This is a genomic window from Streptosporangium subroseum (assembly GCF_900188345.1).
Taxonomy (GTDB): domain Bacteria; phylum Actinomycetota; class Actinomycetes; order Streptosporangiales; family Streptosporangiaceae; genus Streptosporangium; species Streptosporangium subroseum.
Genome location: NZ_FZOD01000021.1, coordinates 56548 through 113163, shown reverse-complemented (window position 1 = coordinate 113163; position 56616 = coordinate 56548). Strand labels below are relative to the sequence as shown.

The window sequence follows — 56616 nt, the reverse complement described above, 5'->3', positions numbered from 1 at the left end:
CGTGCCGCCCTTCAGCACGGCGCCCAGCGACTTCTCCCAGATGGTCGTGATGCCGCCGTCGCGGTTGCCCTTGGATGGGTTGTTGTCCAGTTCCGCGTTGTTGCTCGCCGTGTAGGCCTGCCACCAGGCGATGAGGTCGTCGATCTGCCGGCCCACCGCCGGTGTTGCGGCCCGCGCGCGCAGCATGTGCTCGGCACCGTAGATCTCGGGGGTCTCGCCGAGGATGACCTTGCCGCCCGCGGCCACCAGCAGGTCGGCCGCGACGCCCAGGGTCGGGTTGGCGGTCAGGCCGGAGTAGGCGTCGCTGCCGCCGCACTGCAGCCCCAGGATCAGTTCACCGACCGGGATGGGTTCGCGCCGCAGACCGGCCAGGCGCGACGCCATCGCCTGGAGGGCGTTCAGTGCGGCGTTGACGGTGGCGGCGGTCCCGCCGAGGTCCTGGATGGAGAGCGTCTCGACGGCCGGGCCGTCGCCCAGGATGTGCTCCGGTTGGTTGATCTCGCAGCCCAGGCTGATCATCACTGCGCCGGCGAGGTTCGCGTGCCCGGCGTAGCCGCGCAAGGTGCGGCGTAGGATGTCGTCTCCCGCGGTGCCTTCGGCCATGCCGCAGCCCAGGTCGTGAGTGAGGGCGATGACGCCGTCCAGGCCCTCCGCCTTGATCTGGGCGTTGGCGGCCTGCGCGATCATCCGGGCGACCGTCGAGGAGCAGTTCACCGTCGGGAGGACCGCGAGGTAGTTGCGGGTCGCGGCCCGGCCATCGGGTCTGCGGTAGCCGAGGAAGTGGTCGCGGGTCGGTGCTGCCGGAGGAGTCCAGACGGGCGGCTCGGCGAGTACTGTGGCCAGACCGAGGCTCTGCGGCCCGACCCCGAGGTTGTGCGAGTGTACGTGGGAGCCGGGCGCGATGTCGCGCAGCGCGATGCCGATGGCCTCGCCGTACTTGCGCACGGGCGTGCCTTCGGCGATGGCGCGCACCGCGACCTTGTGGCCCGCCGGGATGTCGTCGATCGCGGCGACGACGCCCCCGTCGACCCGGACGGGCGTCCCGACACCGAGGTGCTCGCGGACGAGCCCCACGTCATCCACGCCCTCCAGCGGAACCAAGGGGACGGCGATTTCGGGGGGCGGTTGTGCGGTCATCCACGGTCCAGCGCACTGAGCACGTCAACCTTGAATAGGCTCAATAAGAATTCAGAGATGGTCACGCACCCCACCCTAAGTCGGACAGTAGTTCCGGATGAAGCGCGAGTAACGAAACGGCGCCATCCGTCCTGCGAATAGTCACCGGCCAGAGGCGCAATCCGAATGATGGCCGCCGAATGAAAGGCGCCGGGGAACGAATTTCCGCGGCTGGTGTGGCGAAACCATCCTGGCCCGAGAAAACGGCGACGTCGTTGAACTGGAGCTCGACGGTCTGGGACGCCGGCGTTGGAATTTCAGGGCCGCACCCTGAACGCGAAGGGCCGGCCGCGCGGTACGCGGCCGGCCCCGGGGCGTCACCTCTGGTCAGATGAGCTGCTGCCACTTCTGGTTGGTCCCGTTGCCGCACGACCACAGCTGGACGTTCGTGGTGCTGTACAGGTCGGCGTCCAGGCAGAGCCTGGAGTCGACACCGCGGATCGTCTCGTCGGAGAAGAACAGCCACTTTTGGTTGATCATGCCGTGGCAGTCATGGATGACCACCCTCGTGCCGTTGGTTTTGCCGAAGCCGTAGGCGTCCAGGCATTTTGTTCCGTTGTACACGGTGAGTGTGTTGGCGGCGCTCCTGGTCCACCGCTGGTTGCCGCCGTTCCCGCAGTCCCACACCTGGAGTTGGACATCGTTGTTCTGCGAGCTGCCGGGGACATCAAGGCACTTGGTGTATCCGGGGGTGCGCAGCCGGCTCGTGGCGGAGCCGGATTCGCCCCAGGCGTACTTCAGCCGGTCGACGGCCGTGGGGTTGGGGATCCACAGCGGCAGGTTCTGGGTGCCGCCGGCGTAGGCGCTGTAGAGACGCAGGATGTTCAGCGAGTCGTGGTCGGGGCTGGTGGTGCGGCCGCCGATGCCGTGGCACCAGATCGCGCCCAGGCGGTACTCGCGGATGACGTCGGTGATGGCGCGCAGGTAGGCGACCTCCTTGGGGGTCGTCGCGCTGGGGGTGGCGTTGTAGTCGATGCCGTTGTCGGCGTCGGCGCCGAACTCCTCGATGAGGGTGCGGGACGCGCAGTTGCCCATGTACATCTTGATGTCGTTGACCCACTCGGTGTAGGTCCGCGCCGGGTAGGGGAAGGCGTAGCGGTGCATCGCCAGGTAGACGCCCTCGAAGCGGGAATCGTTGCACAGCGGCCGCAGGTCGGTTCCCCAGCCGCCGCCGTCGGCCTGGGCGCCCTCGATGAGCATGCGCTCTCTGGGGAAGCCGTTGGCGGTCTGGCGGCTGATCCAGTTGGCCGCGAAGTCCAGCCACTGGGGAGTGCTGAAGCCGATGGGCTCGTTGATCGGGTCGAAGAAGATCTGGGGGTTGCCCCGGTACCTGGTGGTGAGGGTGTCCCACATCTGGTTCCAGGTGTTCAGGTAGCCGTCGACGACCTTGTTGCTGCCGTCCTCCACCCAGTAGCTGAGGACGACCTTGAAGCCCCTGGCCGTCGCGGCGTCGATGACACCGTTGTAGCTGTTCCAGGCGACGGTGGCGGGGTTGATGGGCAACCGGACGGTGTTGGCGCCCAAAGCGCTTTGGAAGGCGCCGAACATGGCGTCGGCCTTGCTCCGGGTGGCGTTGTAGTCGTCGCCGGCCGACAGGCCCTGCAAGACGAGCCGGTCGAAGGTGAAGTTGTCACCCAGGCGTGACCAGTGCACGCCTTTGAACTGGCTGGGGTCCAGGACCGCTGCGGCGGCCGGCGACGCGCCGGACACCGCTATGAGCGGCGCCAGCAGCAGGGAGACCAGTGCGGCCGTCAGCCAGACCGGCACGCGGCGGAAGAGGTTGGGTGGGGTGGCGTGGGGGCGCGGCATGGATTTCCTTTCCGCTCTGGCGCGCAAATTGAGGACACTGTTGTACATATGTCCGTAGCTCGCCATTAATCGGTTGGAAATGAACGTATCGGCGCTTCCTGGACGCGTCGATTGCGAATTCCAAGACTCGCCGATCCGCTGAACGAATGGCCGTTGACGTTTCAGGCTCCACGTCTCAGCCGCCGGCCGATTCCATCGGCGGACGCGGCGATGAAAATGACGGCTCCGGTGACGATCTGCTGATCGAAAGAGGCCAGCCCGAGCAGACTCATTCCATTGGAGAGAAATCCGAGAAAGAGCACTCCGACAGCTGTGCGCAGCAGGCTGCCGCGCCCGCCGAACAGGCTGGTGCCACCAAGGACGACGGCGCCCACGATGTTCAACAGCAGCGGGCCGCCCATGCCGGCGCCCGCCCCCGCGAGCCCGGACGTCAAGACGATTCCGGCGATCGCCGAGAACAGCCCCGCCACCGCGTAGACGCTCGCCTTGGTCCGGGCGACGTGGACGCCGCTGATCCGCGCGACCTCCGCGTTGGCTCCGACGTGCAGGACGCGCCGTCCCCACGCGGTGCGTGTCAGGAAGGTCTGGGCGACGGCGTACAGCACGACGGCCAGCCACACCGAGTACGGGACGCCGCCGGGGCCGTCGATGCTGAACTCGATGAATCCGGCGGGGACCGGAGCGATCGTCTTGCCGTGGCTGAGGAGCGTGGTGGCTCCGCTCACGACGTAGAGCGCGGCGAGGGTCACGGCGAACGGGACGACGGGCATCTTGGCCACGACGGTCCCGACGACCAGGCCGATCACGGTTCCGGTGAGCAGGCCCGCCGCGACGCCCGCCGCGACGCTGCCGGTGCTGGTGATCATCCAGGCCGCGGAGACCCCGCTGGCACCGATCACGCTGCCGGTGGACAGGTCGATGCCGCCTGTCAGGATGACAAACGTCGCGCCGATCGCCGCGATCGCGACGACCGCGGACTGGCTGCCCACATTGACGATGTTGGAGGGGGTCAGCATCCCGTCGGTCAGGACGCTCAAGACCCCGACGACGACGACCAGCGCGGGCAGCATCGACAGGTCGGTGAGCCAGCCCGGACGACGATCCGGATCGCCCAGCCACGACACGGGCTTGGCGGACCGGGCGGGGGACGCCTTGGCGGCGTCCTCCCGGCGAACGGATTCAGGCGACGACACAGCCCCACACCTGCGCGCTGGTCGTGGCGAAGTTGGCCTGGTCGAGGCTGAGGCCTTCCGTCCGGACCGATTGGGGGCTGACGCCCTGGCCTCCCAGCGCGGTGGTGATCGCCGAGATGGCCTGTTTGCCGAAGTCGTCGACCGGGGTGGCGATATCGGCGTCGAGGGTCTTGTCCTTCATGGCCTTGCAGCCGTTCTGATCGCCGTCGATGGTCACCAGGAACACGTGCTCGGGATCCCCGATCGGGGCCAGGCGCCCGGCCGCCTTCAGCGCGGACTGAACGGACGGCAGCAGAAAGTCCGACGGAACGAAGATCGCATTGATGTCGGGGTTCTTCTGGAGCGCGTTGGAGGTGCCGTCGAGGGCTTGGGCCGGATCCCAGTTGGTGGGGACCTGGCTGACGACGGTGATGTTGGGGTCGCCCTTCACCGCTTCGTTGAACCCGTCCCTGCGGCCGATCGCGTTCTGGTCGGTGAGGGCGCCCACCAGCTCCAGTACCTTCAGCGGCTTGGTCTTGCCCGCGTCGATGAATTCGGAGGCAGCCAGCTTGCCGTCGGCGACCGGGTCGCCGGTGATCTGGAACGTGATGTTCTGCTGGTCGGCGACGGCCCGGTCGATGGCGATGAACGGGACTTTGCGGGCCTTGGCCAGGCTGACGGAGGAGGCGATCTGCTGGCCATCTTGGGCGATCACGATCAGCGCGTCGACCTTGCGTGTCTGGACCAGGTCCTGGATCTGGGAGGACTGCTTCTGCGGGTCCTTGTCGGCGACGTTGAAGACGACCTCGTATCCGGCCTCGGTGGCCGCCTTCTCGATCGCCGACTTCTCGGCCTGGCGGATGCCGTTGAGCAGATCGAAGTTCACCCCGATCGTGACCTTCTTGCCGGAGCCGTCCGAACCGGACTCCTGCTGGGAGGAACCGCAACCGGCGAGTACCAGAGCCGACGCCGCGAGGGCGGCCGTGTATCGGACGAGGGTGGGGACTTGCATTGGGGGGTGGTCCTTTCCTTATGACGCAGCGGCCGGCCGCAAGGCCTGAGCCAGAGTCCGCCACCGGATTCCGGCGGCGATGACCGCGACGAGCAGAACGCCGCCGCGGACGATGTCGAAGACGTAGGGCGAGGCCCCGGAGAACACCAGCCCGGTCTGGGCGGTGGTGAGAACGAGGGCGCCCAGGACGGTGCCGGTGATGCTGCCCCGGCCGCCGAACAGGCTGGTTCCGCCGAGCACCACCGCTGTGATCACGGTGAGCTCGTAGCCGTCACCGATGGACGGCTGGACGGCTCCCAGCCGCGCGGTCTGGGTGAGCGAGGCGAGCGCCGCCAGCACGCCGGCCAGCGCGTATGCGCCGATCGTCACCGCCCGGACGGGCAGCCCGGCGTTGAGGGCCGCAGCCCGGTTGGAGCCGATCGCCTGGAGGTACCGGCCGAACACGGTCCGGCCGAACACCAGCACTCCGCCCAATGTCGTCACGGCGGCGAGCAGGACCGGAGCGGGAACGCCGAGGAGGCTGCCGGTGCCGATGCCCCGCAGATGCGCGGGGAGATCGATGTTCTGCTGACCGGTGATGTGGCCGCCGGCTCCCCGGAAGACCTGCATCGAGGCGAGGGTGACGATGAGGGCGGGAACCCTGGTCAGCGCGATCGCCACCCCGTTGACCAGGCCCATCAGCAGTCCGGTCACGGCGATGGCGGCGAACACCACGCCGGCGGGCGCCGAGACGAACGCCCGGCTGGACTCGATCGCGGCCGCCAGGAACAGCATCGCCCCGACGGACAGGTCGATCCCCCCGGTCATGATCACGAAGGTCGCTCCGACGGCGGCGATGATCAACGGGCTCGCCTGGATGGCGATGTTGCGGAAGTTCGCCCCCGTGCCGAACTCGTCGTAGAGGCCGGACAGGGCGAGCACCAGGACCAGCCATACGGGGAAAAGCGGCTGCCGGCGCAGAGCACGTGCGCACCATTGGTAGGTGGAACTCACCGGGTGCCTCCCGTCGCCAGGCGGATGACGGCCTCCTGGGTCGCGCTCCGCCGGTCGAGGATTCCGGCCAACCGGCTGTCGTGCATGACGCCGACGCGATGAGCCAGGCCGAGCACTTCCTCCATCTCGGAACTGATCAGCAGGACAGCCGTTCCGGCGCGCGCGAGATCGGCCAGGAGCCGGTAGATCTCGGCCTTGGCGCCGACGTCGATGCCGCGAGTGGGCTCGTCCAGGATGATCAGCCGGGGTTGTCCGCTGAGCCATTTGGCCAGTACGATCTTCTGCTGGTTGCCGCCGCTCAGTGATCCGCCGTCCGCCTCCAGCCCGCTGCGGGCCGTCAGGGCCACCGCGGTCGCAAGATCCTTGGTGAGACGGCGTTCGGCCGCATGGTCGACCCGTCCGAACAGCCGGCATACCGAGCCGAGGCCGACGATCGAGAGGCTCTCGCGGATCGGCCGTTCCAGGAACAGGCCCTCGTTCCGCCGGTCCTCGGTGACGAAGGCGATTCCCGCGGCGATCGAAGCGCGGACGTCGCCGCGCCGCAGCGGCCGTCCGGCCACCTCGATCCGCCCGATCCTGCCCGCCAGTCCGAAGATCGCCCGGGCCACCTCGGTACGGCCCGACCCCATCAGCCCGGCCAGACCGAAGATCTCGCCCTCGGCGACGTCGAAAGAGACCCCCTCGACCCGAGCACCGTCACCCAGGTCACGAACCGACAGCGCGATCTTTTGCCGAGGCGTCGCGGTCTCGGGATATCCCTGGGCGAGCTCGCGCCCCACCATGAGCGCCTCGAGCGTGAAGCGGTCGAGCTCGCCGGCCGGCCGGTCGGCCATCAGCCGCCCGTCCCGCATGACCACGATCCGCTGGCTGAGCCTGAAGATCTCCTCGAGATAGTGGGTGATGTAGAGGACGGCCACCCCGTCGTCACGCAACTGCTCGACAATTCGCATGATCATCTCGCGTTCGCCGAGATTGAGCGAGGCGGTCGGTTCGTCGAACACGATGGCCCGGGGCTCGGTGGCCAGAGCCTTGGCGATCTCCACCAGCTGACGCTGCCCAGCGGAGAGTTCGCGCACGAGGGCATCGGGCCCGAAGCCGGCGCCGACCCGCCGCAGCAGGAGGGAAGCGGTACGCCGCAAGGCCGCGGGCCGGACCGTGCCCACACGGGACGACCTGAGATGGCCGATGAGAATGTTCTCGGCGACCGTCAAGTCCGGAAAAAGACTGGTCTCCTGATGCACCGTGGCCACGTTTGCCGCGTCACCGAAATCGACGTGACCAGAATCAGGCCGCAGAATTCCGCCGATGATATTCTTGATTGTGGATTTTCCGGCGCCGTTCTCCCCGGCCAGAGCAACGACCTCGCCGCTCGAGACCGTGAACGAGACGCCATCTATCGCTACGACACCGCCGAACGATTTCGACAGCCCGCTCACCGTGATCGCGGTCACCCGGCATGCCACCTTTGGCACACGGCGATAGGCATGAGGCCTCCTCAAATGTTTTTGACGCCATTCATGCGGCAGTCCTGCGCAGTTCCCGAACGATCTTCCGCCAGCGGGAATATTGCGAACCTATGGCCCGAGGTCGACAGTGTGAAGCGCATGTTTCGGCAGGCACCGATCCGTTAATCGAATCAGCGTGTTACGGGCGAATCCGGTCGGCCTTGGAAACGGGAACACATCTGCGATCCGCGGCGGGCGGCGGAGTGTGAGCGGCGCAGGCAGGATCGAGCCCTGCGGGCCGCGACTCACCCGCAGCGGTGGCGATGGGGTGATCCCTGGTGGGCCGCGGTGAGAGGATCGAGGTCGGGCTCAGTCCCGCGCGGCGGCCGACCGGTCCCGGGAGGCGTCCGCGCCCCAGCTCGCCAGCAGGCGCAGCGCCTCCTCCGACGCCGAACCGGGCTCGGCGTGGTAGGTCGCCAGCGACTGCTCCTGATCGCCGGGGAGCGTGAAGGTCTCGTAGCGGAGCGTCAGCTCACCCGCCAGCGGGTGCGCCATCCGCATGCTGCCGTGCGACTTCCTCTTGACGTCGTGGGCCGCCCACAGCGTCCGGAAGTCCTCGCTCTTCATGGAGAGCTCCCCGACCAGCGCCGCGAGCAGCGGATCGTCCGCGTGCAGGCCGGCGTCCAGTCTCAGGTTCCCCACCACGTCGAAGGCCTTGGACTCCCAGTCGACGAAGAGCCGCCGGGCCGCCGGATCGAGGAAGGTGATCCTGGCCCAGTTCCGTTCCCGCGGGGCACGCGCCGCCCAGTCACCGAAGAGTGCGCAGGCCGTGCCGTTCCACGCCAGCACATCGGTGCGGCGGCCCCACACGTACGCGGGTACGCCCTCCATCGCCGTCAGCAGCTCCAGTAGCGCGGGCCGCACCTGCTGGAGCTGCGGCGCGGGCCGCCGCCTCTGCCGCTTGGGCTTGGCGAGGTCCATCAGGTGAACGTGCTCCGCGTCGGAGAGCTTGAGCGCACCGGAGATCGCGTCCAGCACCTCGACCGAGACGTTGCGGCCGTTGCCCTGCTCCAGGCGCGTGTAGTACGCCGCGGAGACCCCGGCGAGCTGTGCCAGCTCCTCCCGCCTCAGGCCCGGCACCCGGCGCCGCCGGCCGTACTCGGCGAGTCCCACGTCGGCCGGCTTCAGCCGGGCCCGGCGGGTGCGCAGGAACTCGCTCAGCTCCGTGCGCGGGTCGAGGCGCCGCTCATGGCCGGGTCCCGGCACGGATGCCGGGTCGGGGTGGATAGCCATATCCCCAGTATGCGCCGGGTAGTCCCGGTCGGGGCCCGCCAGCCTGTCCCTGCCGGTGGTAGTCACACGGGACGCAGGCAGAAGGGGCCTCTGGGTAACGCCGCACGACCGGAGCAACCCGAATGCCGCCCCGGAGAAACCGCCTGGGGCCACCCGACCGAGAAGCGACAGCCCATGACGATCGTTGCCGCTTGGCGTGGAACCGCACGGCCTGCGGTTCGGTCTTACCGCGCCGGCAACGGGGGCCGCGCCTGCTTGGCGGATTCGAGCAGCAGGCCCGCGGCCGCCCTGGCCTGCGCGGCCGTACCGGGGGTGCCGAAAATGCCGGCCGTGACCATGGCGCCCTCGGCCAGCAGGAGCAGATGCTCGGCCAGATCGTGAGGGAGGTGCGCGTCGGTCGTCAGCTTCTCCAGGTATCGCCTGAACGCCTGCTTGTGCCGGCGGGCCTGGGTGGCGATGGTCGTCGACGTGGTTCCCAGCTCGCCGTAGGAGTTGATCCACGCACAACCTCGGAAACCGGGCTCGTTGAACCACTGTCCAAGCCAGTCGAACACCGCGATGATCCGGCCCTCCGGGTCCCCGCAGGCCTCGACGTGGTCGGCGAGACGTTGCCGCCAGCGGAGGTCACGGCGCTCAAGGTAGGCGTCGACGAGCTGGTCCTTCGTGCCGAAGAGCTGGTAGAGGCGCTTGAGGGACACACCGGAGAGGCCGCGGATGTCGTCCATGCCGACGGTCTGGATACCCCGGCTGTAGAACAGCTCCTCTGCCGCGTCGAGCACGCGGCCCTGCGCCACCTCCCGATCCACCTCATCACCCTCGTTCGCGTCTTGACGGAGAGAACCAGCGTTCCCTAGGGTAGACCATTGGAGGAGAACGATGGTTCTCTCGAAGGCGTCTCGCTCTTCACGAGCGCGCCACAGAAGGAGAAGGCATGAGCGAACGTCCCCCACTGCCGCCTTTCGACCACGAAGGCGCGCTACGGAAGGTCCAGGCCGCAGAGGACGCGTGGAACACCCGCGACCCGCAGAAGGTCTCGCTCGCCTACACTCCGGACTCCGTCTGGCGTAACCGCGACTCCTTCGTCACCGGACGCGAGGCCATCGTCGAGTTCCTCACCCGCAAGTGGGAGCGCGAGCTCGACTACGCGCTGCGCAAGGAACTGTGGGCCTTCGACGGCAACCGCATCGCCGTGCGTTTTCAGTACGAGTGCCGCACCGCCGACGGCCAGTACTGGCGGAGCTACGGAAACGAGCTGTGGGAGTTCGACGACGACGGGCTCATGGCCCGCCGGGAGGCCAGCATCAACGACGTCCGCATTCTCGAACAGGACAGGCGCATCTTCGGACCGCGCCCGGACGACGAGCGCGGACTCCCGTTCCCGATCCGGTGAAAGGTTCGCTCGATGTGACCGGCGGCTCGACCGCGGGCACGACAGCCCGACCCGGAACCGCCGTCAGCGAGAAGTGCCCGGGGATGCGACACTGACCGGATGCGGCGCTGTCGAGCCGGCAGCCCGACGGCCCCGGCGCACGAGAGGACCAGAACATGACCACCGAGATCACGGTGCGGGAGAACACCGAGGCGCGCACCTATGACGCGCTGATCGCGGGCAAGGTGGTCGGCACGATCGTCTACGAGCACGCGGGCCCGAGGATCGTGTTCACCCACACGATCGTCGAGCCGGAGTTCCGTGAGCGGGGCGTCGGCTCCACGCTCGCCCGGGGCGCTCTCGACGACCTCCGGGCGAAGGGTGTGACCCTGACGAACTACTGCGGCTTCGTGGCCGACTTCATCACCGCCCGTCCCGAGTACGCGGATCTCATCGACCCCGCTCATCCAGGCCACCCGCGCCGCCGCTGAGAACTCTCGCGCGCCCTCCGGGTGAGGGTGGCAACGACGGTCCCGTTGGCGGTGAGAAGCTGCACGCCGATGCCCGATACCTCCCCAAACCCGGCCGGTGCGCTCTCACACACGGTGGCCACCAGTCGCTCTAGGCGATCTTGGGGGCGGCGCGCATGGCGGCGTAGCAGCACTGGGTGCCGTCGGCGAGCGTTGCGAACACCACGGGCAGGGCGTCCACGCCGAAAGCCGAACCGGTTGCGGCGAAGACCGTGTCGGTGACCGGGACCATGACGGCCTCCAGCGGTGGGGACAGGTCCTTCATCCCGTCGACGAACTCGTACCGCAGATGCGCGGTGCCCTCCTCGTCCCGGGTGATGGTGATCTCGACTCCTTCGCGCCGGTAGGTGCCCAGGTAGGGGGTGACGTCCACGGTAGGCGGCTCGGCGGGCGGACCGAAGGCCTCGGGCATGGTCACGCCGGCCAGCTCGGCGAGCAGTTCCCGGAACAGCGCGTCGTACAGGCCGCGGGTCCCACCGCCGTTGGCGAGCAACACGAGGGCCACATCCGCGTGCGGCACGACACGCAGGTAGCCGTGCTGGCTCACCGACGACCCGTCGTGGCCGTAGCCGGCGACGCCGTCCCAGTCGTAGAGGCTCCAGCCCAGCCCCCAGCCGTCGGCGCTGACGGTCCACTTGTCGGGGCTGTCGACCTCGCGCCGCTGCATCGCCGCGACCGAATCGGCCGACAGCACGCGGGTGCCATCCGGGGCGAGTCCGCCGGCCAGGTGCATCCGGGCCAGCCGGACGACGTCGGCGGCGGTGGTCAGGACCCGGCCGTAGGGACCGGCCGAGCGCGGCATCATGTCCCACGCCGGGGCCGGGGCCGGGTCGGCTCCGGGCTCGCCCAGGTGCCCCATCGCCACCCGGAACCGCAGCGCCTCCTCGGGCAGCGTCATCGAGTGCTCCAGCCCCAGCGGGGCCAGCAGCCGGTCCTTCAGCGCCTGGTCCCAGACCTGGCCGGTGACCACCTCGACGATGCGGCCCAGCACGTTGTACCCGACGCTGGAGTAGGAGGTGCCCGTACCGGGCCGGCAGTCCAGCGCGACGCCCTTGGCGGCCTCGACGTACCTGGCCAGGCAGTCGTCGCCGCGCCCGGTGTCGTGGTTGAAGTCGCAGGTCAGCCCGCTGGTGTGGGAGAGCAGGCGGCGGATGGTGATCTGCTTGGTCGCCGCCGGGTCGGCGGTGTCGAACTCCGGCAGCACCTCGGTCACCGGCGCGTCGAGGTCCAGTTCGCCGGAGTCGACCAGCTGCATGATCAGCGTGGCGGTGTAGACCTTGGCGATCGACCCGGACTGGAAGATCGAGTCGGTCGTCACCGCCACCCCGGTCCCCCGGTGCAGCACCCCGCTGGCCAGCTCGTGGATCTGGCCGTCCACCAGGACGGCCAGGGACGCGCCCGGGACGTGGTGGGTGGCGCGCAACTGGTCCAGCCGCGCCTGCCAGCGGTCCATGTCGATCCGGTTCTCGTTCTTCAGCATGTCGTGTCCTCTTAAGTGTTGATCGGGTTGATGGTGGGGATCAGGGAACGGCGAGCGACGCGACGGCAGGCTCTGTGCGCTGCACGCTTCCATCGGTTCCCCCTTCCGGGTGCTCACGGCGTCCTCAATGGGCGAACGCCGTACACGTGAACGCGCACATGGTGTGGTGCGTGATAAGCCGCCCGCGGGAGGCAGCGCTGGACGACGTCGTTGGGGTCGGTGAGCCGCGTCAGCCGCTCGCCCAGGACTCGTGCCGGACGCCGGCGACGTGATCAATCATTCGCCCTGGCCAGTCCGGGAACAACGGCGGATCTCGCAACGGTCCGCTAACACAGGGGTTCACGGATCGGCGGGCGAAGGCGACGGCGAGCCGCGCGCGACCCCGGTCAGCGGAGAACGTACTACTCCCGGGGTGGTGGTGGGCGCGCCGGGCCTGCGCCCTGCGGTGTAGCGAAGGAGTCTCCTCCCGTACGACGACCGTGGGCGGCCCAACCGGCGACGATCTCAGCCTGAGCCCGTTCACGAGAGGACAACCGAGATGACGACTCCGCGTTTCTTCCCGGCGTTACGCGTCACGATCGCCCTGCAGACGGCGGCGCTTCTCATCCAGGCGATCACCGCCGGCCTGCTGCTGTCCACGCCTGACGGCCGGATGCTGCACGGCGCCTCGGCACTCGCCGTGGCCGTCACGAGCCTGCTGCACCTCGGTGCCGCGATCCTGGTGTGGCGCCCCGGCGGCGGTTCGGCGCGCGCCATCCTTCCCGCGGCGATGCTGCTGGTCTTCACGCTGGTGCAGATGGTGCTCGGCATGGCCCACATGAAGGCGCTCCACGTGCCGATCGGCGTGCTGATGTTCGGCGCGAGCGTCATGCAACTCGTCCAGATCTGGTCGAGCCCTCGCCCCGTAGCGGCTGTCGCGGCATGACGCTGACCCGGCGGCGGGCGCTGCGTCTGCTCGGGCTGGGGGCCGCGGCGGTCGCTGCGTCCGGCGCCTCCGGTTGCTCGCTGCTCGGCGGGACCCCGCAGGCTCGGCTGCTGGCCGGCACCGCGCCGCTGCCCACGCCGTTCACCGCGTCACTGCCGATGCCGGTGGTGGCTCGGCCGTCACGGACCGACGGCCACACCGACTACTACGACCTGGCCCAGCGCGCCGCCGACCTGGAGATCCTGCCGGGCTTGCGCACCCGGATCTGGGGGTACGACGGACGGTTTCCCGGTCCGACGATCGAGGCGCGCAGCGGCCGCCGGACCGTCGTGCGCGTCTCCAACGGCCTCGACGTGCCGACGGTGACGCATCTGCACGGCGGCCGTACTCCGCCGGAGTCCGACGGCTATCCCACCGACCTGGTACGGCCGGACACCCAGCGCGACTACGCGTTCCCGCTCGACCAGCGGGCGGCCACGCTCTGGTATCATGACCACCGCATGGACTACACCGGGCCGCAGGTCTGGCGCGGCCTGGCCGGTTTCTTTCTGGTACGGGACGCCGAAGAGGAGGCGCTCCCGCTGCCCTCGGGCGAGCGGGACATCCCGCTGATGATCTGCGACCGGTCGTTCGCCGAGGACGGCTCCATGCCCTACCCCGGACACCTCGACCGGCCCGGCGCCCGTGAGGCTTTCATGGGCGGGGTCCTGGGTGATGTCATCCTGGTCAACGGCGCGCCCTGGCCACAGCTGCGCGTCGAACGGGCACGCTACCGCTTTCGGCTGCTCAACGGCTCCAACGCCCGGCCGTACGAGCTCTCGCTCTCCCCTGACGGGGTGCTCGTGCAGATCGGCGCCGACGGCGGCCTGCTCGCCGCGCCGCGCGGGCTGCGGCAGGTACGGCTCGCGCCGGGCGAACGAGCGGACGTGGTCGTCGACTTCTCGGCCTACCGGATCGGCGACCACGTCGAGCTGCGCAATCTCGCCGGGGACGGGCCGCAGGGCAGGGTGATGCGATTCGCCGTCGACCGCGACGCGCGCGACGACTCGATGATCCCGAAGGTGCTGTCGCGGGTCGAGCGGCTGGACCCGGCGAGGGCGAAGACGACGCGGGACTTCGAGTTCACCAGTGGGAGCATGCACGGCGGCACGAGATGGCTGATCAACGGCAGGCCGTTCGACCCGAAACGGATGGATGCCAGGCCGCGGCTGGGCGACACCGAGATCTGGCGCCTCACCAGCGACGTCGCCCATCCCGTTCACCTGCACCTGGCCCACTTCCAGGTGCTGTCGGTCAACGGCGAACGCCCGGCCGGGCAGCCGGAGTGGAAGGACACGGTCGAGTTGCGGGACGCGCAGACCGTCGAGATCATCACGCGGTTCACCGGTTATCGCGGCCGTTACGTCATGCACTGCCACAACCTCGAACACGAGGACATGGCCATGATGGCCACCTTCGAAGTCGTGTGACCCCTGCGCCGCCGCGAACGTGGGACACCCCCGGCCAGCGGGACCTCGGTGAGCTCTCACCGCTATGTCAAGATGCTTGGCATGTCTGGTCGCGCATTGAGCTTCGGAGTGATGGCGGAAGCGTACGAACGGTTTCGGCCGGGGTATCCCGTGAAGCTTTTCGACATGGTGATGGCGTACGCGGCACAGCCGGTTCGGACTGCCCTCGAAATTGGCGCTGGGACAGGCAAAGCAACCCGCCTGTTCGCTCAAAGAGGGGTCACGGTCACCGCGACCGAGCCCGATGGGGCCATGCTCGCCGAGCTGCGCAAGCACGTGCCGGCAAACGTCAGGACCGTGCAAGCCGCGTTCGAGGACTTGCGACCGGGCCAGAGGTACGGGCTGGTTTATGCGGCAGCAGCTTTGCATTGGACCAACCCGCAGGATCGGTGGTCACGCATGGCCGCGCTACTGGAGCCGGGTGGTGTGTTCGCCTCGTTCGGCGGCCCTGTCCAGCTGGCCGACCCGGCTGTAAAGGAAGCCGTTCGTGTGGCACGGTCGCCGTTCTTGGCGAGCGACGAGGTTCCGTCTCCCGATGGGACGCCTCTGGATAACGACATGCAGTGGCCGGGTACGGAACTCCGGCGGTCGCAGTGGTTCGCCGATGTCCAGCAGTCCGTGATCGAGCGGCGCTTGACCCTGAGTGCCCGCGACTACATTGGCCATCTCTCGACCATCTCGGCCTATCTCGTACTGCCGACCTTGGAGCAAGAGCAGGTGTTCAGCCGGATCATGCAGGTTCTACCTGAGACGGTCGAGCTTGCCGCCGACATCACCGTCCATATCGCACGTCGGCGCTACAAGCGTTAACCGCTCGATCGTTCGTCGGAACGGGCGACGAACTCGCTCTCATGAAGGAGTTCGGGGTTGAGGAACAGCGGGACAGCCATGATGACGTGCGGAAAACGGCGCTAGACCACGTCGAACTCGTTCCCCTCGGGATCCACCATCGCCACCGCATAGTGATCAACCCCGGGCTGCGACAGCACCCGCACAATGGACGCCCCCACCTGGACAAGTCGCTCCGCCTCGGCATCCACCCGCGCTTTCCGGGTCTCCAACGGTACGTCCTCCCGCTTGCCGCCCACCTTCACATCCAGGTGGAACCGGTTCTTGACCACCTTGCCCTCAGGCACCTGCTGAAACCAGATCCTCGGCCCGTACCCCTCGGGATCGACGATGCTGTCACTGCCGTCCCCCTTGCCCAGCTCCTCCTCCGGCACTCCGAGACTGCGCCAGTAATCCCACCACGTGTCGAATCCATCCGGCGGCGGCTCCACCGTGTATCGCAGCGCGCCCGCCCAGAACCGGGCCATCCGCTCGGGTGCCGCACAGTCAATGACCAGCTGATAAGAAACCATGGCAGCCATCCTGCCGGACCCATCCGACAATTGTTGGCTCACGGTCGGATGGGTCACGGCCCGGACGGCTCCTGGGTCACCGGCGCTTCGGTCCAATCGAGGGGCGGCGCTCCATCGGAGTTCGATGGAGCCTGGCTGAGTCCTGGGGTACCGGGTGACGGATCCGGCAGCTGATCGACCGTGTGCGGAATTCCGGTGGGATACCGGCATTCAGCAGGGCGTTTCTCAGATGGCGCCGGTGAGGCTTCGCACGGTGAGGCCCAGACCGAGCAGGACGACGACGGCGGCGGTGCCGATCGGGGTGAGGGCCGAGAGGCGGGCCACCACGCCGCCTCCCGCGGTCGCCAGACGGTCGAGCCGGCCGGTGAGTTTGACCAGGAGCAGGCCGGTGGCGGTGAGCGTGCCCGCCATCCCGATGCCGTAGGCCAGGACCAGCGCGATCCCGAACCACGTGCGGCCGAGCGCGATCGCCCCGAGCAGGACGATGAGCGCGGAGGGACTGGGAACCAGCCCTCCGGCCACCCCCAGCCCCACCAGCCCGCGCCGCGAGCGCGCACCGCCCTCACGGAGTTCGGGGTGCTTCCGTTCCATCAGCGCTACCTGGTGGCTCTCCCCCGCGAGATGTGCGTGGCCGACGTGCCCGCCACCGTCCCCACGCTCGTACTCGTGTCCATGTCCGTGTCCGTCCCCACGCTCGTGCCCGTGTGCGTGCTCGTGCCCGTGTGCGTGTGCGTGCCCGTGTGCGTGTGCGTTGCCGTCGTCATTCCCGTCCTCGTGGGCATTCCCGTTCTCGTGTCCGTGGCCGTGGCCGTGGCCGAAGTGGCCGTGACCGTGACCGGGCGATTCGCCGGTGCGATAGGTGTGCCAGGCGGATCCCAGGAGGCGGGTGCCGACGACAACGATCAGGAGGCCGCTGGCCAGGCCGAGCCAGGCGAGCACCCCCTCCCCGGTGAGCACCGAGAACACGCTCAGCAGGAGACCGACCATGAGAACGCCCAGCGTGTGGGTGACGGTCACCGTGGCGCCGACGATCAGCGCGTCACGGGGGCGGCCTCTCCTGCCGGCCAGATAGGCGGCCATGACGGTCTTTCCGTGGCCGGGGATGAGGGCGTGACCCGCACCGAGAACGGTGGCCAGCAGTACGGCGAGCAGGCCCAGCGGCACGGTCAGGGACTCCATGCCGACCAGCCCGGTGAACACGCGGTCCAGTGCGGCCAGCGCCTCTCCGATGGGCCCGTCTCCCACCAGCGGCAGGGCGGCGATCGCCACCGAGGCGGCTCCCGGGACCACGCTCAACTCCGCCGCGCGCTGGTCGAGCGGGCCGGCCGGCAGATCGATCGGGTAGCTCCGCAGCTCCCGGCTCACACTCGTGCCGGGCACGGACGACCGCGCCAGCCGTACGCCGCCGGAGGACACCGCGGTGATCTCCCGCCAGCCCAGCCGGTCGGCGAGGAAGCCGTCACTGAACTCGACCGTTCCGTCTCCGGACGTTCCGGACGTCGCCGAGGCACTCACCGTGGAGGTTCCGAAACCGAAGGTTCCGAAACCGGAGGCTGTGGAACCGGAGGCTGTGGAACCGGAGGCTGTGGAACCGGAGGTGCTTGAGCCGGAAGTCCCAGGACTGGAGGCGCTCGAGGTTGACATCCCTGAACCGGAGGCGCCCGAAGCGGTGGGTGCTTCCAGGGGTTTCGCGGCGGCGGACAGGTGGCAGGTCAGACGGCTGGTCTCCAGTCCTCCCTGGCCGCCTTCGTAGACGAACCCGGTCTCGGTGACGCGCCACGCCACCGCGGCCCCGTTCACCGTCAACCGCTGCGCGGCGGCGAGGGCGGAGCAGCGGGCGGTGCCGTACGACGACCGTTCGGCGGCCGAGACCGTGCCCGAGCGGTCGGTGTCCACCGCGGACCGGGCCTGGAGGGTGGGCAGCTCGGCGCTGTCCACGATCGCCAGGTTCTCCACCCGCTCCGGAGTGATCCGCAGACCGTTGTAGTGGTTGACGGTGAAGTTTCCCAGCGGATGCATGACCTGGGCGACGGCGGCGGCGGCCGGTTGGGGGCCGGCCGCGCACAGCGTGACCATCAGGCCGCCGAGGGCCGAGACGACCACCGTCCGGAGGGCGCTTCTGAGCGTCATGAGAACCTCGCGAGAGCGGGGAGGGCTGCGGAGAAGGCGGGATTGGCGGCGCGGGCGCGGGCCAGGGAACGTCTGGCGTCCGCGGCCAGGCCCAGGGAGCGTTCTATCTCCGCGCGATGACGGTGAAGGAGGGCGTTGTGCCAGCCGGTGGCGGTGGCCTTCTTCGCGTACGGCAGGGCCTCGCGGTCCCGGCCGTCGCGGTGCAGGGCCCAGGCCAGGACGTCGGCGGCGACCACGTTGGGGTTGCGCGCGTACTCGGCCCTGGCGTGGGTGACGGCTCGCGACGGCGAGCCGTGGTCGGCTTCGAACTCGGCCCAGGTCAGGTCGTCCCTGACCCCGGCCTCCGTCATCAGGTCCCGCTGCGCGCGCAGCAACGTCCACTGCTCGGAGGGATCCTTGCCCGCCTTCGACAGCACCTCGGCGTACTCGACCACGTACTGGGCCAGGGGCAGCCGCCCGACCACGGTGGCGTAGAGCTCGATCGCCTCGGCCGTCCGGCCGTCGAGCGCGGCGGCCCTGGCGACCCCGGCGAGGGCCGGAGTGAAGTCGGGGGCCGCCTTCAGCGCGAGGCGATACTGCTCGCCGGCCTCGCGCAGGTCACCGGAGTGCAGGGCGAGCTCGCCGAGATAGTGACGGCAGTAGGCGACGTCGGCGGGAGAGAAGGCGTCGGCGAGGGCGTGCTCCAGCATGCGGCGGGCCGTGGTGCGGTCGCCCCGCAGCTCGGCGTCGTAGGAGGCCCTGGTAAAGGCCGCGACCCCGGGGCGCAGCTCCATCATCCTGTCGATCGCCCGCGTGGCCTCGCCGTACCGGCCGAGCTGGGTGTAGGCGTCGGCCAGCACCGCCTGGGCGCCCTGGCCGTAGGGGTTCGCGGCCACCGACAGCCCGGCCAGCCGTACGGCCTCGGCGAAGTCGTGACGGCCGGCGGCGAGTGCGGCCTGGCCGGTCAGCGCGGCGAAGTCACCGGGGCTCAGTGCGATGGCCCTGGCCAGCGCCCGCTCGGCACGGGGGTAGAAGGACGGGTCGGCGGTGAGGCGGGCCTGCTGGACGTACGCCGAGCCGAGCTGGGACCAGGCCTGGTGGTCCTTGGGCAGCCGCCGGAGCCGGTTGGTCAGCGCCTCGATCGCGGTGGTGAGCGAGGCGGCCGAGACCGGCGTCTCGGCGAGCCGGCCGGAGGCGGCCGCGATCGCCTCCGGCGGCTGCCGCTCGCCGGGGATCAGAGCGGCTCCCAGCGTCAGCGCCACGGCCAGACCCAGCACGCCCGCCGCGATCCGGGCTCTTGCAGAAATCTTCACGATGATCCCCTCAGGACCGGGTGCGGGGCCCGGACGAGCCGTGCCCCGCGACTGTCGGATCAGCTCGCGTTGACCGACGTGTTGCCGGGAAGCGGGATGTAGGGGAACGTCGTGCCGAACGGCCTGTCGTTGCCGTCCACCTTGTCCCCGCTTGCCAGTGCGTCGACGAGCTTGCCGGTCTGGGCGGCGCCGGCCATCGCCTGGAGGGCGATGTCGATCACGTCGTCGCCGAGGCGGCGGCCGTTCGGGAAGCCCTGAAGGTCACCGGCGAGCACGCCGAGGCGGTTCGGGGTCGCGGCGGGGGCGATGGCCATGTTGAGCCGCAGCATCTCCGACGGGCGCAGCTTTCCCGCGTCCTTGTTGAGGCTCTGGGAGTTGAGGTCGGCCTTGATCGGGCCGTTGGCCTTGGCGATTCCGGTCAGGAAGATCTCGACCAGGTCCGTACGGGGGGTCTTCGGCGCCTTGAGGCCGTAGATGGCCGCGAGGAGCTTGGGCACCTCCGGGTTGGTGACGCGCTTGACGACGGCCGGGACGCCGGCGTCCTGGTGCGGGCTCAGCGCGTTGAACGCGTCCTTCAGCCCGGCCGGAACCACGACCTCGTTGACCAGCGGCTGTCCCAGGCGGGAAACCTGGACGTAGCCCTTCGGGCTCCACTTGTCCACGGTGGACCAGACGCCGACGACGGGGTTGCGCTTGGCGTCACCCTTGAGCGCGATCTCGTCCTTGGGGACCTGAAGGGCCAGGCTGTGGACGTTGTATCCCTTGAGCGTGTCCTGGCCGACCTCCGACAGGTTGCCGCCGTACAGCAGGTCGAAGACCCGCAGGTCGGCGAAGAACGCCTCGTCCGACTGGCCGGCGAAGACCTTTCCGCCACCGGGCAGGGTCTTGATCGACTGGGCGCGCAGCGCGCCGTAGTCGGGCATCGAGGCCGGGCCGGTGTTGCTTGGGGCCACCACGCCGTTCGCGACCAGGGTCCGCGTCCCGTGAGCGGTGCTCCTCGTGAGCTTGTAGCGCTGCCGAAGCAGCAGGTTCTTGTCGTTCAGCGAGGTGATCGGGCCGTTGTTGTAGAGGAAGGTGCCGTTGCCGCGCCTGTCCTCGTTGCGGAACGTCCACTGGTAGACGACGTCGGGCACGGCGTCGCCATTGCTGTCGATCTTGATGTTGTAGCGGGAGTTGACGTCGAACTGGTAGAAGTTCGGCCCGCCGTTCGGCTCCTCGAACGGGATGAAGTTGGCCATCAGGGTTACGGTGCCGGTCTTGTCGGGACTGACGAACGCGTACACGTCGGTGTTGTCGTTGCGCGGGTCACCCGCGATCATGGGTGCTTCGCGGTGCGAGGACGCGGTGCCGGTCTCCGCTCTGAGCAGGACGAACGAGGAGGCGGTCAACGCCCCTGCGATGCCCAAGCCGATCAGGGCGCGCCGATTTATCCGGAGCTCCATGGCAGTGGTCCTTTCGGCTACCGGTCTACAGGTGTGACCGGCCTGTGGTTGTCGGGGGGTCAGAAGGATCCGGCCGGGTTCCTCGGCCCTCTATTCGCGGCGGAGCCGCTTTCGGATTGCCTCGGGATCGTCTGGTTTTTTGGAGCCCCGGATCGCCACCGCGGCGGGTGTCCTTCTCCACCTGCTCTCCACCTGCCCGCCTCGGGCCCACGCCGCCTCGGATCACGATGCGCGACAAACATTCGATTCCGGGCAATCCGTGGAAGGCTCTGCTCCGAAGCAGATGCGTACGCGTCGGGGTTCGATGGCGGAGGAAGGTTCATGAGACCGGAACGCGAGTCGCGCCCGGATGGTGACCACCATGGCGGTCACCGCTCACCGGAGCTGGAGGAGCTGCTGAGCTCGGTCGCCCGTGGTGATCGGACGGCTTTCGAGCGGGTGTACGCGCTGGTGGCGGCGCGGGTGTACGGCCTGGTGCTGCGGGTGGTACGCGATCGGGCCCACAGCGAGGAGGTCACGCAGGAGGTGCTGGTGGAGGTGTGGCGCAGCGCCGCCCGCTATGACCCGGAGCGGGGATCGGCGCTGGCCTGGGTGATGACGATCGCGCACCGCCGGGCGATCGATCGGGTGCGATCGGCGCAGGCCTCCACCGATCGGGAGAACCGCGCGGCCCGGCTGGACGTCCGTCGCCCGTTCGACGAGGTGGCCGAGTCGGTGCAGGGCCGGCTGGAGAGTGAGCGGCTGCGCCGGTGCCTGGAGGGGTTGACATCACTGCAGCGCGAATCGGTGACTTTCGCGTATTACGGCGGATACTCCTATCGTGAGGTCGCCGAGTTGCTGACGGTGCCGTTGCCGACGGTGAAGACCCGGATGCGTGACGGGCTGATCCGCCTTCGCGACTGCCTGGGGGTAGAACGATGAACGCCACGACCGGCGGGCACGACCCGCACACGCTGGCGGGCGCCTACGCGCTGGACGCCATCGACGACGAGTTGGAGCGGCGCCGTTTCGAAGAGCACCTTGACCGGTGCGCCGAGTGCGCGCAGGAGATCCGCGGGCTCACCGAGACGGCCGCCCGGATGGGGCAGGCCGCCGCCGTGGAGCCTCCGGCGTGGCTGAAGGACCGGGTCATGGCCGAGATCGGCCAGGTCCGCCAGCTGCCCCCGGCCCTCACCCGGACCTCCGCTTCCCGGCGCGGCCGGACGGGGAGATCCAGGTGGTGGCCCCGGGTGACCGCGGTGGTCGCGGCCGTCGCCACGGCGGCCGCGGTGACGGTCGGCGTCCTCGCGATCCAGGCCCGGGACCAGCTGGAGCAGGTGCGACAGGTTAACCGCGACCTCACCGCGGTGATCGCGGCGCCGGACGCACGGACCATCACCGCTCCCGCCGCACAGGGCGGCGCCGGAACCGGCACCGTGATCGTTTCGCGGTCGCAGGACAGGCTGGTGTTCCTGGCCGCGGGGCTGGCCCCTCTGCCGCAGAACCAGACCTACCAGCTCTGGCAGATCGCGCCCGGGCAGATCCGCTCGGCGGGACTGCTGCGCCCCGACACCGGCGGCCACACGGCGCCGGTGGTGACCGCACCGGACCCCGGCGCCACGCAGATGGGACTGACCGTCGAACCCGCCGGCGGCTCGACCCGGCCCAGCACCCAACCCCTGCTTCTTTTGAACATGCCGGCCACCTGACCCACGCCTTTCACGCGACGCCGGGGCGGAGCGGCGTGGTCAGTGCGCCGGCAGGTCGTCCAGTTCGGCGGCGAAGAGCAGGGCGGGGTCGAATCCCATCCCGGTGAAGTGGCCGGCGAGCTCCAGGGACAGGACGCCGTGCATCCGGGTCCAGAAGGTCAGGGCCCGGCGGAGGGCCGCGGGCGGCGCGGGGTGGCCGTCCGCCCACTGCCGGTGGCCTTCGAGATGCGTTTCGAACGGCGTGGCAGGGCTGCCGGAGGCCAGCGCGGTGCAGGCGTCGAGCAGGGTCGTCATGATCTCGGACGCGATCGCGGTGATGTCGTCGGGCGCGTGGTAGCCGGGGACGGGTGTGCCATAGATGAGGAAGTACCGGTGAGGGTCGTCAAGCGCCCATCCGCGTAGCGCGTGGGCCAGTGCGACGTGGTCCGGGCCGGACTCGGAGGCCGCGCGGAAGGTGTCGGCCAGACTTCGGTACGCGTCCCTGATGAGCTCGGTGATCAACTCGTCGCGGGCGGCGAAGTACCGGTAGAGCGCCGGGCCGCTCATACCCATCTGCTTGGCGATCGCGTTGAGGGAGAGCGCGGACGCCCCGGCCGTGGCGATCTGCTCCCACGCGCGTTCCTTGATCTCCGCGCGTACCTGAGTGCGATAGCGCTCGCGTGGGCTCTTCGTGCCCGTTTCCACCATGGCCTGCCACCTCTCCGCACTGCGCGGCTACATCTTCACAATTTAGTTAGAGGCTATCACGATTGCTATTGACACTTCCTCCTCCATTGCGTTACAACTTATAACGAAAGAAAAAGTCAGTAACGCGATGTACGACACAGCGGAGGACGCCATGAACACCGAAGGACTCGTCGAGGTCTTCCTGCCGGGCAAGGTGGAGCCGGAAGGGCTGGAGATCCGGCACGGAGCGGTCCCCGCCGCCGGCCCGGGCCAGGTCGTGATCCGGATGGAGGCGACCGGAGTCTCCTTCGCCGAGCAGCAGATGCGCCGCGGCCGGTACTACGACCAGCCGGCGTTCCCGTTCGTGCCCGGCTACGACCTGGTCGGCACGGTGCTGGCGACCGGTGAGGGTGTCGAGCCCGGCCTGGTCGGCACCCGGGTGGCCGCGCTGATCAAGGTCGGCGGCTGGGCCAGCCATGTGATCGTCGACGCGGCGGACGTGGTGGAGGTTCCCCAGGGGGTCGGCGCGGCGGAGGCGGAGACCGTGGTGGTCAACGGCATCACCGCCTGGCAGATGCTGCACCGCAAGGCACGGATCCGCCCAGGGCAGATCGTTCTGGTACACGGCGCCAACGGCGGCGTGGGCTCGGTCCTGGTCCAGCTGGCGCAGGCTGCGGGCGTGAAGGTGATCGGCACCGCCTCAGTGCGCCACCACGACACCCTGCGCGAGCGCGGCGTCGTCCCGATCGACTACCGCACCGAGAACGTCGCCGCACGCGTCCGCGAGCTCGCCCCCGCCGGGGTGGACGCCGTCTTCGACCACGTCGGTGGCCGCGGCGTCGTCGACTCCTGGCGCCTGCTCGCACCCGGCGGCACGCTCGTCTCCTACGGCAGCGCCTCCACCCGGGACGACGAGGGGTCCAAGCAGGGCCCCGTGCTCAAGCTGCTCGGCCGGGTGTGGCTGTGGAACGCGCTGCCCAACCGCCGCCGCGCCTACTTCTTCAACGTCTGGTCCGGACGGGCCCTGAGCAAGGACCGGTTCCGCGCCCGGTTGCGCACCGACCTCACCCAGGTCTTCGCGGCCCTCCAGCGCGGTGACATCACCGCCCAGATCGCCGCCCAGCTGCCGCTCACCCGCATCGCCGAGGCCGTACGGCTGGCCGAATCCGGCACCGTCGCCGGAAAAGTCGTACTCACCCCGTAGCGCATCTCTTCCGCCGTGCGACGAGGCCCGGCCTCACCTCTCCCGGCTCCTGTAGGTGGCCCGCAGGTCGATCAGCTTCTCCCTGGCCACCTCGTCCAAAGCCCGGCGCCGATCCTGGTCCTCCTCCCAGGTGGCCTCCGCGCACAGGACCCTGGCCGCCTCGTGCGGCTCGGCGTCGCGCACCACATACCAGACGGTGTCGTCACAGCCGCGCCTGTCGTGATCGCGGCGCAGGACCGTCACGATGCCGGAGACGAGGATCTGCCTGGTCCACGGGTTTCTGGCCAGAACCTGCCGATCCACTGTCAGCCCGTCGTCCATGAGCTCACCGCCGAGCATGTCGTCCTCCCACCGCCACACGCGGCGGCTGACACCCGCCGGTACATACAGGGCGCCACGACCTTCGACGGGCACCGAGAACGTCCGCGTGCCGTCGCGGCACAACTCCTTGGCGATGCGCTCGCCGTCGGCGTACTCGCGCAGCCGATCCTCGCTCAGGCCTTGCCCGGACGACGAGCCCCACCGCGACTGCTCGGCGCAGTAGCGGTCGATCAGCGGATCCTTGAACCGCCGCCCCGCACGCGCCCGCGTCGGGGTGCAGGAGGCCGGGGTGAGGTCCACGCCGTCCTCGATGTCGACCCCGGCCGCGCGCAGCAACTCGTGAACGGTGACGCCCCTGCCCTCGGCCTTGCGGCGCAACCTGCGCAGCCAGCCGTCGAAGGTGTCCAGGTCCGGGTCCGCGCGCAGCGACGCCCAGTCCGCCGCCGCCGAGACCGGCACCGGCGCCTCCCGCCGCGCCGGAGGTTGCACGAGCCGCTCGGGCTCGAGGTCGATCGAGTAATACATCACCCCGCGCGCGATATAGGAGAACGGCGCCGCGTGCGTGATCGGGTCGAAGACATCCCGGATCGGCCAGAACCTCAGCAGCCACGTCTCCTCGCACTCACCCGTGGCATGCCCGTCGCCCGGCGCGGGCTCACGCAGGTACATGTGCACGCCGTACTCGAAACGCGGCGGCCCGATCAGGAAGTCATGCCCCCTGTTTTCCATCATCGCGACGATCGCGACCACACCGCTCTCCGCGACGAACGTCGCCGAACTGACCGGCGTCCACGAGGCGTCCGCGGGCTCCGACTCGGCGTCCCAGGACTCCAGCCGCACGGCCGCGACGAAGTGGTAGATCTCGTCGGTGGGGGAGCTCAACTCCGGCAGGTCGGTGCCGTCCAGCCCGAACGTGTTGTACTCGACGTAGACCTCGTCGTCGAGCCTCCGCAGCAACTGTGCCATGTCAACCCCTTCGCCTTGTTGGTGATCATCCTGGCTTGGCGGACATTGCCCTTTACAAAGTAGATTAAATAAAAAAGCCGGAGAGCAAAGCCGGTCGTGAGCGCCGCGATCTTCCCGCGATCGGTCACTCCTGGCGTGTGCCGTACAGCTCGGAGAGCCTGGCGACGGCGGCGATCATATGCTCGCGCAGCTCGGGCGGCCCGAGGACCTCGACGTCGCCGCCCAGGCGCAGCAACTGCCAGCAGGCGTGCTTGACGGACTCGGTCGGCAGGCGCAGGACGACCCAGCCGCGCTCGTCCGGAGGTCCGGCCGCGGCCAGCGCGGTGTCGACGGTCTCCGCCCCGAGAGTGTGGCGCAGCATCCCCTCGGCGTCGGGCGCCATCCGCACCAGGGCCTCGCCGGTGTGCAGCCGCAGCCGGAAGTCCGCCGCGTAACGCTGCCAGTATGCCGCCAGGTCGAAGTCGCCGGGGCGCTCGAAGCGCCCGTCCTGAAGCTCGGCGGTGATGATCCGCGCCACCTTGTAGGTGCGCGGCGCTCCCCCGTCCGCGGCGGCCACCATGTACCACGACCCGCCCTTGAGAACCAGGCCGTAGGGGTGAGCCAGGCGCTCGACGTCGCGCGGGCCCCAGCGGCGGTAGGTCATGCGCAGCGGCCGCTGGTCCCACACCGCCTCGGAGACCTCACCGAGGAAGGGCACCGCGTCGGCGTCGCGATACCAGCCGGGAACATCCAGATGGAAGCGCTCACGCATCCGGGCGGCGTGGAAGCGCGGCTCGGGCGGCAGCGCGGCGAGCATTTTCAGCTCGGCGTTGGCGGCCACCTCCCCCAGCCCGAGCTCGGCGGCGGGGCCGGGCAGCCCGGCGAGGAACAGCGAGGAGGCCTCCTCGGTGGTCAGGCCGTTGAGGCGGGTGCGGTAACCGTCCAGCAGCTGGTATCCGCCGGCGGGTCCGCGATCGGCGTATACCGGGACCCCGGACGACGACAGCGCCTCCACATCCCGGTAGATCGTCCGGATCGAGACCTCCAGCTCCCCCGCCAGCTCGGCGGCCGTCATCCGCCCCCGGGTCTGGAGAAGCAGCAGGAGGGACAACAGACGACTGGCGCGCATGACCGCCATTGTCCCGCACATTTGCCAACCTCACACGAGACATGTTCAAATGAACACATGGAAAGTTCAGATCGGATTCGGGCGATCATGTCCGCGCTACGCGTCAGCGACGCCGTCTCGGTGGCGGAGCTGGCGGTCGAGCATGCGGTGTCGGAGATGACCATCCGCCGTGACCTGGACGAGCTCGCCCAGCAGGGCGTGGTCAGGCGGGTCCGCGGCGGTGCGGTGAGCCTGCTGCTGCGCGGGGAGGAGCCGCCCTTCGGGGTGCGCGAGCGCGAGGCGGTGGAGGTCAAACGGCGGATCGCCGTCGAGGTCGCGGCGCTGCTCGCCGACGGTGAGGCCGTGCTCCTGGACGGCGGCACCACCTCCCTGGAGATCGCCCGCGCGATCCGCGACCGCCGCCTGACGGTCCTGCCGCTCTCCCTGCAGTCGGCCGGCGAGCTCAGCACGGCTCCGCGGATCCGCCTGGTGATCCCCGGGGGCGAGGTGCGCCCCGGTGAGCTGAACTTCACCGGGCCCCTGACCGAGAACTCCATCCGCTCCCTGCGTTTCGACACCGCGATCATCGGCTGCTGCGGCCTGTCCGCCGAGCACGGCCTCACCGCCCACGACCTGTCCGACGTCGCCGTCAAACAGGCCGCGATCGCCTCGGCCAGACGTGTCATCGTCGCGACCGACTCCGGCAAGTTCACCCGCACCGCCTTCGGATCCGTCTGCCCCCTGACCCATCTCGACATGGTCGTCACCGACACCGCGCTCCCCCACTCCGAGCGCGAGGCCCTCACCGCCGCGGGCGTCACCGTCCGTGCCGTCTGACCGGATCTCCTCCCCCTTGATGCCGCCTGATCATCACCGTTCGACTGGAGCCCTCCCCTGATGCACGTCATCCCTCTCGACCGGACCGCGCTCGTGCGTGGCCGGGTCGCGCTCCTCCTGCTCTTCCTGCTCTCCGGTATGGCCATCGGCACCTGGACGGCACGGATCCCGGCGATCAAGCAGGGGCTGGGGCTGAGCGACGGCCAGCTCAGCATCGGACTGCTCGGCATCGCCGCCGGGGCCATCGCCGGCATGCAGGTGGTCGGCCGCCTGGTCGACCGCTACGGCAGCGTCAGGGTGATGCTGCCGATGGCGTTCGCGCAGAGCGTCGTCCTGATCCTTCCCGCCTACATGCCGAACCTGGTCGGCCTGGCCCTCGCGCTGTTCGCCTTCGGCGCCGTGCACGGCACCCTGGACGTGTCGATGAACGCCAACGCCGTCGAGGTCGAGCAAGCCATGGGCCGGCCGATCATGTCGTCGTTCCACGCGGTGTTCAGCATCGGCGGGTTCCTCGGCGCGGCCTCCGGCGGGCTGATGGCCCACGCCGCGTTCAGTCCTGGGGTCACCTTTGTCGCGGTCGCCGTCGTGATCACCGTGCTCGCGTTCTGGGCGGCCCGCTGGGCGCTTCCCCTGACCGCCGAGCCCGCCCCGGCCGGCAGCGGTCCGGCGGGCGGGAGCAACGGCATGCTCCTGCTGCTGGGCGTCCTCGCGTTCTGCTGCATGATCGGTGAGGGCGCGGCGGCCGACTGGAGCTCGGTCTACCTGCTCGAGGACCTCGGCAGTTCCGCCGGATTCGCCGCGGCCGCCTACGCCGCCTTCTCCATCATGATGACCGCGGGCCGGCTCGCGGGAGATCGGCTGGCCGCCTGGCTGGGCCCGGTGACGCTGGTGCGCGGCTGCGGAGTGCTGGCCGCCTCGGGTCTCGGCCTGGCCCTGCTGATCGGTCATCCGATCGCCGGGGTGATCGGCTTCGGCTGCTTCGGCGCGGGGCTGTCATGCATCGTCCCGCAGGTCTTCTCCGCGGCCGGACGCCGCAATCCGGCCCGCGCGGGACAGGCGCTGGCCAGAGTGGCGAGCCTGGGATACATAGGTTTTCTCACCGGTCCCGTGCTGATCGGCGGCGCCGCCGAGCTCTTCGGCCTCCCCCGCGCGCTGGCCATCCCCGCCCTGCTGGCTCTGCTCGTGGCACTGGCCGCGTTCGCGCTCAGGACCAAGCCCCTTACAAAGTAAGCAGACGGCGGGTCGCTCGGTCGACATCCGCGTCGTGCTCACCCATTAGGACAGAGGATCGGGGCGGGTTCAGGCTGATGTGGGGTTTCCGGTGTTGGCGGGTGGGATGTTGTGATTGAGCCGGAAAGTGTTGTCCGGATCGTAGACGGCCTTGATTTCGGTGAGGCGCTGGTAGTCCTTGGGGTCGTACGCTGAGCGCACCTCCTTGGCGGCGTCCTCGCCATTCATGAAGTTCAGGAGACGACCGCCGGTGCTCCACGGGACGAGCGCTTCGAGCATGCGTTTGTGTGCCGGCCGAATTTCGGTGATGTCGGCACGTTCCAGCCGGGAGACCACGTTGAACAGGTATCGCGCGTCCCGGTTGCCCACGGCGTTGGCGACGGCCGGCGGGAGGGCAAGTCGGCCGCCGAGGTGACGTAGTTCGAAAATGTGCGGCAACGACGCGTGGGGTGGGGCCAGGTCGAGGATGGCACGTACTGCCGCGGTGTCGAGCTCACCGAGCAGGGTGGTACTGGCCTCGATGAATCCGGGAAAGGGCGGATCGGCGTAGATGGACCCGGCTTCCGTGTAGGGCAGTTCGCCGAGGGTGTCGCTCATCGGGCCGAGCGCCCGCAACGGCTCGACCAGGTTCTCAGCGGCATCGAGCACGTCCGCGGCGTAGGCGATGCGGACATGGACGGCCTGTCGGCCTCGCAAGGCCTCCGGGAACGCAGGGATGTCCGGGTAGGACATCTGCATGATCGACGAGCTCATCTCATCGGGCACGGTGGCCGTCCAGCGCAGGTAGGTGTCGAACACCTCGGCGGCCAATTCACCGGGGAACTGCAGTGATCCGCCATAGAGGGTGGTGATCGGCACGAGGTCGATCTCGATGCCGGTCACCACACCGAAGTTGTCCCGGCCGCCACGTAGTCCCCAGAACAGGTCCGGATAGGACTCCTCGGTGACATGCCGCAGCTGGCCGTCCGCTGTGACGACGTCGATGCTGCGCACGTGATCGGCGGCGTAGCCGTAGCGTCGGGAGAGCAGACTGAGCCCTCCGGCCAGGGTGTAGGACACCACGGCGAGGCCCGGATAGGAGCCTGACAACGGCGCCAATCCGGCGGGCGCGGCCTCGTGGATCACTTCGTCCCATCGGGTTCCGGCCGCCACCCAGGCCGTGTTCGCCTCGAGGTTCACCCGAACACCCGTCATCCGAGTGGTGTTGATCAGCACTCCGCCCTCACCGGCGACGCCCGCTGACGCATGTCCGGTGCCCTGCACGGCCACCGGGAGCGCGTGGCTCCTCGCAAATTCCACCGCAGCCCGCACGTCCGCGGTTCCGGTCGCGCCCACCACGAGGTCGGGTCGATGCTGACGAGCGAGCTGGTACCCGGCCCGTTCGGTGTCGTAGCCCTCGTCTTCGGGTGTGAGTACCGGGCCTCTCACCCGCTCAATCAGGGCCTTGACCTCGGCTGGGTCGATGTCGGCTGGCCGGAAGCGTTGTGGGTCCGAACTGTTCATGATCATTTCCTGGGGGTGTCGGCATTGGGTATTCGACCGGCCGGAGCGGCCGCAGGTAGTAAGGGAACCGTACTATCTATCGGCACGGTATTGTCAAGTCGCCTGACGAATCACGGCGGAAGAAGGGGCACCCAGGATGGCGACGCGCGCCGGAAGGCCGGCCGACGAAGGTGTGAGCGAGATCCCGCTTCCCGCTCTGTTCACGCAGGCCAAGGACGTCACACTCGCGGAGCTGCACCGACGGCTCGATGAGGAGGGATTCGAGGGGATCCGTTACAGCCACGGCGCCGTTTTCCGGTTCATCGACGCCGAGGGCTCACGGCTGACCGCGCTCGCCGCACGCTCAGGGCTCTCCAAGCAGGCGCTCGGTGAGGTGGTTACCGAGCTTGAGCGGCACGGCTACGTCGAGCGGACGACCGATCCAGACGACCACCGTGCGAAGACCATCCGACTGACCGAACGGGGAATGCAGGCCCAGGTTGCCGCCGCTCGAATCCTCGGGGATATCGAGCGGCGGTGGGCACAGCACCTCGGCCCGGATCGGATCGCCGACATGCGCATGGTGCTGGAAGAGGTCGTCCGCTCTGAAAAAAGCTAGGCAGCGGGCCTCTCGTTGTCGATCTACGACCCACCCGGCACGACGGCATGTACCAGAGTGTCGATCTTCGAACTGTTCCGGTGAAGGCCCCCCTATCCGGAACACTTGGAGCCGTGAACGGAACCGGTGTCGGCTACGCCCGCTGCTCGACCGACGAGCAAGACGTGATCATCAGCGGTCACCCGTCGAAATTGGACGTCACCCTTCGAAAGATCATTCTCAGCGCCAATGGCTGTTCCCGGGTTCCCCGACCCCGAGGACCGGCCGTCATGCGCGGATCTTCGCGCGGACGTGCATGCGGCTCCCCCGCCTTCCGAAGTGGCTGAGGATCTCAACGGGCTGCCCGTCCGCGCTGCTGAGCCGGTCGGGCATTCCATCCCGCTTTCCCGGAACCGGCAACAGAAGTTGCCGTCCCAGCTCCGGCGGGTGCACGCTCCCGGGCATGAGCCGACACAACGATTCCGGACCCGGAAACGACCACACCGACGTCGGCTGGGCGGCCATGGCCGCCCAGCCGGAGAACAGCGGCGAACCACGGCCACCGCTCCTCCCCCGGACGGCGACCCCCCTGGGAGAGCCGCTCGACCCGGAGAAAGAGGTCCGGCGCATCCTCGGCCTCGGCGGCATCACCGTACGGAGTTCACGGTGAAGCCGATCGGTGCGGGACAGGTCGGCACCGCTCTCGGCCCGTCGCTGGGCGGCGTCCTGATCGCCGGGCTCGGCTGGCGGGCGATCTTCCTTGTCAACGCACCGCTGGGCATTCTGACTTTTCTTCTCGCGCACCACCACCTGCCCGTTGATCAGCGGAAGCCCAAGACCGATCGGGCCGGCTTCGACACTGTGGGCACGCTGCTGCTCGCCCTGACACTCGCGGCCTATGCGCTCGCCATGACAACCGGGCACGGCGGTCTCGGTCCGCTCAGCCTGGCTCTGCTGGTGGCTGCCGCCTTCGGAGTGGGCCTCTTCGTGCGCGCCGAGGCGAGAGCGGCGTCACCCCTGATCCGATTGGGGATGTTCCGCGATCCAGCGCTGAGTGCGAGCCTCGCCATGAGCATGCTCGTCTCGACGGTGATGATGGCGACGCTGGTGGTCGGGCCGTTCTATCTCTCTCGTACGCTCGGACTCGATGAGGCTCTTATCGGACTCGTCCTGTCGGTCGGTCCGCTTGTCGCCGCGCTGACCGGTGTGCCGGCCGGTCGCATCGCGGACCGTTTCGGCGCACAACGCATGACCGTCGTTGGACTCATCGGAATAGCGGCCGGTTCCCTCATTCTCTCCATGCGGTCGAGGAAGATATCCGGCTCATCGAATCTGCCCCGAGGCAGTAACGGGAGAATCCCGCTCACTGCCTCGGAGCAGATATCACCTCCGGCGACGGACGGGGCCACCGCCGAGGCGATGAGGCTTCATCCGGGTCCTGCCGTCGCCCAGGTGCACGCGTGCGTCCACGTCCGCCCGTGCAGGAACGTGCGGACGTGGATCTTTCCCAAGTCTCGGCGCGGTACCGGATCGCCGTGCTGGGCAGCCAAGATCAAATGCTCGCACCGGCGACCGTACCGATGTTCCCTAAAGCCCGTATCCCTCCGGGTCAGCCGGCGGGGACCGGGGCCTGCTCGGCGGCGAACAGGGCGGCCCGCTCGTTGTCGGGCAGGAGGAAGCCCTGCGCGGCGAGCTTTCTGGTCGCCGCGGTGAAGGCCCGCACGTAGGCGTTGTGGGTCGGGTAGAGCTTGGCCAGCGTCGCCGCGTCGAACGGGACGGTCGTCCCGAAGAGACGGCAGAACGCCGAGGTCGGGTTGGCGTCGGCGGCCGTGTTGCCCACTCCGGTCAGCGTCGCCGTCGGCACCTCCAGCTGCGGCAGCCGGATCCCGCCCAGACCGTTTCCGAAGGAGTCCCTGGCCACGTCGGTGCCCGCGGCGTTGATCTGCATGCGCGGAGCCGTCGGCGGCAGTTTGCCCGAGACCACCCAGGACCGCAGGGCGGCGTAGGCGGTGTCGAACAGATAGCTCTGAGGGGCGGTGTTGCGCTGTGAGGTGCACACCGGGTCGATCGACTGCGGGGTCTGGCGATGGCTCTGGTACCCCATGAAGACCAGGATGTCGTTGTCCACGTGGGCCGTGCCGGCCGCCTCCCACAGACGGTGGAACCTGTCGTCGGGCTGCCTCGCCGGGAGGTGGCCCAGCACGTCGGTCTCGGTCTCGAAGTTGAGCACCGGCCGGGAGAGGTCGGTACGGAGGAACGTCGGCGTGGGCGGCCGCAGCGTGCCCGACAGGATGGCTCCGGTGGCGCCGTTGCTGTGGATGAGGTAGCCGTCGTAGACCTTCGCGGAGGGTGCGACGGCGTTGACGTAGGTGGTCATCCGCCCCGCGGACTGCGACTCGCCGTCGGCGATGAGATGCCTGGCGCGCAGGCCGCGCAGGGGGCCGCGCGGGTCGGTCGAGCGGAGCGCCTGACCCGCCTGGCTGAAGATGTCGTAGGAGTAGTCGTCGGACGGGCTGCTCAGGGAGCCGTACCTCTCGGGGTCCCACGCGGTGAGGGCGTTGAAGCCGACGGTCTGGGCGGTGACGCCGACGTAGGCGAAGCCGTCGCGAAGGAGCTGGTTGTATCCGTAGTCCCAGTCGACGTCGATGTCACGCCCCGCGGTGACGTTGAGCCACTCGACGACGACCGTGCCGTTGAACCTCTTCGGATCGATGGGCGCCCGCACCACCATCCGGGATTGGTAGGGCGCCGGGGAACCCTGCTGCACCTTCCACCTGCCGTCGCTGGTCAGCGGCTGCTCCGAGGTGAAGGTGTGGGCGGTGCCGGAGAAGAAGTACTCCTGCTCGGCGTACCCGTGCGAGCGCAGGTCGACCGCCGAGGAGGTGAACGGAAAACCGTGCGTGCCCCCGGTCACCGGGCCGCTGACGACGGGTGAGTCCACCGCCCCGGGCGTCCCCGCTTTCACGGAGGCGGCCGATGCGCCGAACCCCGCCTCGTTCGAGGAGGCCGCCGGTGCGCCAAGCGGCAGGGCCGTCGGCGTGCCGGGCACCGCGGCCTTCGAGGAGGCCGCCGATGCGCCGGCCGCGGACGCCGAGCCGGCGCCGGCGGCCACGAGCGCCACCACTGCGACGACCACCCCGGCGGTCCGCCACGAGGGTCGCCGGGGATGCCGTCGACGGCCACCGGTCACGGGGGAAGGTTCGATCAAACCGGTCACAGGAAGTACCTCCGAAGAACTTCGACGAGGCCCGCATGCAAGTGGGGGAAATGTCCCAGACGTCACCATGACGCGCAGACGTTACAGAGCTTTCCTCTAGTAGATCCTTCTGTCAATGGACCGGTGAGCGCGATCTCCGCCCGCCCTCATGGGCTCACCCCGCCGATCGAAACCGGTCGGAGTCCGCCGGATCCTCAGGCGGGCGTCATTCCGCGCGGCACGACCACCTGGACCGCGCTCCGCCCCGCGATCGGCTACGCGGTAACCCACCCGGAGCCGCGCACGCGGCAGACGGGAATCTCCGTCCTTCAGGACGGGGCGGATGTCAAGAGCCGAAGAACTGTCCGTAACCGAGCTTGACCACCATCGCGGTCACCACGCAGAGCAGGATGATCCGCACGAACTTGGCGCCCCGGCGCAGGGCCATCCGGGCGCCGAGCTGAGCTCCGGCGATGTTGCACACGGCCATGGTCAGGCCGAGCAGCCACAGCACGTGCCCCTGGTAGGCGAAGACCAGCAGGGCGCCCAGGTTCGTGCACGAGTTGACGATCTTGGAGTGGGCCGAGCCGCCCACGAAGTCCATGCCGAGGATCGTCGTGAAGGCGATGATCAGGAAGGTGCCCGTGCCGGGGCCCAGGATGCCGTCGTAGAAGGCGATCCCCACGCCGGTGACCGCGATCGCGGACAGGGTGCGGGCAGGGGTGCGCAGGTGGAGACGGAGGTGGGTGCCGAATGCCGGACGCAGGGTGACGAACAGCGCCACGCCGATCAGAACGACCATGACCAGCGGGGCCAGCGCGTCCTGGGAGATGGCCGACGCCGATGCCGCGCCGACGCCGGCGAACGCCACCGCGCCCAGCCCCGCGGGCACCGCGACCCGCCTGTCGATCTTCGTGGTCCTGGCATAGGTGACGGCGGCCGACGCCGTGCCGAAGATGGCGGCGAACTTGTTGGTGGCCAGCGCATTGACCGGCGGAACCCCGGCCACCAGGAGCGCGGGAAGCTGCAGCAGCCCTCCCCCGCCGACCACCGCGTCGACCCACCCCGCGCCGGTCGCGGCAACAAGCAGCAGGACAATATCCGCTATACCCACCAAAAGCCCCCGAGTCATAAATCGCCCGGCAGAGCGTAGCGGAGAAACGAAAACCGGCCGCTCCCGGCCTGTGCCGGGGGGCACACAGGCCGGGAGCGGCCGCCGAAGTGGGGCAACCGTGACGGGCCCCCTCCTACGGGAGGGCGACCCGTCTTCTGCGAGGTGGCGAGGTGATCAGGTCGTACGCAGCCACACGGCGGTGTCGGAGGGAAGCTCGTCGCCCTCGATGGAGCCGCTGGCCAGCAGGACGGACTCGTGGGGCGGCAGCCTCACGGGATCGGCGGCCAGGTTGACGACGCAGGTCAGGCCCGACTCGCGGGTGAAGGCGAGCACCTCGGGACCGAGGTCCAGCCAGGTGATGCCTCCGCCCACAAGCCACTCGCGGCGCAGGTGCAGGGCGGTGCGGTAGAGGTTGAGCATCGAACCCAGATCCGCCTGCTGGGCCTCGACCGTGACCTTCTTCCACGCCTCCGGCTGCGGCAGCCACGGATTTCCCGTCCCGAACCCGAACGGCGTCTCATCCCCCGACCAGGGCAGCGGCACGCGGCAGCCGTCCCGGCCGACGACGGCGTGACCCGAACGGTGCCACATCGGGTCCTCGCGGAGCTCGTCGGGGATGTCCTCGACCTCGGGCAGGCCGAGCTCCTCCCCCTGGTAGACGTAGACGCTTCCGGGCAGCGCCATGGCGAGCAGCGCCGCCGCCCTGGCGCGGCGGTAGCCGAGTTCGAGGTCGGACGGCACGCCGTCCCTGCGGTTGCCGTTGTCCCAGGAGGTGTTGGCCCTGCCGTACCGGGTGACCGGACGGACGACGTCGTGGTTGGACAGCACCCAGGTCGCCGGAGCGCCGAGTGGCACGTGCGTGGCGATGGTCTGCTCGATCGACGCGCGCAGCGCCGCCGGGTCCCACGGGCTGCCCAGGAAGTCGAAGTTGAACGCGGTGTGCAGCTCGTCGGGACGCAGGTAGCGGGCGAAACGCTCCTGGTCGGGGAACCAGACCTCGCCGATCAGGAGCCGCTCGTCGTACTCGTCGGACAGGCGGCGCCAGCTCCGGTAGACGTCGTGCACCTCGGCCAGGTCGGTGTAGCCCTCGGGGTCGCCACCGTCGAAGTCCTTGACCAGCACGGCGGCCGAGTCGATGCGGATGCCGTCGACACCGCGGTCGAACCAGAACCGCAGCACGTCGTGGAACTCCTGGTGCACCTCCGGGTTGGTCCAGTTGAAGTCGGGCTGCTCGGGAGCGAACAGGTGCAGGTACCACTGCCCGTCGGGGACCTGCGTCCAGGCCGGGCCGCCGAAGATGGACTTCCAGTCGTTCGGCTCGTCCTTGAACCAGAACCGCTCTCTGGCCGCCGACCCCGGTCCGGCGGCCAGGGCCTCCTGGAACCAGGCGCTCTGGTCGGAACTGTGGTTGGGCACCACATCGATGATGACGCGGATACCCAGCGCGTGTGCCTCCTCGATGAACTGCTCCGCCTCGGCCAGGGTCCCGAACGACGGCTCGATGTCCCGGTAGTCGGCCACGTCATAGCCGCCGTCGGCCATCGGTGACGGGTACCACGGGTTAAGCCAGATCGCGCCGATCCCCAGGTCTGACAGATAGGGCAGACGACTACGCAGGCCGGCAAGGTCCCCGATCCCATCACCATTGCCATCGGCGAAACTCCGCAGATAGACCTGGTAGATCGCGGCTCCCCGCCACCACGTTTCCGACATGCTGGAACAACTCCTCGCGGTTGAGTGTGGGTGACGAAGTCAGCCCTTGAGGCTGCCGGCCGTGAGGCCGGCCATGATGCTGCGCTGGAATATGAAAAAGACCACAATGGTCGGGATACTCGCGATCACCAGCGATGCGATGAGCACGTTCTGCGGCATCTGCGAGGAGAGCGAGGCGATGCCGATGCTGATGGACATCTTTTCGCTGTCCGGCAGGACGAGCAGCGGCCAGACGAAGTCCCGCCAGACGTTCACGACGGTGAGGATGGAGACCACGCCGAGGATGGGGCGGGAGATCGGCATCACCACCGACCACAGGATGCGCACCGGCGACGCGCCGTCGATCTCGGCGGCTTCGAGCAGTTCCTTGGGAATCGAGTCGAAGAAGCGCTTGAGCAGGAAGATGTTGAAGCCGTTGGCCGCGGCCGGCAGCCAGATCGCCCACGGGGTGTTGAGCAGGTTCCAGCCGAAGATCGGCAGGTCCTTCACCGTGAGGTACGCCGGGAGCATGATGACCATGGGCGGGATCATCAGCGTCGCCAGCATCAGGGCCAGGACGACCTTGCCGAGCACCGGGCGGAGCTTCGACAGGGCGTAGGCCGCCGTGACGTCGATGGCGAGCGTCAGCAGCCAGGCGCCGCCCGCGTACAGGACGGTGTTGCCGAGCAGCGTGCCCAGACCGAGCAGGTCCCACGCCTCCAGGTAGCCGTCGAAGGACAGATGCTCCGGCAGGAAGGTCGGCGGGATCGCGTTGAGTTCCTCGGAGGACTTCATCGCGCCGGTGATCATCCAGTAGAGCGGGAAGACGAACGCGGCGGTGAAGCTCACCACCACGACCACCAGCACGATCCAGTAGATGATCCGGCCGCGGGTGGTGTTGAGCTGGTGCGGCGAGACCGCGGTGCGGAACTGCGAGGTCATCGGCTTCCGGGGACGCCGGGGCGTGCGCCCGCGCTGGTGCTTCCCGGCGGGCGTGGGCGGCGTGCCGGCGGAGCGTCCCGGAGTGATGGTGATGTTGGACACGTTTATCCCCTCACACCGTGTTGTCGCGCGAGAGGCGCAGGTAGATGGCGGAGAACACCATAAGAACGATCATGAGCATCAGGCCGAGCGCGTTGCCGGCGTTGAGGTTGCCGAAGTTGAAGGCGTACTGGTACATGAGGTAGACGACGCTGACCGTGGCGTCCTCTGGGCCGCCTCCGGTGAGCAGGTAGGGCTCGATGAAGACCTGCATGGTCGCCACGATCTGCAGCATCAGCATCACCAGCAGGATCAGCTTGGTCTGCGGGATCGTGACGTGCCTGATCCGCTTGAAGAGACCGGCGCCGTCGAGCTCGGCGGCCTCGTACAGCTCGCTCGGGATGGTCTGCAGGGCGGCGAGGTAGATCAGCGTGCCGCTGCCCAGGTTCGACCAGGTGGAGACGATGACCAACGAGATCAGTGCGGTGCTGGTGGAGTTGAGCCACTGCAGGCCCGGCAGGCTGAAGATGCCGAGGATCTGGTTGAACAGTCCGTAGTCGGGGTCGTAGAACCACTGGAACAGCAGGACGCCCACCGCGGGTGGCAGCATGACCGGCAGGTAGACGATGAAGCGCAGGTAGGCGCGCGCATGCCGCAGCTCGTTGAGGACGATCGCGATGACAAAGGGGATCGCGTAGCCGCAGAGCAGGGCCAGCAGGGTGAACATCGCGGTGTTGATCCAGGCGGGCGCGAAGACCGGGTCGTTGAAGACCGTGCGGAAGTTCTCGAACCCCACCCACACGGCCGGGTCCACGAAGTTGGTCTGCTGGAAGCTGAGGATAACCTCCCAGACCATCGGGTACCAGGAGAAGAACGCGAAGCAGATCAGCGCGCCGCACAGGAAGCCGTAGGCGGTCAGGTTGCGTTTGACAGAGCGCCGCAGTTTCGTGGGCTGCCGCTGCTTGCGGCCCGCTACCGGGGTACTCGCTGTGGTCATCGTGTGTTTCCGATCTCGGCATGATTGCCGGGGCGCCGGCCGTGCGGGTGACGGCCGGCGCCCCGGATTATCGAACGGTCAGCCCTTCGAGGCCAGCAGAGAGTTGACCTTCGTCTCGGCGTCAGCGAGGAGCTGATCGATGTTGGCGTCCTGGCGGGTCAGCACGGCCGACATCGGGGTGTCGAGAATCTTGTAGATCTCCTGGGCGTACGGACCCGGCTCCGCCTTGGACGGGATGCCCTTGGAGCCCTCCACCCATCCGGCGAACTGAGCGGCGTCGATGTTGGCGTTGGCCTTACGCAGTTCGACGACGGCCTGGCCGGACGGGGTGTCCGCGCCGTACAGGTCGGGGTAGGGCTGGCCGACGGTCAGGTCAGCGTTCTTGGCCCGCACGTAGTCGAGCTGGCCCTTGCCGGGGGTGAGGAACTCGAACTCGATCCACTTGAGGCCGGCCTTGATCTGCTCCGGGGTGGACTTCGGGTTGATCATGTAGCCGGCACCGCCGTTGAACAGTGCCTTGGCCTCGGGCTGCGCGGTGATGGCGTAGTTCTCGAACTTGCCGCCGAAGTCGTTGCGCAGCGAGATGAGCACGTCGGGCGCGCCCAGCATCATGCCCATCTTGCCGGCGCCCATGGCCTTCATCAGGGCGGGCCAGTCGATGTAGAGGCGGGAGCCCATGCTGTTGTCGGCCCACCGCATCTGCTTAAGGTTCTCCAGCACGGCCTTGCCTTCGGGGGTGTTGAAGGCGGCCTTCGTGCCGTCGTCCGTGATGACCGAGCCACCGCGACCGTAGATGGAGGCGCTGAAGTGCCAGCCGCCCACGTTGTTGCCGCTGTACTCGCCGAAGCCGACGTAACCGGCGCCGAGCCCGGCGATCTTCTTCGCCGCGGCCTGCACCTCGGCCCACGTCTTGGGCGGGGTGTTCGGGTCGAGCCCGGCCTTGGTGAAGACCTCCTTGTTGTAGACCAGGCCCATGCCGTAGCCGTCGGTCGGCAGGCCGTAGACCTTGCCGTCCTTCTTGAAGAGGTCCAAGGAGCTGTTGTAGTCGGCGAACGTCTTCAGCTCGCTGGTGTAGGGCGTGATGTCGGCGGCCTGGCCGTCCGCCATGAGACGGCCCACGTTCGGGAAGTTGACGTAGAAGACCGTCTCAAGCTCGCCACCTGCGAGTTTGGCCTCGAAGGTGCGCGGCTCGTAGCAGGGGAAGGCGTCGGTGGCCTTGGAAATGGTGATGTAGGGGTACTGCTTCTGGAAAGCCGCGATGTCCTCTTCGAAGGTCTTGCGCTGCGCTGCGTTCGTCTTCGGCGGCATGCAGTTGACCGTGATCGACACCGGCGCCTCTGCGCCGGCCGCGGCGCCACTCGAAGACGAAGAGGCGGTGGGAGCGTTTCCGGCGCCGCTGGAGCCGCTGGAGTCGCTGGAGCCGCACCCTGCGGCGGTGAGTGCGATCGCTGCGGCTAGCAGCATCGAGAGCTTGCGGGATTTCATCGAGGAGACTCCTTGGCGGGTCGGTTGCGAGAAACATATAGAGGCGTGCAGGGAGTAGCAAGACTTCGTCATCAGTGATGCAAAAAAGTGACAGTGAGCGGTTGGCTATCGGCCCGTAATGTCCGGATAGCCGGGAGATATATGGGCTGACCTGCAGAAACGGCCATACAACACAGGAGATAATTGATCGTTTGCACGAAGATGTCCGTTGATGTCAATTTCTTGTGAGGATCTTGAGCGGCGAACTTCGCCGGAGACGCCCGCCAACGGCCTCGACCGGGCACCGCGGGCGGGCGGCGGGGCGGGCCTGAGACGATCAGGCTGCGGCATGTTTGCAACCGCCGGGCAGCGCTCGACCGGTGACGGGCCACGGCGGACATGCGGTCCCGGGCCGGCGCGGGGCCGGAACGGTCAGACCGGAACGGGTCCGCGACCCGGGATCGTCACGGACCGAGACCTCCGAAGCGGGATGATCACACGACTCCGGCCGGCCGGGACCGGCGCATTACGACGATCATCGGCCGATCACCCGACCCCGGACAGCCGCCGGCCGAGGGTCGCGGGCCGAGACCGGCACCCGGGGCGATCACCGGTCTGCTCCGCGGCCCGGGACGATCACCGAGCGGCTCCGCGGTCCGAGATGATCACCGGGCGGAGCAGCCCGGCAGGAACGGTCTGCGACGGGCCCGCGGGCCGGGACGGCCGAGCGACCGGGCAGGAACGGCCCGCGACGGGCCCCGGGCCACGACGGCCGGGCCCGGGCAGGACGGACGACGACGGACCGGCGGGTCGGGACGGCGCCCGGACCGAGACCTCGGGTCGAGGCGCCGGACCGAGGTGGTCCCGCGGACCGAGACCGTCAGGCCGCGACGGGCTTGCGGGTCGCCGGGGCGGTGGAGGCGCGTACCACCAGCTCGGGCTCGAACAACAGTTCGTCCCCCTGCACGGTGGCCGCGTCGATCTGGGCGATGAGCAGGTCCACCGCCGCGCGGCCCATCGCGTCGATCGGCTGGCGCACCGTGGTCAGCGGCGGGTCGACGCAGTTCATCAGGGCCGAGTCGTCGTACCCGATCACGGAGATGTCGCGCGGCACCGCCAGGCCGGCACGCCTGGCGGCACGGATCGCCCCCAGGGCGAGCAGGTCGCTGGCGCAGATGAGGCCGGTGAAGCCCCGCCGTACCAGCCGGGCCGCGGCGGCGTGTCCCCCCTCCAGCGAGAACATGGCGTGCTCGACGGACTCCTCGCCGAACTCAAGGCCGTGGGCCTGCGCGTAGGCGGCGAAGGTGTCCAGCTTGCGGCGGGAGGGCATGTGGTCGGAGGGGCCCATCACCATCCCGATGCGCTCGTGCCCGAGGGCCCGCAGGTGCCCGGCCGCCATCTCCGCCGCGGCGACGTCGTCGCAGGAGACCTGCGGGAAGCTGAGATGCCCGACCGAGGCGTTCACCAGGACGGTGGGCAGGCGCCGCTCCAGAATCCGCTCGTAGTGCTCGTGGGAGGCGTCCCCCTGGGCGTACATCCCGCCGGCGAAGACCATTCCCGAGACGTGCTGGGAGAGCAGCAGATCGACGTAGTCGGACTCCGAGACCCCGCCCACGGTCCGGGTGCACAGCACCGAGGTGAAACCCTGCTGGGCGAGCGCGCCGCCGACGACCTCCGCGAACGCGGGGAAGATCGGGTTCTGCAGCTCGGGGAGGACCAGGCCCACCAGACGGGCGCGGTCACCGCGGAGGCGGGTCGGGCGCTCGTAGCCGAGGACGTCGAGGGCCGTCAGCACGGCCTCCCGAGTCGCCTCCGAGACGCCACGCTTGCCGTTGAGCACGCGACTCACCGTCGCCTCGCTCATTCCAACCTTCTTGGCTACCTCAGCAAGCCTGCGCGTCATAGACGCAAGCATACGACAGTATGCGCAAGCAGTTACAAAAATTTTGCGATCCAGCGTCATACCGAATAGGTAGGGCCCAATGTCGATGACTCTGTATGAGAACTCTATGCCCTATTGAGAGCAATTGTCGGTGCCCAGGAGTGCCTTCTCGCTCCTCCGGAGCACCACTCCCCCTCGAATCCCCCTCCAACCGGCCTGGACCGGTCCAGGTTTCCGTAGACTCACGACTCCGAGGTGACGAATATCACTCAAATCTTTGCCATTTAGGCACGAAATATTGCGGACATATGATCGTAATTCTATGACACAGGCATCGCCTAGTTCCGGAACTTTGTCAAGACAGTGGCATCACCTCTCCTCTGGATCCGGTGCCGAAACGGTGAAAAGCGGCCTGGAACAGGCATAGAACAGGCCGGACAGCGGGCCTCCTGGAGTCCCGGCGGCCCCGGGGGCTCAGGTCCCGTTTGAGGGCGCTCCGGGGAGGAAGCCCGTACCATCGGCGACCTACGGGGATGAGGGACGATGGCGGAACGACTGGTGGTGATCGGCGGCGACGCCGCGGGGATGAGCGCGGCCTCCCAGGCGCGAGACAGGCGCGGCCCCGACGATCTGAGGATCGTCGCCTTCGAGAAGGGCGGCCACGCCTCCTACTCCGCCTGCGGGATCCCCTACCTGGTGGGCGGGGAGGTGACCGACGTCAAGGACCTGATCACCCGGCGGCCCGAGGTCTTCCGCGACGAACTGGCCATCGACCTGCGGCTGGACAGCGAGGTCGTCGAGATCGACCTCGGTCGCCGCGCGGTGTCCGTGCGCGACCATCAGGGCGGCGGCCCGTACTGGGAGCCGTTCGACCAGCTCGTGGTCGCCACCGGCGCCGTGCCCAGCCGTCCCGACCTGCCCGGCGCGGACGCCGAGGGCGTGTACGGCGTGCAGACCCTGGACGACGGCATCGCGCTGCTGCGCGCCCTGGAGGAGAAGCCGCGCAGGGCGGTGGTGATCGGCGCCGGCTACATCGGTCTGGAGATGGCGGAGGCGCTGGTACGGCGAGGTCTGAAGGTGTCGCTCATCGACGCCGCCGAGCAGCCGATGAGCACGCTCGACCCGGACATGGGCGCCCTGGTCGCCGATGCCCTGCGCGGCCTGGGGGTCGAGGTGTTTCTGGGCGAGCGCATCGAGGGCTTCGCCGAGTCCGGCGGGCTGGTCACCGCCGCCCTCACCGAGAACCGGACCCTGCCGGCGGATCTTGTCGTCCTCGGTCTCGGCACCCGCCCGAACAGCGCGCTGGCCGAGGCATCCGGCATCCCGGTCGGCGAGACCTCCGGGATCCGGACCGACCGGCGGATGCGCACCCCGGTCGAGGGCGTCTGGGCGGCCGGTGACTGCGTCGAGACCTTCCACCTGGTCTCGCAGCGGCCGGTCGCGATCGCGCTCGGCACCCACGCCAACAAGCAGGGGCGCGCCGCGGGCATCAACATCGGCGGCGGGTACGCCACCTTTCCCGGGGTCATCGGGACCGCCGTGTCCAAGATCTGCGAGTACGAGGTGGCGCGCACCGGTCTGACGACGGCCGGGGCGGCCGAGGCCGGGTTCGAGACGGCCGAGGAGATCGTGGAGTCCACCACGCGCGCCGGCTACTACCCCGGCGCCCGCCAGATCAAGATCAAAATGATCGCCGACCGCAGGACCGGCCGCCTGCTGGGCGCCCAGATCGTCGGCCAGGAGGGCGCGGCCAAGCGCATCGACGCCCTGGCCGTCGCCATCTGGCACGAGATGACCGTGGAGGACATGACGGGGCTCGATCTGTCGTACGCTCCCCCGTTCGCACCGGTGTGGGATCCCGTCCTGATCGCCGCGCGCAAGGCGGCCAAGCGCGTCGACCAGCTCAATCGGGAGGATTGACCCGTCTACGAGGCCGCTCCCCCGCCACGGCATCCGTGGCGGGGTCCGCGGCGGCGTCCGGGGCGGCACCGGCGGCGGGTGATCATGGCCGCCGAGGAAAAAGCCGAGACGGCATGGTTGGGTCGGATGAGAGCGGGCAAGGGCGAAGAATCCAAGTCCCGATACCGACAAGGAGTGACAATGCTCACATTGACGGACACCGCAGCCCAGGTAATCAGGGATCTCAGCGCTCAGGCGATGGATTCCCCCGACACCGGAGTCCGCATCTCATCCGAAAGCGACGGTACCGGGTCGCTCGTACTCTCGATCGTGGAACACCCCGAGTCGACCGACAAGGTGGTGGAGTCGGAGGGAGCACGGCTCTTCCTCGACCCCCAGGTCGTCGAGATGCTCGACGACAAGTCGCTGGACGCCGACGTCGACGAGGGGGGCGGCGTCGCGTTTCTCGTCACCGAGCAGCACCACTGACCATTCCGGGGAGACTCGGCCCGCGGCCCCGGTCCCCTCTCGGGGACCGGGGCCGCGGGGCTGCCGCCCTATCCGTTGCCTTCCGGTGGGCAGCCGTTTGCCTTCCGGAGCCACACAGCCATGTAGCTCCTCAGACACAGCCGCTCGGCCACCCGGCTACTTGTCGGCGCTGCTCAGCGCGAGCGGGTCCTGCGGCGCCTCGGACTTCGCCTTCTCCATCCGCTCGCCGATCTCCTGGAGACTCTTGCGCCCCATGGCCTCCCGCACCTGCGGGAACCACTCCTCTTCCTCCTCCTTGACGTGGTGGCGGACGTTCTCCATCAGCACCGTGACCTTGGCGTCGAACCGCTCGTCCTTGGGGTCCATCCCGCTCAGCTCGGAGAGCATCCAGACCACCACGTGATGCTCCTCCACGCTCTCCAGGACGTGCGAGGAGGTCGCGGGCACGCTCTCGCGGGCGGCCGGGTAGAAGATCTCCTCCTCGATGTAGGCGTGGGTGGTGAGCTCCTTGATCATCTGACCGACGAGTTCCTGCTTCTTCTTGTACGCCTGCTCTCCGGCCTTCTCGAACTCCTTGAACAGCTTCTCGACGGTCTTGTGGTCGTCCTTCAGGAGCACGATCGCGTCCACGACGTTCCTTTCGTCTCGGGGATTTCAGCCCGGGGGTTTTGGTTCAGAGGTTTTCCGGTTCGGGGTGTTGAGGCGGGTGGTCAGCGCACCCGGGGCAGGACCTCCCTGGCGTAGAAGTCGAAGAAGGCGTCCTGCTCCTGGCCGATCTGGCTGATGTAGACCTCGTCGAAGCCCGCGTCCACGTACTCCCTGATCCCCGCGGCGTGCACCTCGGGGTCGGGTCCGCAGGGCGAGCCCTGGCTGGCCTCCTCCTCGGTCACCGTCTCGGCGAGCTCCTCGAAGTGCCGGGGCAGCGGCAGCAGCTGCGACGCCTCGCCCTTGAGACCCTGGGTCGGCCAGAGCCGGTGCACGGTCTTGCGGGCCGTGGCCTCGTCGGCGGCGTAGCAGACCTTCATCCCGCCCTGGGTGGTCTTGCCCGCGCCTCCGGCCTTGTGGAACCTCTCCACCATCTCGGCGCTCGGCCGGGTGGAGATGTAGCCGTCGGCGATCCGCCCGGCCAGCCGCACCGACTTCTCCCCGAAGGCGGACATGTAGACGGGCGGGGGCTCATCGGGAAGCGTGTACAGCCGGGCGGTGTCGAGCCTGTAGTGGGTGCCGCGGTGGGTCACCAGCTTCCCGCTCCACAGATCTCGCATGAGCTCGACCGCCTCCTCGAGCATCTCCAGCCGCTCGGCGGCCGGGGGCCAGTGCGAGTCGATGATGTGCTCGTTGAGCGCCTCGCCGGTGCCGACGCCCAGCCGGAACCGGCCCTCGGACAGGACCGCGCTGGTGGCGGCGGCCTGCGCGATGATCGCCGGGTGGGTGCGGACCAGCGGACAGGTGACCGCGGTGGTGATGGGCAGCGAGGTCGCCTCGGCGATCGCCCCGATCACCGACCAGACGAACGAGCTCTGCCCCTGGACGTCCAGCCACGGATGGAAGTGGTCGGATATCCACAGTGCTTCGAATCCCGCTTGTTCGGCGAGTTTGGCCTGCCGGACGAGCTCCCTGGGGTCGTGCTCCTCGCTCGACAGGAAATATCCGAAAGCGGTCATTTTCGCCTCCTCAGCGACGTGAGCTGCATCAACGTCTCCCTTACCCCTTCCACGAAGGTCAAACGGGCGGCCCCGAATGAGATCGTTTCGGCCCGGGCATGACCTCGCCGGGGAAGCCGAACGGCTCCGCGACGAGCCCGGCCGGAGCCCCTTTCGCGACCCGGTTTCTGGTCATTTCGAGTGCGAGGGTGGCCGTACGAACGGCTCGGTTTCGCCCGTGCCCACGCGCTCCGTCTCGAATCCGGTGAACATCTTTCCCACTCCCTTTCGGTACGGCCGGGCTCGGCCGGGGATCTCAGTACGGCCAGGCCCAGTCGCGGATCTCGGCCGGGTCCTCTCCGTACTCGCGGGTGTGGGCGCGGGCGCGAAGGCGTTCGTCGACCATGTGCCGGCGCAGGTGGGCGGCCCCGGCGCTCGGCCCGGGGACCCGGTCGATGACGTCCATCACCAGGTGGAAGCGGTCGATGTCGTTGAGCATGGCCATGTCGAAGGGCGTGGTCGTGGTGCCCTCCTCCTTGTAGCCGCGCACGTGGAAGTTGTGGTGACCGGCGCGGCGGTAGACCAGCCGGTGGATCAGCCAGGGATAGCCGTGGAAGTCGAAGATGACCGGTCGGTCGGCGGTGAAAAGGGCGTCGAACTCGGCGTCGGCCAGGCCGTGCGGGTGTTCGGAGGGCTGCTGCAGCCGCATCAGGTCGACCACGTTGACCACCCGGACCTTCAGCTCGGGCAGGTGCTCGCGGAGGATGGCCGCCGCGGCCAGGGTCTCCAGGGTGGGCACGTCACCCGCGCAGGCCAGCACCACGTCCGGGTCCGAGCCGACGTCGGTGGACGCCCACTCCAGGATGCCGAGGCCCCGGGTGCAGTGCGCGACGGCCTCGTCCATGGTGAACAGGTCGAGCACCGGTTGCTTGCCGGCCACGATCACGTTGACGTAGTCGCGCGAGCGCAGGCAGTGGTCCGCTGTCGAGAGCAGCGTGTTGGCGTCCGGCGGCAGGTAGACCCGCACCACGGACGCCTTCTTGTTCATCACCACGTCCAGGAAGCCGGGATCCTGGTGGCTGAAACCGTTGTGGTCCTGGCGCCACACGTGGGAGGAGAGCAGGTAGTTGAGCGAGGCCACCGGCCGCCGCCAGGGAATCCTCTTCGAGGACTCCAGCCATTTGGCGTGCTGGTTGAACATCGCGTCCACGATGTGGATGAAGGCCTCGTAGCAGTTGAACAGCCCGTGACGTCCGGTGAGCAGGTAGCCCTCCAGCCAGCCCTGGCACAGGTGCTCGCTCAGCACCTCCATCACCCGCCCGTCCGGAGCCAGATGCTCGTCGGTGGGCAGCGTCTCGGCGTTCCACGCCCGGCCGGTGACCTCGAAGACCGCCTGCAGCCGGTTGGAGGTGGTCTCGTCGGGACCCATCAGCCGGAAGTTGTCCGGGTTCGCGGTGATGACGTCGCGCAGGAAACGGCCGAGCACCCGGGTCGGCTCGCTGAAGGTGGAGGCGGGAGCCTTGACCTCGACGGCGTGCTCGCGGAAGTCGGGCAGGGTCAGCGGGCGCAGCAGCTCGCCGCCGTTGGCGTGCGGGCTGGCGCTCATCCGGCGCGGTCCTTCGGGCACTGTCCGGAGGATCTCGGCGATGGGCCGCCCCTCGGCGTCGAAGAGCTCCTCGGGCCGGTAGGAGCGCATCCACCGCTCCAGCATCGCCCGGTGATCGGCGTTGTCGCGGACCGCGGCGAGCGGTACCTGATGGGCCCGCCAGGTGCCCTCCACCGGCAGGCCGTCCACCTCCTTCGGTCCCGTCCAGCCCTTCGGCGTACGCAGGATGATCATGGGTGGGCGACCGCCCTCGGCGATCTCGTCGAACACCGTGTCCAGCGTCTCGGCCATGATCTGGTGCACGGCCGAGGGATCGTCACCCGCCACGACGTGGGGGCGGAAGCCGTACCCCTGCATGAGCTTGATCAGCTCTTCCTCCGGGATGCGGGCCAGGACGGTCGGATTGGCGATCTTGTAGCCGTTCAGGTGCAGGATCGGCAGAACCGCGCCGTCACGGCCGGGGTCGCGGAACTTGCCCGAATGCCAGCTCGCCGCGAGCGGCCCGGTCTCGGCCTCGCCGTCACCGATCACGCAGGCCACGACCAGATGCGGGTTGTCAAAGGCGGCGCCGTAGGCGTGGGCCAGGGAGTAGCCGAGCTCGCCGCCCTCGTGGATGGAGCCGGGCGTCTCCGGCGCGACGTGGCTGGGGATGCCGCCGGGGAAGGAGAACTGCCGGAACAGCCGTCGCATCCCCTCGGCGTCACGGGAGATATCCGGATATTTCTCGGTATAGGACCCTTCCAGCCAGGCGTGCGCGACAGCCGCCGGACCACCGTGCCCGGGACCGGCAACGTAGATCATGTCCTGGTCCCGGTCGGCGATGATCCGGTTGAGGTGCGCGAAGCAGAAGTTCAGCCCCGGCGTGGTCCCCCAGTGCCCCAGCAGCCGGGGCTTGATGTGCCCGGGCTGCAGCGGCTCCGTCAGCAGCGGATTGTCCAGCAGGTAGATCTGGCCGACCGACAGGTAGTTGGCCGCCCGCCAGTAGGCATCGATGTGCGCGAGTGCGTCCATACACCCGACAGTTCCTCCGCTGAGGAATTCAAACCTCACCCCGTCGAAAACACGGTCACGTCATGTGATGTGAGCACATTCGCGGAGGGAACCGTTTGTCAAAAAGGGGCTTCCCCTGAAGACGTACGGCCTCAGCGGCCGGCGGGCTCCCAGACCCAGTTCTGGCGTTCGTACAGGACGCCGAAGCCGATCCGCAGCATGTTGTGGAGCGAGGAGTTGTGGGTGCCGGGGGCTTCCGTGCCGGTCTCCGCGACCAGCCAGCGGCAACCGGCGGCACCGGCGGCCCGGGCGCGCGCGGCCAGGAGCGCCGACTGGCTGCCGAGGCGGCGCACGTGCGGCAGGGTGGCCGCGCCGAAGAACTGGGCGGCGCCCTCGCGGACGTACATGGTGGCGGTCGCGACCAGGTCGTCGCCGTCCCAGACGGCGTGCGGGTACCAGCCCGGCCGGCCGACGGACGAGGCCACCATCTCCGCCATGTCCCCCTCCGGCATCTCGAAGCCACGCATCATGACCGACGCCCATTCCGAAGCCTGCCCGGCCTCCACGGGACCGACCCGCAGCTCCGTCTCCGGCTCCGTCCGCTCCTCGCTCCGGGCGACGGCCACCTCCGTGTCACAGACGAGTTTGACCCAGGACGAACCCGCCGAGATGTTCATCTCCGCGCAGATGTCGGCCCAGTCCTCGGGCAGTACGGAAGGCGCGAACTGAAGGACGGCCACCGGCGTCTCCTGCGACCGGTAGAAGTCGCAGACCTCATTGATCAGCTCCGCGGTGATCGGCTCCTCGAAGCCGAGCCCCAGCACCTTGCTCCAGAACCGGCTGGGGTCGTTGCGCATCGACAACACGACCCCGCCCCCAACCCGGAGCGCTTCCATGCCCAAGGCGGCTCGGATGTGCTCCGGAGCGCCGGTCTCGAAGTCGTGGAGGGCCTCGGCCTCGGACTGTTCGGCGAGAGCGGGCGAAATGCGTGCGGTCACGAGCCATCCTTCAGCCATGTGGGTACGTGTCTGGTGATACCTATAGTGCACAAACAACACTGAAGTGATGATATGACCGTATTTTTAGCTGTATTTCCATCAAAAAGCATCTAGCTTGAGCCCGCCACCGACGACGTGACCATAGAGGACGGCGGGCTCCCAGGGGTGCCAGGGGGACAGATCAGGTCCGCGGGTCACGAGCATGCGAGTGGCGGCGCCACCTGACGCCGCCACTTCGCGATCGATGCCCGGCCCTCCTCGGCCAGGGCGGCCCCGGACAGGTCGCGGATCAGCCGCGAGGCGACGGCACGCCCGGGTGGAGTGCCGTCGGCTCTCGGCGATCGGAACCGCTCAGTCGTCGTCCTGACCGTCGGCGTCGTCGCCGTCGTCGTCCTGATCGGTGTCGGTCTCGCTCTCCTGCTCCAGGATCGCGCCGGTGGTGGCGTCGATCTCGAAGTCGTGCTCGACGGCATCCTTACGGAGCTCGATCTCCCAGGTGGCAGGGGTCTCGTCGCCGTCGAACTCGGCCTCGGCCGGCTGGGCGCCGGGCACCTTGTCCTGAGCGATCTTGATGGCCGCCTCCCGGTTGACCTTCGCTGCGGCCTCGCCGGGCTCGGGAGTCCGCGGAGCCGCCGGGCTCACCGGTGCGGAGGTGGTCGTCCCCCCTGCGGGAGAGGGCGTGGGCGTCGCGCTCGCGGCGAAGGCGGCGCCGCCGCCGGCGACGACGGTGAGCAGTCCGGCAGTGGCGGCGGTGAGTCTCATCGTGTTTCTCATGCCTTGATCGTGTCGCCCGTCGCGATAGAGCCACGCTGCGAGAACCCTAAGCGATGGTTAAGGCGACGCGGGCGGGCCGAAGGTCACCTCGACGGCGGCCCCGCCGCCCGGAGCCGTGCCCACGCTCAGCGATCCGCCGGACGACTCCGCGGTACGGCGGGCGATGTCCAGCCCCAGCCCGGTGGAGTCGCCGCCGCTGCTGCCCCGCCCCAGCCGTTCGGTCCCGAACCCGGGTCCCCCGTCGGTCACGACCAGGCTCGCGCCGCCTCCGGCGCCGGAGGTGAGCCGCACGCCGAACGGCGCTCCCTCGGGAGTGTGCGCGAAGACGTTGCCGAACAGCGCGTCGACACACGCGGCCAGCTCGTTCGAGGCCACGGCGACCGGCAGAGGCTCCGTGGGGAGGTCGAGACCCATCACCCGGTCCTGGTCCTCGGCCAGGACCGACCAGAACCGTACGCGTCCGGCCACAACCGAGGTGGCGTCGCACGACTCCCGCACGGGTGCACGCTGCCGGGCGGTGTTGATGATCGAGGTCACGGCCCGCTCCAGATCGTCCACCCGGGCTCCGATCTGCTTCGCCTCGCCGGGGTCGGTCAGGGCCTCGGCGTTCAGCCGCAGGCCGGTGAGCGGTGTGCGCAGGCGGTGCGAGAGGTCGACGACCGACTCGCGCTCGGCGGCCAGCAGATCGTCGATCCGCCCGGCGAGATGGTTGAGTGCCAGCGCCACCGACCGGACCTCGGGCGGGCCCTCCGGCGAGGCCCGGGCGGCCAGTTCTCCGCCCGCCAGGCGGTGCGAGACCTCGGCCAGCGCGGCGATCGACGTCGTCACGGTCCTGGCCAGCCTGTCCGCCAGCGCGATACCGAGCACGGTCAGCGCCAGCCCGAGGACCAGCAGCCCGATCCACGCCTCCCGCACTCCCCGGCTGAGATCGGCCTCGCTCACGAACACCCGGACCACCACCGCGCCCAGCGACGAACTCTGCACCGAGACGAGGACCTCGTTGCCGCCGGGCACCCGCGCCGTGACACTGCGCCCCAGTGCCGCCAGGCGGACCGCGTCCGACCGGGGGACCGCCCGGCCGAGCGTCCTGCCCCCGGGCAGGAAGACCGTCAGGGGATAACCTCCCGACACCGTGACCTGCTCGACCGTGAGAGCCAGCTCCTCGGGTGTCAGGGTGCTCACCGCCGCCGCGACCGACTCCGCCGCGTCGGTCGCGCGGTCGACGGCCCCGTTCTCGGCGACGGTGCCGATCAGCAACGCCATCGGCACGAGAAGTGCGATCAGCACCAGCGAGGTGGTGGCCGCCATCACCAGCGCCAGCCAGCGCCTCACGTGGGCTCGACCAGCTTGACACCGACCCCGCGCACGGTGAGCAGGTAGCGGGGGTTCTGGGCGGTCTCGCCGAGCTTTCGCCGCAACCACGACAGGTGCACGTCCACGGTTTTGTCGGCTCCGCCGTAGGGCACCTGCCAGACCTCGGTCATCAGCTCCCTCTTGGTCACCACCTCTCCCGCGCGGGTCGCGAGAAAGTGCAGGAGGTCGAACTCGCGAGGCGTGAGCTCGAGCGGCGCACCGTCCAGGACCGCGTCACGGGAGCGGGGATCCAGCCGCAGCCCCGCGACCGTGACCGACGTGTCGGGAGAACGGTCGTCGCCCATGCGGCGCAGGACCGCCCGGACCCGGGCGTCGAGCTGTGCCGCGCTGAACGGCTTGACCACGTAGTCGTCGGCCCCCGAGTTGAGGATGGGAACCATCTCGGCATCGCCGTCGCGAGCGGTCGCGACGATCACCGGCACCCTGCTCACGGCCCTGAGCATGGGCAGCAGTTCGGCGCCGTCGAGGTCGGGCAGCCCCAGGTCGAGCACGACCAGGTCCGGCCGGTCGCGCACGGCCAGGCGCAGACCGTCGAGGGCGGTTGAAGAGGAGGAGACGACGTGGCCGAGCTCCCGCAGCCCTCGCGTGAGAGCGGTGCGGATCGTCACGTCGTCCTCGATGAGAAGGATTACCGCCATTTGACATCTTCCCCGGCTTTGAAAATCGGGGATTCCAGCACCCGGTCTTCCAACCAGGTCTGTCGGTTCGCGGTTCACCGGCCCGGGCAACCCCGAAGCCTCCCCGCGCAGACACGGCAATGCCCTGCCGCGCTCCAACAAAAACATGCCCCACTTGGCTATCGCGGAACACCCCAACCCTACCCAGCCCGACCCACGCAACAAGAGAAAACGCAACAAGCATTTCCTGCCGCCCCGAAGAACGAGGCATCCACGTTAGACGTCCGGTGAGTGGAGATACCGGCGGCAGGATGGACGTTGTCTTAATCTAGCTGTGACGCCGGAGGGGGAAAAGTATGGCGATGAGACGGCGATTGCTGCTGGCCGTGGCCGGCTGGCTGGTCACGGCGCTCGTCGCGACGGTGGCCGGGATCGCCGTTCTGAGCCTGCTGGGCGGGTCCCTGACCGGCGCGTCCGATCATGCCCTGGCCCCGGAGGAGGTCCGCGCCGAGCTGGCCGCCGCCTCCCCCCGCCCGCCCCTGCCGTCCTCGTCCGCCTCCGCGGACCTGTCCGCTCCCACGAAGGTGTTCAGCACCCGCGGTGGCACCGTGATCGCGCTCTGCCAGGACGGGCTGATCCGTCTGCGCTCGTGGAGTCCCGCCCAGGGCTACTCCGTCGACGACGTCGAACCAGGCCCCGCGCATAAAGCCGAGGTGGAGTTCGAGTCGGATCAGTCAGAGCTCAAGGTCGAGGTCCGGTGCGGAAGCGACGGCCTTCCCGTCCATACGGTGACGTCCTAGCGACCAGGGCTGACCATCGGCGAGGGCACGATCCGGCCCCGGGACTCATGACCGGTCCAGGCGGCGGAAGTGTTCACTCATCGGCGGCTACATGGCACCGAGTCTGCCCGATCAGCCGGCCCGATAACTCCCATCAGGCAAGGACCGGTGCCGCTTCCCGCGCGATGCGACGTCGTGCGAGGAGGTCGACCACCGCGAGCACGATCGCGGCGACGCACAGGAACCCGACCAGCGGGGCGACCAGTTCCATGGCGCGGTCGAGGCCGAGGCTGGTCGCCAGCTGACCGGCGCCGATGGCGGTCGCCGCCTGCAACAGGTAGGAGAAGAGGTACAGCAGCGAAAGGGTCGCGCCCCGGTGGGACGCCGGCGCCGTGCGGTTGATGAGCGACAGTCCTCCGGTGAAGGCGAACGAGTAGCCGATGCCTCCGACGACGCACCAGAGAAGCAGCACCGCCAGGGAGCCGGTCGTCGCCGCCACGGCCATCAGCGCCAGGGCGACCATCGACACGATGCCGCCGGCCACGACCGCCAGGTGCGCGTGGACGCGACTGAGGAACAGGGCCGTGACGCCGATACTGACCGCCGACGTCGAGAGGACCGCGCCGATGACAAGGAGGTTGGTCGTGCCGGTCAGCTGCCGTGCCATCTGGGCGCCGAGCGAGAGGAAAATCGCCCCGCAGGAGTAGGCGACCGAGACCGACAGCGTCGACACGATGAACACGCGCAGGATTCCACCGGGCAGGTGAAGCCCCTGCGGCTTCCAGCGCGGACGGCCGGCGCCGGCGTCATCCGGCGTCATCCAGGTGAGCGCGTAGGCGGCGGCGCTGAGCAGGAACAGGACGGCGAAACTGAGCACGAGCGGCAGCGGTGCCAGTTGCGCGAGAAGACCGGACAGAAAGACCGCCAGGGCGAGTCCGGCCGAGGTCGAGATGGTGGCGAGCGAGCTGGGGAAGCGGGCGTTGCCCGAGGTGTTGTTCTCCACCAGGGCCGCACTCGCCGCTCCGAGGGCGACGCCGGTTCCGATGCCCTGCATCACCCGGCCGGCGAACAGGAACCCGACGTTCGGGGCGAGCGCGAACACGACCGATGACAGGCCGATGAAAACGATGCCGAGCAGCATGGCGCGGCGACGGCCGATGCCGTCGGACAGCCCGCCGAAGAACAGCAGGACGACCAGCAGCGCGAGGGGGTAGGCGCCGAACACGGACGTTATGACGACCTGCGGCAAATGCCACTGCGCCGCGTACAGGGGATAGAGGACGCTCGGCGCCCCGCTCGACCACAGGCAGAGCATGAGCACTGCCGCGGCCGACCAGAAGGTGCCGCCCCGACCGAGGCGGAAGGTTCTTGTCACGAGAGCCAACCATACGGCTCTAGATTGGATTATCCAACTTAAAAAATTTGTGGTCGCGGATCATCGACGAGGTGCGTTCGCCCAGCCGGTGGGCCCCTTTCCCGGAGTCCCCCGGAGGCGGCCCCGCGACGGGGCGGCGCCCACCGACCGGGCGGTGCGTTGAGAGTTCGAGAAAGCCGTACCCTGTGGGGATGCGCATCACGGACGGCACCGTTCCGACCTGTCAGGTCGCGAGGGCCCTCGACGTCATCGGCGAAAAGTGGTCACTTCTCATCGTGCGGAACGCGTTGCGCGGCCAGACCCGTTTCTCGGAGTTCCGGGACCACATCGGCGCGCCCAGTGACATCCTCACCGCGCGCCTGGTCACTCTTGTCGACGCCGGGATTCTGGAGAAGCGGCCCTATCGCGAGCCCGGGCGTCGTGAGCGCTTCAGCTACCACCTCACCGAGAGCGGTGAGGGACTGCGCCTGGTGGTGGCGGCGCTCATCCAGTGGGGCGACACCTACAACCCCGCCCCGACAGGCCCTGCGATGCGGATCGTCGACCGCGAAACGAACGAGGGTGTCAGCCTCGCCTTCGTCGACGCCCACGGACGCCGCCTCGACACCCGCGACATCGCGATCACCTCAACCTCGGTCCCGACCCCGAGCCCGGCCTCGGTCCCGGCTCCGACCCCGGCTCCGGCTCCGACCCCAGCTCCGGCCAGCTGACAGCGCCACGGCCCTCGACCGGCCCCGTTTTCCCGCTTCGGCCCTCGCGTGACTGATTTTCGCCGTCGCCCCACCGGCGGCGGCTCCGGTCTGACGTAGTCTTCCCGAGGAAGAACCACCGAGCAGGAAAAACCGCCCGGCGCCTTTACGATGTAGATCAAATATGGGCGTTGACATCGTGTGGCGGGGGCTCCCGCCACGACGACCTCTTCCGCCGGTCCTCTTCGCGGACATCCCTCAGGAGAAGCGGCGGCCCTCGTCACGACGGTAGGCCCAGACGGCGAGAGCGCCGAAGACCACGACCCACACGCCCAGCATCACCAGGGAGAGCACGTTGGGGGCGAAATCCGTACTCGCCACCCAGACCAGCTCGACCGCTCCCCGGGCCGGCAGGTAGGGGGCGATGATCTGGATGAACTCCGGGGCGCCCGCCGGAGGGCCGGTGAGCAGCCCGGCGCCCACGGCCATCGGGAAGAACACCACCTGGGCGACGACGACCGCGGCCTTGGACGGCAGCGCGTAACCGATGAACAGGCCGATCAGGGTGAACGGGATCGATCCCAGCAGCACGGCGGCCAGGCCGAGCAGCAGTTGTGCCGGGGTCACCATCGCCTCGGTGAGGAAGGCCGCGATGAGCAGCACGGGAACGATCGCGATCGCCATGATCGCTATGACGCTGAGGATCCGCCCGGCGAATCTGGCCAGCGGACCGGCCGGCAGCGTGCGCAGGTAGGGGTCCCACGGCTGGGCCCGGTCCTCCGCCACCCCGATGCCGTAGGTGAACAGGCAGGCCGACATGACCGCGAAGACCAGCATCGCTCCGGTGGCGTAGGTCGCCGCGACCGGGTCGTTTCCGGTGAACGGCACCACGAAGAACAGCATCGACATCGCGGGGAAGATCGAGCTCCCGATCACCGCGATCGGAACGCGGACCGTCTCCAGGAACTGATATCGGGCATGGGTGAGAACAAGGGACATCGCAGGCTCCTATTGATGGACGGGCCGGTGGGTCAGGCCGTC

51 protein-coding genes (2 of these 51 cut by a window edge) are annotated in these 56616 nt (G+C 68.9%); 17 read left to right on the top strand and 34 right to left on the bottom strand.

Annotated elements, in window-relative coordinates:
• From CHC08_RS22050 to CHC08_RS22015, 8 genes are all read right to left on the bottom strand, one after another.
• Nucleotides 1-1137 carry the 5' portion of a UxaA family hydrolase gene (locus CHC08_RS22050; RefSeq protein ID WP_089209225.1) on the bottom strand. 393 nt of this gene lie to the left of the window's left edge, so the window shows 1137 of its 1530 coding nt (coding positions 1-1137); it begins with the start codon at nucleotides 1135-1137; the stop codon falls past the left edge of the window.
• A 366-nt stretch (nucleotides 1138-1503) separates the two neighbouring features.
• Nucleotides 1504-2985 carry a ricin-type beta-trefoil lectin domain protein gene (locus tag CHC08_RS22045; RefSeq protein WP_179282152.1) on the bottom strand — a complete coding sequence of 494 codons (1482 nt, stop codon included), beginning with the start codon at nucleotides 2983-2985 and terminating at the stop codon, nucleotides 1504-1506.
• A gap of 161 nt (nucleotides 2986-3146) precedes the next feature.
• Nucleotides 3147-4178: an ABC transporter permease gene (locus CHC08_RS22040; RefSeq protein ID WP_089209223.1), complete on the bottom strand. Its 1032-nt coding sequence runs from the start codon at nucleotides 4176-4178 to the stop codon at nucleotides 3147-3149.
• Entirely contained in the window at nucleotides 4165-5169 is a 1005-nt protein-coding gene (locus CHC08_RS22035; RefSeq protein ID WP_089209222.1) for a sugar ABC transporter substrate-binding protein, read from the bottom strand. Before CHC08_RS22035 ends, CHC08_RS22040 begins: the two co-directional genes overlap by 14 nt.
• 18 nt (nucleotides 5170-5187) lie before the next feature.
• Nucleotides 5188-6162 carry an ABC transporter permease gene (locus CHC08_RS22030; RefSeq protein WP_179282151.1) on the bottom strand — a complete coding sequence of 325 codons (975 nt, stop codon included), beginning with the start codon at nucleotides 6160-6162 and terminating at the stop codon, nucleotides 5188-5190.
• The gene (locus tag CHC08_RS22025) at nucleotides 6159-7598 is read right to left on the bottom strand and encodes a sugar ABC transporter ATP-binding protein (RefSeq protein WP_245878471.1); all 1440 of its coding nucleotides are present in this window, start codon (nucleotides 7596-7598) and stop codon (nucleotides 6159-6161) included. The genes CHC08_RS22030 and CHC08_RS22025 overlap by 4 nt, the downstream gene beginning before the upstream one ends.
• Before the next feature lie 378 nt (nucleotides 7599-7976).
• On the bottom strand, nucleotides 7977-8900 hold the full coding sequence (locus CHC08_RS22020; protein WP_089209219.1) for an MmyB family transcriptional regulator: 924 nt from the start codon (nucleotides 8898-8900) through the stop codon (nucleotides 7977-7979).
• Between the two features lie 224 nt (nucleotides 8901-9124).
• On the bottom strand, nucleotides 9125-9706 hold the full coding sequence (locus tag CHC08_RS22015; protein WP_089209218.1) for a TetR/AcrR family transcriptional regulator: 582 nt from the start codon (nucleotides 9704-9706) through the stop codon (nucleotides 9125-9127).
• Between the two features lie 125 nt (nucleotides 9707-9831).
• On the opposite strand from CHC08_RS22015, the gene CHC08_RS22010 reads away from it, so the two are divergent.
• On the top strand, nucleotides 9832-10290 hold the full coding sequence (locus CHC08_RS22010; protein ID WP_089209217.1) for a nuclear transport factor 2 family protein: 459 nt from the start codon (nucleotides 9832-9834) through the stop codon (nucleotides 10288-10290).
• Nucleotides 10291-10397: 107 nt separating this feature from the next.
• A complete protein-coding gene (locus tag CHC08_RS22005; RefSeq protein ID WP_338055694.1) occupies nucleotides 10398-10760 on the top strand; it encodes a GNAT family N-acetyltransferase in 363 nt (120 codons plus the stop codon).
• A gap of 130 nt (nucleotides 10761-10890) precedes the next feature.
• Here CHC08_RS22005 and CHC08_RS22000 read toward each other — a convergent pair whose 3' ends face one another.
• Complete coding sequence (locus tag CHC08_RS22000; RefSeq protein ID WP_089209215.1) at nucleotides 10891-12279, bottom strand: serine hydrolase domain-containing protein; 1389 nt, start codon at nucleotides 12277-12279, stop codon at nucleotides 10891-10893.
• A 538-nt stretch (nucleotides 12280-12817) separates the two neighbouring features.
• Here CHC08_RS22000 and CHC08_RS21995 point away from each other — a divergent pair.
• From CHC08_RS21995 to CHC08_RS21985, 3 genes are all read left to right on the top strand, one after another.
• Nucleotides 12818-13204, top strand: coding sequence for a hypothetical protein (locus CHC08_RS21995; protein ID WP_089209214.1), 387 nt, complete (start codon nucleotides 12818-12820; stop codon nucleotides 13202-13204).
• Nucleotides 13201-14673, top strand: coding sequence for a multicopper oxidase family protein (locus tag CHC08_RS21990; RefSeq protein ID WP_089209213.1), 1473 nt, complete (start codon nucleotides 13201-13203; stop codon nucleotides 14671-14673). Before CHC08_RS21995 ends, CHC08_RS21990 begins: the two co-directional genes overlap by 4 nt.
• 81 nt (nucleotides 14674-14754) lie before the next feature.
• Complete coding sequence (locus CHC08_RS21985; RefSeq protein ID WP_089209270.1) at nucleotides 14755-15522, top strand: class I SAM-dependent methyltransferase; 768 nt, start codon at nucleotides 14755-14757, stop codon at nucleotides 15520-15522.
• A 101-nt stretch (nucleotides 15523-15623) separates the two neighbouring features.
• Here the strand turns inward: CHC08_RS21985 and CHC08_RS21980 are convergent, their stop codons facing one another.
• The 4 genes from CHC08_RS21980 to CHC08_RS21965 all read right to left on the bottom strand — a co-directional run bounded on the left by CHC08_RS21980 (nucleotide 15624) and on the right by CHC08_RS21965 (nucleotide 20937).
• Nucleotides 15624-16073 carry a VOC family protein gene (locus CHC08_RS21980; protein ID WP_089209212.1) on the bottom strand — a complete coding sequence of 150 codons (450 nt, stop codon included), beginning with the start codon at nucleotides 16071-16073 and terminating at the stop codon, nucleotides 15624-15626.
• Nucleotides 16074-16298: 225 nt separating this feature from the next.
• Nucleotides 16299-18203 carry a nickel/cobalt transporter gene (locus CHC08_RS50750; protein WP_218825408.1) on the bottom strand — a complete coding sequence of 635 codons (1905 nt, stop codon included), beginning with the start codon at nucleotides 18201-18203 and terminating at the stop codon, nucleotides 16299-16301.
• Nucleotides 18200-19495 (bottom strand): tetratricopeptide repeat protein, encoded by a 1296-nt coding sequence (locus CHC08_RS21970; RefSeq protein ID WP_143653301.1) that lies wholly within the window; start codon nucleotides 19493-19495, stop codon nucleotides 18200-18202. The genes CHC08_RS50750 and CHC08_RS21970 overlap by 4 nt, the downstream gene beginning before the upstream one ends.
• A 59-nt stretch (nucleotides 19496-19554) precedes the next feature.
• On the bottom strand, nucleotides 19555-20937 hold the full coding sequence (locus CHC08_RS21965) for a DUF4331 domain-containing protein (protein ID WP_089209210.1): 1383 nt from the start codon (nucleotides 20935-20937) through the stop codon (nucleotides 19555-19557).
• A gap of 321 nt (nucleotides 20938-21258) precedes the next feature.
• On the opposite strand from CHC08_RS21965, the gene sigK reads away from it, so the two are divergent.
• Together sigK and CHC08_RS21955 are read left to right on the top strand one after the other, a co-directional pair.
• Nucleotides 21259-21858 carry an ECF RNA polymerase sigma factor SigK gene (gene sigK, locus CHC08_RS21960; RefSeq protein WP_089209209.1) on the top strand — a complete coding sequence of 200 codons (600 nt, stop codon included), beginning with the start codon at nucleotides 21259-21261 and terminating at the stop codon, nucleotides 21856-21858.
• Nucleotides 21855-22625 (top strand): anti-sigma factor, encoded by a 771-nt coding sequence (locus tag CHC08_RS21955; RefSeq protein ID WP_089209208.1) that lies wholly within the window; start codon nucleotides 21855-21857, stop codon nucleotides 22623-22625. The genes sigK and CHC08_RS21955 overlap by 4 nt, the downstream gene beginning before the upstream one ends.
• Before the next feature lie 39 nt (nucleotides 22626-22664).
• On the opposite strand, the gene CHC08_RS21950 is transcribed toward CHC08_RS21955, so the two are convergent.
• Nucleotides 22665-23312: a TetR/AcrR family transcriptional regulator gene (locus CHC08_RS21950; protein WP_089209207.1), complete on the bottom strand. Its 648-nt coding sequence runs from the start codon at nucleotides 23310-23312 to the stop codon at nucleotides 22665-22667.
• Nucleotides 23313-23463: 151 nt separating this feature from the next.
• Between CHC08_RS21950 and CHC08_RS21945 the strand changes: the two genes are divergently transcribed.
• On the top strand, nucleotides 23464-24495 hold the full coding sequence (locus CHC08_RS21945; protein WP_089209268.1) for a medium chain dehydrogenase/reductase family protein: 1032 nt from the start codon (nucleotides 23464-23466) through the stop codon (nucleotides 24493-24495).
• 33 nt (nucleotides 24496-24528) lie between these two features.
• Here CHC08_RS21945 and CHC08_RS21940 read toward each other — a convergent pair whose 3' ends face one another.
• Nucleotides 24529-25782 (bottom strand): hypothetical protein, encoded by a 1254-nt coding sequence (locus tag CHC08_RS21940; protein ID WP_089209206.1) that lies wholly within the window; start codon nucleotides 25780-25782, stop codon nucleotides 24529-24531.
• A gap of 124 nt (nucleotides 25783-25906) precedes the next feature.
• Complete coding sequence (locus tag CHC08_RS21935) at nucleotides 25907-26890, bottom strand: helix-turn-helix transcriptional regulator (protein WP_089209267.1); 984 nt, start codon at nucleotides 26888-26890, stop codon at nucleotides 25907-25909.
• A gap of 57 nt (nucleotides 26891-26947) precedes the next feature.
• On the opposite strand from CHC08_RS21935, the gene CHC08_RS21930 reads away from it, so the two are divergent.
• A complete protein-coding gene (locus CHC08_RS21930; RefSeq protein ID WP_089209205.1) occupies nucleotides 26948-27706 on the top strand; it encodes a DeoR/GlpR family DNA-binding transcription regulator in 759 nt (252 codons plus the stop codon).
• A 60-nt stretch (nucleotides 27707-27766) separates the two neighbouring features.
• Nucleotides 27767-28936, top strand: coding sequence for an MFS transporter (locus tag CHC08_RS21925; protein WP_089209204.1), 1170 nt, complete (start codon nucleotides 27767-27769; stop codon nucleotides 28934-28936).
• A gap of 69 nt (nucleotides 28937-29005) precedes the next feature.
• Here CHC08_RS21925 and CHC08_RS21920 read toward each other — a convergent pair whose 3' ends face one another.
• Entirely contained in the window at nucleotides 29006-30439 is a 1434-nt protein-coding gene (locus tag CHC08_RS21920) for an FAD-binding oxidoreductase (protein ID WP_089209266.1), read from the bottom strand.
• 136 nt (nucleotides 30440-30575) lie between these two features.
• Between CHC08_RS21920 and CHC08_RS21915 the strand changes: the two genes are divergently transcribed.
• From CHC08_RS21915 to CHC08_RS50745, 3 genes are all read left to right on the top strand, one after another.
• A complete protein-coding gene (locus tag CHC08_RS21915; protein WP_089209203.1) occupies nucleotides 30576-31037 on the top strand; it encodes a MarR family winged helix-turn-helix transcriptional regulator in 462 nt (153 codons plus the stop codon).
• Nucleotides 31038-31479: 442 nt separating this feature from the next.
• Nucleotides 31480-31686, top strand: a complete 207-nt coding sequence (locus CHC08_RS21910; protein WP_089209202.1) for a hypothetical protein — start codon at nucleotides 31480-31482, stop codon at nucleotides 31684-31686.
• A complete protein-coding gene (locus CHC08_RS50745; protein ID WP_218825407.1) occupies nucleotides 31683-32729 on the top strand; it encodes an MFS transporter in 1047 nt (348 codons plus the stop codon). Before CHC08_RS21910 ends, CHC08_RS50745 begins: the two co-directional genes overlap by 4 nt.
• Here CHC08_RS50745 and CHC08_RS21900 read toward each other — a convergent pair.
• From CHC08_RS21900 to CHC08_RS21870, 7 genes are all read right to left on the bottom strand, one after another.
• The gene (locus CHC08_RS21900) at nucleotides 32626-34152 is read right to left on the bottom strand and encodes an alpha/beta hydrolase domain-containing protein (RefSeq protein ID WP_089209201.1); all 1527 of its coding nucleotides are present in this window, start codon (nucleotides 34150-34152) and stop codon (nucleotides 32626-32628) included. The two genes, CHC08_RS50745 and CHC08_RS21900, sit on opposite strands and share 104 nt — an antisense overlap.
• A 406-nt stretch (nucleotides 34153-34558) precedes the next feature.
• Entirely contained in the window at nucleotides 34559-35320 is a 762-nt protein-coding gene (locus CHC08_RS21895) for a TSUP family transporter (RefSeq protein ID WP_420823579.1), read from the bottom strand.
• 180 nt (nucleotides 35321-35500) lie between these two features.
• A complete protein-coding gene (locus tag CHC08_RS21890) occupies nucleotides 35501-37039 on the bottom strand; it encodes a glycoside hydrolase family 13 protein (protein ID WP_089209199.1) in 1539 nt (512 codons plus the stop codon).
• A 39-nt stretch (nucleotides 37040-37078) separates the two neighbouring features.
• On the bottom strand, nucleotides 37079-38062 hold the full coding sequence (locus tag CHC08_RS21885; protein WP_245878463.1) for a carbohydrate ABC transporter permease: 984 nt from the start codon (nucleotides 38060-38062) through the stop codon (nucleotides 37079-37081).
• A gap of 10 nt (nucleotides 38063-38072) precedes the next feature.
• Nucleotides 38073-38996: a carbohydrate ABC transporter permease gene (locus tag CHC08_RS21880; protein WP_089209198.1), complete on the bottom strand. Its 924-nt coding sequence runs from the start codon at nucleotides 38994-38996 to the stop codon at nucleotides 38073-38075.
• Between the two features lie 78 nt (nucleotides 38997-39074).
• Nucleotides 39075-40481, bottom strand: coding sequence for an extracellular solute-binding protein (locus CHC08_RS21875; protein ID WP_089209197.1), 1407 nt, complete (start codon nucleotides 40479-40481; stop codon nucleotides 39075-39077).
• Between the two features lie 859 nt (nucleotides 40482-41340).
• Nucleotides 41341-42363: a LacI family DNA-binding transcriptional regulator gene (locus CHC08_RS21870; protein WP_089209196.1), complete on the bottom strand. Its 1023-nt coding sequence runs from the start codon at nucleotides 42361-42363 to the stop codon at nucleotides 41341-41343.
• A 522-nt stretch (nucleotides 42364-42885) separates the two neighbouring features.
• Here CHC08_RS21870 and CHC08_RS21865 point away from each other — a divergent pair.
• Nucleotides 42886-44262: an FAD-dependent oxidoreductase gene (locus CHC08_RS21865; protein WP_089209195.1), complete on the top strand. Its 1377-nt coding sequence runs from the start codon at nucleotides 42886-42888 to the stop codon at nucleotides 44260-44262.
• Nucleotides 44263-44442: 180 nt separating this feature from the next.
• A complete protein-coding gene (locus CHC08_RS21860) occupies nucleotides 44443-44730 on the top strand; it encodes an iron-sulfur cluster assembly accessory protein (RefSeq protein ID WP_089209194.1) in 288 nt (95 codons plus the stop codon).
• Nucleotides 44731-44886: 156 nt separating this feature from the next.
• Here the strand turns inward: CHC08_RS21860 and CHC08_RS21855 are convergent, their stop codons facing one another.
• The 7 genes from CHC08_RS21855 to CHC08_RS21825 form a co-directional block, all read right to left on the bottom strand.
• Nucleotides 44887-45360, bottom strand: a complete 474-nt coding sequence (locus CHC08_RS21855) for a hemerythrin domain-containing protein (protein ID WP_089209193.1) — start codon at nucleotides 45358-45360, stop codon at nucleotides 44887-44889.
• Nucleotides 45361-45440: 80 nt separating this feature from the next.
• Nucleotides 45441-46394 (bottom strand): LLM class F420-dependent oxidoreductase, encoded by a 954-nt coding sequence (locus CHC08_RS21850; RefSeq protein ID WP_089209192.1) that lies wholly within the window; start codon nucleotides 46392-46394, stop codon nucleotides 45441-45443.
• A 295-nt stretch (nucleotides 46395-46689) separates the two neighbouring features.
• Nucleotides 46690-48990, bottom strand: coding sequence for a phosphoketolase family protein (locus CHC08_RS21845; RefSeq protein ID WP_089209191.1), 2301 nt, complete (start codon nucleotides 48988-48990; stop codon nucleotides 46690-46692).
• Between the two features lie 131 nt (nucleotides 48991-49121).
• On the bottom strand, nucleotides 49122-49967 hold the full coding sequence (locus CHC08_RS21840) for a hypothetical protein (RefSeq protein WP_218825406.1): 846 nt from the start codon (nucleotides 49965-49967) through the stop codon (nucleotides 49122-49124).
• A 351-nt stretch (nucleotides 49968-50318) separates the two neighbouring features.
• On the bottom strand, nucleotides 50319-50741 hold the full coding sequence (locus tag CHC08_RS21835; protein WP_089209189.1) for a PepSY domain-containing protein: 423 nt from the start codon (nucleotides 50739-50741) through the stop codon (nucleotides 50319-50321).
• Nucleotides 50742-50798: 57 nt separating this feature from the next.
• Nucleotides 50799-52073: a sensor histidine kinase gene (locus CHC08_RS21830; protein ID WP_089209188.1), complete on the bottom strand. Its 1275-nt coding sequence runs from the start codon at nucleotides 52071-52073 to the stop codon at nucleotides 50799-50801.
• On the bottom strand, nucleotides 52070-52753 hold the full coding sequence (locus CHC08_RS21825) for a response regulator transcription factor (RefSeq protein ID WP_089209187.1): 684 nt from the start codon (nucleotides 52751-52753) through the stop codon (nucleotides 52070-52072). Before CHC08_RS21825 ends, CHC08_RS21830 begins: the two co-directional genes overlap by 4 nt.
• 341 nt (nucleotides 52754-53094) lie before the next feature.
• Between CHC08_RS21825 and CHC08_RS21820 the strand changes: the two genes are divergently transcribed.
• Nucleotides 53095-53532, top strand: a complete 438-nt coding sequence (locus tag CHC08_RS21820) for a hypothetical protein (RefSeq protein ID WP_143653300.1) — start codon at nucleotides 53095-53097, stop codon at nucleotides 53530-53532.
• A gap of 133 nt (nucleotides 53533-53665) precedes the next feature.
• Here CHC08_RS21820 and CHC08_RS21815 read toward each other — a convergent pair whose 3' ends face one another.
• Nucleotides 53666-54886 (bottom strand): MFS transporter, encoded by a 1221-nt coding sequence (locus tag CHC08_RS21815; protein WP_218825405.1) that lies wholly within the window; start codon nucleotides 54884-54886, stop codon nucleotides 53666-53668.
• A gap of 191 nt (nucleotides 54887-55077) precedes the next feature.
• Between CHC08_RS21815 and CHC08_RS21810 the strand changes: the two genes are divergently transcribed.
• A complete protein-coding gene (locus CHC08_RS21810) occupies nucleotides 55078-55596 on the top strand; it encodes a winged helix-turn-helix transcriptional regulator (RefSeq protein ID WP_089209185.1) in 519 nt (172 codons plus the stop codon).
• A gap of 237 nt (nucleotides 55597-55833) precedes the next feature.
• Here CHC08_RS21810 and CHC08_RS21805 read toward each other — a convergent pair whose 3' ends face one another.
• Nucleotides 55834-56574 carry an ABC transporter permease gene (locus CHC08_RS21805; protein ID WP_089209184.1) on the bottom strand — a complete coding sequence of 247 codons (741 nt, stop codon included), beginning with the start codon at nucleotides 56572-56574 and terminating at the stop codon, nucleotides 55834-55836.
• A 32-nt stretch (nucleotides 56575-56606) separates the two neighbouring features.
• On the bottom strand, nucleotides 56607-56616 hold the 3' end of the coding sequence (locus tag CHC08_RS21800; protein ID WP_089209183.1) for an ABC transporter ATP-binding protein. It continues 893 nt past the right edge of the window; only the last 10 of its 903 coding nucleotides appear in the window; its start codon lies beyond the right edge, outside the window; its stop codon occupies nucleotides 56607-56609.

Excerpts from the sequence above, each read along its gene's own strand:
- CHC08_RS22045 (WP_179282152.1), bottom strand. The coding sequence starts at position 2,985 with ATGCCGCGCCCCCACGCCACCCCACCCAACCTCTTCCGCCGCGTGCCG.
- CHC08_RS22035 (WP_089209222.1), bottom strand. The coding sequence starts at position 5,169 with ATGCAAGTCCCCACCCTCGTCCGATACACGGCCGCCCTCGCGGCGTCG.
- CHC08_RS22020 (WP_089209219.1), bottom strand. The coding sequence starts at position 8,900 with ATGGCTATCCACCCCGACCCGGCATCCGTGCCGGGACCCGGCCATGAG.
- CHC08_RS22010 (WP_089209217.1), top strand. The coding sequence starts at position 9,832 with ATGAGCGAACGTCCCCCACTGCCGCCTTTCGACCACGAAGGCGCGCTA.
- CHC08_RS22000 (WP_089209215.1), bottom strand. The coding sequence starts at position 12,279 with ATGCTGAAGAACGAGAACCGGATCGACATGGACCGCTGGCAGGCGCGG.
- CHC08_RS21995 (WP_089209214.1), top strand. The coding sequence starts at position 12,818 with ATGACGACTCCGCGTTTCTTCCCGGCGTTACGCGTCACGATCGCCCTG.
- CHC08_RS21990 (WP_089209213.1), top strand. The coding sequence starts at position 13,201 with ATGACGCTGACCCGGCGGCGGGCGCTGCGTCTGCTCGGGCTGGGGGCC.
- CHC08_RS21985 (WP_089209270.1), top strand. The coding sequence starts at position 14,755 with ATGTCTGGTCGCGCATTGAGCTTCGGAGTGATGGCGGAAGCGTACGAA.
- CHC08_RS21980 (WP_089209212.1), bottom strand. The coding sequence starts at position 16,073 with ATGGTTTCTTATCAGCTGGTCATTGACTGTGCGGCACCCGAGCGGATG.
- CHC08_RS50750 (WP_218825408.1), bottom strand. The coding sequence starts at position 18,203 with ATGACGCTCAGAAGCGCCCTCCGGACGGTGGTCGTCTCGGCCCTCGGC.
- CHC08_RS21965 (WP_089209210.1), bottom strand. The coding sequence starts at position 20,937 with ATGGAGCTCCGGATAAATCGGCGCGCCCTGATCGGCTTGGGCATCGCA.
- sigK (WP_089209209.1), top strand. The coding sequence starts at position 21,259 with ATGAGACCGGAACGCGAGTCGCGCCCGGATGGTGACCACCATGGCGGT.
- CHC08_RS21955 (WP_089209208.1), top strand. The coding sequence starts at position 21,855 with ATGAACGCCACGACCGGCGGGCACGACCCGCACACGCTGGCGGGCGCC.
- CHC08_RS21950 (WP_089209207.1), bottom strand. The coding sequence starts at position 23,312 with ATGGTGGAAACGGGCACGAAGAGCCCACGCGAGCGCTATCGCACTCAG.
- CHC08_RS21945 (WP_089209268.1), top strand. The coding sequence starts at position 23,464 with ATGAACACCGAAGGACTCGTCGAGGTCTTCCTGCCGGGCAAGGTGGAG.
- CHC08_RS21940 (WP_089209206.1), bottom strand. The coding sequence starts at position 25,782 with ATGGCACAGTTGCTGCGGAGGCTCGACGACGAGGTCTACGTCGAGTAC.
- CHC08_RS21935 (WP_089209267.1), bottom strand. The coding sequence starts at position 26,890 with ATGCGCGCCAGTCGTCTGTTGTCCCTCCTGCTGCTTCTCCAGACCCGG.
- CHC08_RS21930 (WP_089209205.1), top strand. The coding sequence starts at position 26,948 with ATGGAAAGTTCAGATCGGATTCGGGCGATCATGTCCGCGCTACGCGTC.
- CHC08_RS21925 (WP_089209204.1), top strand. The coding sequence starts at position 27,767 with ATGCACGTCATCCCTCTCGACCGGACCGCGCTCGTGCGTGGCCGGGTC.
- CHC08_RS21920 (WP_089209266.1), bottom strand. The coding sequence starts at position 30,439 with ATGAACAGTTCGGACCCACAACGCTTCCGGCCAGCCGACATCGACCCA.
- CHC08_RS21915 (WP_089209203.1), top strand. The coding sequence starts at position 30,576 with ATGGCGACGCGCGCCGGAAGGCCGGCCGACGAAGGTGTGAGCGAGATC.
- CHC08_RS21910 (WP_089209202.1), top strand. The coding sequence starts at position 31,480 with ATGAGCCGACACAACGATTCCGGACCCGGAAACGACCACACCGACGTC.
- CHC08_RS21890 (WP_089209199.1), bottom strand. The coding sequence starts at position 37,039 with ATGTCGGAAACGTGGTGGCGGGGAGCCGCGATCTACCAGGTCTATCTG.
- CHC08_RS21880 (WP_089209198.1), bottom strand. The coding sequence starts at position 38,996 with ATGACCACAGCGAGTACCCCGGTAGCGGGCCGCAAGCAGCGGCAGCCC.
- CHC08_RS21875 (WP_089209197.1), bottom strand. The coding sequence starts at position 40,481 with ATGAAATCCCGCAAGCTCTCGATGCTGCTAGCCGCAGCGATCGCACTC.
- CHC08_RS21870 (WP_089209196.1), bottom strand. The coding sequence starts at position 42,363 with ATGACGCGCAGGCTTGCTGAGGTAGCCAAGAAGGTTGGAATGAGCGAG.
- CHC08_RS21865 (WP_089209195.1), top strand. The coding sequence starts at position 42,886 with ATGGCGGAACGACTGGTGGTGATCGGCGGCGACGCCGCGGGGATGAGC.
- CHC08_RS21860 (WP_089209194.1), top strand. The coding sequence starts at position 44,443 with ATGCTCACATTGACGGACACCGCAGCCCAGGTAATCAGGGATCTCAGC.
- CHC08_RS21850 (WP_089209192.1), bottom strand. The coding sequence starts at position 46,394 with ATGACCGCTTTCGGATATTTCCTGTCGAGCGAGGAGCACGACCCCAGG.
- CHC08_RS21845 (WP_089209191.1), bottom strand. The coding sequence starts at position 48,990 with ATGGACGCACTCGCGCACATCGATGCCTACTGGCGGGCGGCCAACTAC.
- CHC08_RS21835 (WP_089209189.1), bottom strand. The coding sequence starts at position 50,741 with ATGAGAAACACGATGAGACTCACCGCCGCCACTGCCGGACTGCTCACC.
- CHC08_RS21825 (WP_089209187.1), bottom strand. The coding sequence starts at position 52,753 with ATGGCGGTAATCCTTCTCATCGAGGACGACGTGACGATCCGCACCGCT.
- CHC08_RS21820 (WP_143653300.1), top strand. The coding sequence starts at position 53,095 with ATGAGACGGCGATTGCTGCTGGCCGTGGCCGGCTGGCTGGTCACGGCG.
- CHC08_RS21810 (WP_089209185.1), top strand. The coding sequence starts at position 55,078 with ATGCGCATCACGGACGGCACCGTTCCGACCTGTCAGGTCGCGAGGGCC.
- CHC08_RS21805 (WP_089209184.1), bottom strand. The coding sequence starts at position 56,574 with ATGTCCCTTGTTCTCACCCATGCCCGATATCAGTTCCTGGAGACGGTC.